Here is a 41,943-nt window from a genome sequence, read left to right on the forward strand (position 1 = left end):
CCGCCGAAGGCGGAAAGACAGACACCCCCACGGCGGGACAGCCGACCACGTACGGACCCCCCCGGCGCCAGCCGGAGCGGTACCGTCGGGACACACACCGACGTAGGGAGACGAGAACGTGGCAGGTATGCCGTGGGTGCGGGGTGCCGACGAGGGCGCCGACCCCTTCGGTACGGCCCGGTTGCGGCGCGGCGTGCTGGACGCCTGGGCCGCCTCGCCGGCCCGCTTCCGGGAGGACGCCAACGCGGAGGAGGACCTCGCGCTCGGTGGTTACCGTGACCGGCTGGCCGTGGAGCTGGCGCAGAACGCGGCGGACGCGGCGGCCCGGGCCGGTGTGCCGGGGCGGCTGCGGCTGACCCTGCACGCCGCCGACGGCGGTGCCCCGGCGGTGCTCGTCGCCTCCAACACCGGCGCGCCGCTGGACGCCACCGGCGTGGAGTCGCTCTCGACGCTGCGGGCCTCGGCGAAGCGGGAGAGCAGCGTGGGGGCCGGCGCGGTGGGCCGGTTCGGGGTCGGGTTCGCCGCGGTGCTGGCGGTCAGCGATGAACCGGCGCTGGTGGGCCGGACCGGCGGCGTCCGCTGGTCGCTGGCCGAGGCCCGGGAGCTGACCGAGGCGGTGGCCGCGCACAGCCCCGGCCTGGGCGGTGAACTCCGGCGCCGCGAGGGCCACGTACCGCTGCTGCGGCTGCCGCTGCCCGCGGAGGGCACCGCACCCGAGGGCTACGACACCGCGGTGGTGCTGCCGCTGCGCGACGGCGCCGCGCAGGACCTCGCCGAGCGGCTGCTGGCCGGGATCGACGCGGCGCTGCTGCTGACCCTGCCGGGGCTGGCCGAGGTCGTGGTGGAGACGCCGGACGGCACCCGGACCCTGGCGCGGCGTCAGGAGGGGGAGCTGACCGTCGTCGAGGACAGCGCCCGGGGGGTGACCCGGTGGCGGGTGGCCTCCGACGGCGGGCCGCTGGACGCGGCGCTGCTGGCGGACCGCCCGGTCGAGGAGAAGCTGCGGCCGTCCTGGTCGGTGACCTGGGCGGTGCCGGTGGACGAGGCGGGCGCGCCGGTGCGGCCGGGCACCTCGCCGGTGCTGCACGCGCCGACCCCGACCGATGAGCCGCTGGGCCTGCCGGCGCTGCTGATCGCCTCGTTCCCGCTGGAGCCGACCCGGCGCCACGTCGCGCCCGGGCCGCTCGCGGACTTCCTCACCGGCCGGGCGGCCGCCGCGTACGCGGACCTGCTGGGCCGGTGGCAGCCGGTGTCGGCCGGCACCCTGGACCTCGTACCGGGGCCGCTGGGCAAGGGCGCGCTCGACGGTGAACTGCGGCGGCAGATCCTCGCGTTGCTGCCGCGGGTGCGGTTCCTGCCGAGCGCGGCGGAGCCCGGCGGCGCGCCGGAGGCGGCCGGCGAGTGGGACGCCGAGGCCGCCGAGCGGTACGTCCTGCGGCCGGTGGACGCCGAGCTGGTCGAGGGCGCGGGCGCGGCGGCGGTCGCGGTGCTGGCCGAGCTGTTCCCGGGGCTGCTGCCGGCCGGGCTGGAGCGGCGGCCGGAGCTGCGCGCGCTGGGCGTGGCCCGGGTGCCGCTCACCGAGATGATCGACCGGCTGGCGGGCGTGGAGCGCTCCCCGGAGTGGTGGTGGCGGCTGTACGACGCGCTGGCCGGCACCGACCCGGACCGGCTCAGCGGCCTCCCGGTGCCGCTGGCGGGCACCGGGCGGACCGCCATCGGGCCGCGCCAGGTGCTGCTGCCGCTGCCCGGCGGCGGCCCGGACGCGGGCGCGGAGGCGGCCGGCCGGCACCGGACGCTGACCCGGCTCGGCCTGAAGGTCGCCCACCCGGACGCGGTGCACCCGCTGCTGGAGAAGCTGGGGGCCACCCCGGCGGCGCCCCGCGCCGTCCTGACCACCCCGCAGGTGCGGGCCGCGGTCGCCAACTCCCTGGACGCCGACGAGGACGCCTACGACGTCTTCGAGGACGAGCTGGCGCCCGGCGCCGGGGTGCCGCTGGGCGCCGAGGAGCTGGCCGAGACGGTGCTCGGGCTGGTCCGGGACGCCGGTCTGGCGCCCGGTGACGAGCCGTGGCTGGCCGCGCTGGCACTGCCCGACGAGGACGGCGAGCTGGCGCCGGCGGGTGAACTGGTCTTCCCCGGCAGCGACTTCGAGCAGGTGATCCGCGAGGGCGAACTCGCCGCCTGCGACGTGGAGCTGGCGGAGCGGTGGGGCGAGCAGCCGCTCACCGCGGTCGGGGTGCTGGCCACCTTCGCGCTGGTGCGGGCCGCCGATGTGGTGCTCGACCCGGACGAACTGGAGCCGCGCGAGGGCGACTTCCCCGAGCCGGACGACGCCGGGCTGCTGGACGCCGTCGACGTGTGGTGCGAGGACCTGCTCGATGCGCTGCCGAAGACCCCGGTGCCCCCGGTCGTCACCGAGCTGGTCGCGGTCCGCGACCTCGACCTGGTCGCCGACGCGGCCTGGCCGCGGGTGCTGGAGATGCTCTCCCGGCCGCCGCTGCGGGACGCCCTGACCGCGCCGGTGCGGGTGCTGCTGCCGGACGGCACCACCGAGTCGGTGCGCCCGTACACCGCCTGGTGGCTGCGCGGCCACCCGGTGCTGGACGGCCGCCGCCCCGCCGGGCTGCGCGCCGCGGGCGGCGACCCGCTGCTGGCCGGGCTGTACGAGGCGGCGGACGCGGGCCGGGTGGACGCGCAGGTGCTGCGCGCGCTCGGCGTCCGCACCTCGGTCGCCGCCCTGCTGGACGAGCCGGGCGGCGCGGCCGAGCTGCTGGGCCGGCTCGCCGACCCCGATCTGCCGGTGGGCGTCGCCCAGCTGCACGCCCTGTACGGGCTGCTGACCGACCTCGATCCCGACCGGGTGACGCTGCCGGACGAGCTGCGGGCGGTGGTCGGCGGCGAGATCCGGGTGGTGGACGCGGCGGACGCGGTGGTCGCGGACGCCCCGGACCTGATGCCGCTGGCCGGCGGCCGGGCGCTGCTGCCGGTGCGGCCGTCCCGGGCCGCGGAGCTGGCGGAGCTGTTCCAGGTGGAGCGGCTGAGCGAGGCGGTCACCGCCCGGGTGCGGTCCGCGGGCGAGGTGCACGACGTCCCGGAGGCGGTCCGCGCGCTGCTCGGCCCGGCCGCCCCCGGCAGCTACGTCGAGCACGAGGAGCTGCTGGTCGACGGCCCGGACGGGACCGCCGAACTGGACTGGCGGTGGGCGCCGGACGGCACCCTGCACGCGGCGACGCTGGAGGGGGTGGCGGCCGGGCTGGCCTGGGCGGCCGGGCAGTGGTCGCGGCGCTTCGAGGTGGCGGCGCTGCTGGAGGACCCGGAGCGGGGCGACGAGCTGGCGCGGGCGCGGTGGTTCGACTGACGCCGGCGTAGCGGTACGGCGCGGGGCGGCGGCCGGGCAGGGGTCCGGTGGCCGCCCCGCGGCCGTTCGCGGGGCCGTCGCGGGGCCGTCGCGGGGCCCGGTGGTGCGCGCGTTTCCGGAGAAGCCGGGCGGGTTGGGCAAACGGGGCGTCAAACACCGACCGCGCACAGGAAGTTGCCGGATCGCCGCGACCGGCTAGAGTGCCAGGGCGATCATCGCTCACTTGCTCGTCGCACCCCGACACCCTGTCGTGGACGGCGCCCGCCGCGGTTCGGCACCCCGAGGCCCCGGGCCCGTTCCGCCGTCCGCCCGCCAGCCGTCCGGCCGCCGCCGCCATCGCACCCGAGGACCTGTTTGATGCCACCACGGATACCCTCCCGCCGGGCGGCGCCCACGCCGCTGGGAGCCGCACTGCGCACCCTGGCGGCCGCCCTGGTGGTGACCGGCGGACTGGGTGTCTGGCTCGTCCTGCTCCTGCCCGGCACCGTCCGGCCCCTGGTCGCCTGGAGCGCCGGGGCGGCCGCGGTGCTGCTGAGCGCCGCGGTGGCCACCGCGGTGTTCCAGGAGCGGCTGGTCCGGCACCACCGGGGGCGGGTCGCCGCCCTCAAGGCCGAGGCCGCGGCGCTGGCGGACGAGACGCTGCCCGCGCTGGTCGGGCTGCTGCGGGACGGGGCGTCGGCGGACACCGCGCTCGGCCGCACCGGCCTGCCGCGGGCCGCGGCGCACCAGCGGATCCTGCGGACGGTGGCCGAGGAGGTCGGCCGCGGGGAGCGGATGCGGGCCGCGGCGATGTCCGCGTGCGCCAACGCCGCGGGCCGGGTGCAGGCGCTCGCCACCGGGATGCTCGCCGACCTGCGCGAGATGGAGGACCGGCACGGCGAGGAGGTGCTGGGCGACCTGCTGAAGCTGGACCACATGACGGCGCAGGCCGGCCGGCTGGCGGACAGCATCGCGGTGCTGACCGGTGCCCGCTCCGGACGCCGCTGGAACAAGCCGATCGCCATGGAGAGCATCCTGCGCGGGGCGATGGGCCGGATCAGCGCCTACCGCCGGATCCAGCTGCACCACCGCAGCGACGTCGCCATCGCCGGCCACGCGGCCGAGGGCATCATGCACGCGCTGGCCGAGATCATGGACAACGCCGCCTCGTTCTCCCCGCCGTCGTCGCCGGTGCACGTGTACGTGGAGGAGGCGCAGGCCGGTGTGGTGGTCAGCGTCGAGGACAGCGGGCTGGTGATGGGCGAGGCGGCGTTGCAGCGCGCCCAGGAGACGGTGTCCGCGGACACCCTGGACCTGATGTCGCTCTCCGGGACCCGGCTGGGGCTGGCGGTGGTCGGCTGCCTGGCCCGCAAGCACGGGCTGAACGTCTCCTTCCGGCCGTCGGCGCGCGGCGGCACCGGTGTGGTCGTGCTGATCCCGCAGCAGCTGGTGACCGAGGGGCGGCAGCCGGCCCGGCTGGACGCGGAGCCGCCGGTGGCCGGCCGGCCCGTACCGGCCGCCCGGCCCGCCGTTCCCGCGCCGCGGCGCGCCCCCGAGGCCGGCCCGGCCCCGGAGGCGCCCCGGGCCGGGGAGCCGGCGCCCCTGCCGCGGCGCGCGCCCCGGACCGGGACGTCCGGCACCGGCACCCCCGCGCCCGCCCCCGAGCCGGCCTCCGCCCCCGAGCCGGCCTCCGCCCCCGAGCCGGCCTCCGCCCCCGAGCCGGCTCCCGCCCCCGAGATCGGCGAGAGCGGTCTCCCCAAGCGCCGCCGCGGCCAGACCCTGGCCGGCTCCCCGATGGGGACCGGCCCGGCCGGCGGCGGCCGGACGCCCGCCCGCGACGCGGCCCCGCGGCCGGCCCGCTCCCGCGAGGAGGCCGCGGCCCGGTTCCGCGCCTTCCGCCAGGCCGTCCAGGGCCGGACCGGCCCGGACGACGCCGGCCGCCCCCGCAGCAGCGGCTCACCCGCAGCACCCCCCGCACCCTCTCCAGCACCTCCGGAGGACGAGACCCGATGAACACCACCGACCACAGCCTCGACTGGATGCTGGAGAACCTGCTCCAGAAGACCCCGGGGGCCCGGCACGCCCTGGTCCTCTCCCGGGACGGGCTCAAGCTCTGCCACTCCAAGGACCTGACCGTCGACCAGGCCGACCAGCTGGCCGCCATCGCCTCCGGCATCCAGAGCCTGTCGCACGGCGCCTCGGTGGAGTTCGGCGACGGCACCGGCGGCGTGCGGCAGGCGATGACGGAGTTCCACGGCGGGGTGCTGTTCATCGTCGAGGCGGGCAACGGCGCGCACCTGGCGCTGATCGCCGTCGAGGACGCCGACGTCGGCCTGATCGGCTTCAACATGAACGAGCTGGTGGAGCAGATCGGCGAGTACCTCCAGGCCGCCCCGCGCGGTGAGGGCGGGCAATCCGCATGAAGCGGCTCGGTCCTGACGACGCTCCGGACCGGCTCTACACGGTGACCGGCGGACGCAGCCGGTCCGCCGACGACCGGACGCTGGACCTGGTGACCCTCATCGTCAGCGAATGCGATCCGACGCCGGGCATGCAGTCCGAGCATGCCCGGATCCTGACCCTGTGCCGCCGCCCGACGGCCGTGGTGGAGATCTCGGCGGAGCTGCGGATGCCGGTCAGCGTGATCCGGATCCTGCTGTCCGACCTGCTCGACCGCGGCCAGGTCACCGCCCGGCACCCGCGCGTCCGCGAAACCGCCCAACTCCCCGATGCCGACCTGCTGAAGGAGGTGCTCGATGCACTCCACCGCCTCTGATCGCGCGGCTGCGGCCGTAGCGGCCGGCACCGACGCCGACCGCACCCCGCTGAGCGCCACCGCCGACAACGGCCTGAAGATCGTCATCGTCGGCGGCTTCGGCGTCGGCAAGACCACCATGGTCCGCTCGGTGAGCGAGATCCGGCCGCTGAACACCGAGGAGACGATGACCCGGGCCGGGGTCGGCGTCGACGACCCCACCGGCGTCGAGGGCAAGACGACCACCACCGTCGCCTTCGACTTCGGCCGGATCACCGTCAACGACAGCGCGGTGCTCTACCTCTTCGGCGCGCCCGGCCAGGAGCGCTTCTGGTTCCTGTGGGACCGGCTGTTCTCCGGCACCCTGGGCGCCGTGGTGCTCGTCGACACCCGCCGGCTGGACGACTCCTGGTACGCCATCGACCGGCTGGAGGCGCACGGGATGCCGTTCATCGTCGCGCACAACGACTTCGGCGGCGACCGGCACACCGCGGCGCAGATCCGGGAGGCGCTGGACCTGTCGCCCGAGGTGCCGCTGGTCTCCTGCGACGCCCGCGACCGGGAGTCCAGCAAGGCCGTGCTGATCGCCCTGGTCGACCACCTCTACGACCTGTCCACCCGGGACGCCGTACCCGTCCAGGAGACCGCGGAGATGGCACCGTGACCGAGCAGCAGTACCCCACCGCCGGCGGCTGCCCCCTGCGGGCCGGTGCGGCCGGTCCCGACGGCCCGGAGGCGGTGCCGTTCTACGGCGCCGGCCTCAGCGACGACCCGGCCCGGCTCTACCGCGAGATGCGCGCCCGGCACGGCACGGTCGCGCCGATCCTGCTGGACGGCGACATCCCCGGCTGGTTCGTCATGGGCTACCGGGAACTCCACCAGGTCACCAGCAACCCCGAGCTGTTCGCCCGGGACTCGCGGCGCTGGCACGCCTGGGACCGGATCCCCGAGGGGTGGCCGCTGCTGCCGTTCGTCGGCCACCAGCCGTCGGTGATGTTCGCCGAGGGCCCCGAGCACCGCCGCCGGGCCGGGGCGATCAGCGACGCGCTCACCGCGATCGACCAGTTCGAGCTGCGGCAGATCTGCGAGCGGCTGGCGGACGGGCTGATCGACGCGTTCGCGGGCTCCGGCGAGGCGGACCTGATGGCGCGCTACGCGGCCCGGCTCCCGCTGCTGGTCATCGCCGAGCTGTTCGGCTTCCCGCACACCGAGGTGCCCGAACTCGCCGCCGACATCGCCGCGTCGCTGAACGCGGACGAGGGCGCCATCGCCGCCCACCAGCGGGTCGCCGAGCGGATGCAGCGGCTGGTCAAGGCCAAGCGCGACCGGCCGGGCCCCGACGTGCCGTCCCGGCTGCTGGCCCACCCGGCCGGGCTGGCCGAGGAGGAGGTGGTCATCGACCTGCTGGTGGTGATGGCCGCCGCCCAGCAGCCGACCGCCAACTGGATCGGCAACACGCTGCGGCTGATGCTGACCGACGACCGCTTCGCGCTCAGCCTCTCCGGGGGCCGGCGCAGCGTCGGACAGGCCCTCAACGAGGTGCTCTGGCAGGACACCCCGACGCAGAACTTCATCGGCCGCTGGGCGGTGCGCGACACCCAGCTCGGCGGCCGCCGGATCCGCACCGGGGACCTGCTGATCCTGGGGCTGGCCGCCGCCAACACCGACCCGCAGGTGCGGCCGGACTTCACCGACGCGGGCTCGGACGGCAACCAGGCCCACATGTCCTTCAGCCACGGCGACCACGCCTGCCCCTACCCGGCCCCGGAGATCGCCGAGGTGATCGCCAAGGCCGCGGTGGAGGTGCTGCTGGACCGGCTGCCGGACGTGATGCTGGCGGTGCCCGGCGAGGACCTGGCCTGGCACCCGTCGGTGTGGATGCGCGGACTGGTCAGCCTGCCGGTCGAGTTCACGCCCACCTACACCCCCATCCCGGCGATGGGCGCCCGCGGCGGCCTGTCCGGCTGACCGCGCCCTCGCACGCAGCGGCGGCCCCCGGCGCAACTGCCCGGTCCCGGGCGGTGTTTCACGGCAGACACCGCCCGGTCCGATGGGAAGCACCGCCCGGCACCGCCCGCGCGTCAGCCGTCCGCTAGCCCGCCGCCGGGCCGAACCGCACCGGCAGCGCGTCCAGGCCCCGGGTGAACAGCCCCTGCTCGCGCGGCTGCGCCCCCGGCACCAGGGCCAGGTCCGGCAGCGCGTCCAGCAGCTGCGCCACCCCCACCTCGACCTCGGCCTTCGCCAGCAGCGCGCCGACGCAGAAGTGCCGGCCCAGGGCGAACGCCAGGTGGTCGGCGGCGGCCGAGAAGGCCGTGCCGGCGGAGAGGTCGGCCCGGTGGAGGTCGAACCGGTCCGGTGCGGCGTAGCGCCGCTCGTCCCGCCCGGCCGAGCCGATCAGGCAGGTGACCGTGGCGCCCTCGGGCACCACCCCGCCGCCGAGCGGGACGTCTGCGGCGGCCTGCCGCATGATCATGTGCACCGGCGGGGTGTACCGCAGGGTCTCGGCGAACGCCGGCCCGATCAGCGCGGGGTCGGCGCGCACCTCGGCCAGCTGCTCCGGGTGGCGCAGCAGGTTGTGCACCAGGCTGGAGATCGCCTTGTCGGTGGTCTCCCCGCCGGCGGTCAGCAGCAGGCTGCAAAATGCCTTGACGTCCTCGTCGGTCATCCGCGTGCCGTCGATCTCCGCGGCGCAGAGCACGGACAGCAGGTCGTCACCGGGGTGCGCGCGGCGCTCCCGGATGATCGGCAGCAGGTAGGCGGCGAATTCCTCGCGGGTGCGCAGCCCGGCGGCGGTGACCTCCGGGTCCTGGGCGAGGTTGCCGAGGAAGCCGATGATGGCGGTGTACCAGCGGTGGAAGCGGTCGTGGTCGGCCCGGTCCAGGCCCAGCATGTCGGCGATGACGTTGACCGGGAAGCGGGTGGCGTACTCGGCGACCAGGTCCGCGGTGCCCCGGTCGCGGAACGCCTCTATCAGCTCCCGGGAGTTGCGCTCGATCACCGGCCGGAACGACTCCTCCAGGGCGTTGCCGCGGAAGGCCGGGGCGACCAGGGCGCGGCGCACGGCGTGCTCCCGGCCGCTCATCTGGAGGATGGTGCGGCCGTGCACCGGCTCCAGCTGCCAGTCGTAGTTGTCGGTGGTGAACGCCGGGTCCTTGAAGGCCCGTTCGACGTCCTCGTACCGCGAGACGAGGTAGCTTCCGGTGGCCTCGTGGTACAGGAGCGGGAAGTCGTCGCGCAGCACGCGGTAGGCCGCATAGGGGTCCGCGGCGAATTCCGGGGACAGGATGTCCGGCGCTTCTCGGTTCACGGGCACGACTCTCCTTGGGTGGGGTAGGGGCGGCGACCGCGGCAGCGCGAGCCGTCCGCCCCCAAGATCACCGCTGGAGCGGGCCGTTATCAAGACCGCCGGTGCCCGTTCAGTGCCCGGGGAAGGCGCGGCGGTAGTCCCCGGGGGTGACGCCGAGGTGGCGCAGGAAGTGGTGGCGGAGGTTGTGGGCGGTGCCGAGGCCGCTGAGCGCGGCGGCCTTCTCGATCGGCAGGCCGGTGGACTCCAGCAGTGCCGGGGCGCGCGCCAGCCGCTGGTTGAGGAGCCACTGGAGCGGGGTGGTGCCGGTCGCGGCCCGGAGGCGCCGGTAGAGGGCGCGGGGGCTCAGCGCCGCGCGGCGGGCCAGGTCCTCGACGGTCAGCGGCCGGTCCAGGCGGGCCCGGGCCCAGTCCGGTACGGGCGCCAGCCCCGCGTCGTCGGTGGCGGGCACCGACAGGTCGATGAACTGCGCCTGTCCGCCGGGGCGGTGGGCGGGTACGACCATCCGGCGGGCGAGCTGGTTGGCGATCCGGGCGCCGAGGTCGCGGCGGACCAGGTGCAGGCACAGGTCGAGTCCGGCGGGGAGGGGCCACCCGACCACCGTCTGGAACCGCTCCCCGAAGAAGGCCGCGGCGCCGGCCGCGCGGGGCGCCGCGGTGGCCGGCGACGTGGCCGAGGCGGTCACCGCCGGCCACCTGTCCCTGGTCTGCGTCCTGGACGACCCGGCGGTGCACACCGTCCTCGACCCGGTCGCCGGGAAGCTCGCCGGCCGGGCCCTGGTCAACCTCACGTCCGGGACCCCCGAGCAGGCCCGCGCGAACGCGGAGTGGGCCGCCGGGCACGGCATCGACTACCTCGACGGCGCGGTCATGACCACCCCGCCGGGCGTCGGCAGCCGCGAGATGATGTTCCTCTACAGCGGCGCGCGCCCGGTCTTCGACGCCCACCGCGCCACCCTGGAGGCGCTGGGCGACCCGCTGCACCTGGGCACCGACCCCGGCCTGGCCGCCGTCCACGACGCCGCGCTGCTGGGCCCGATGTGGTCCGCGCTGACCGGCTGGCTCCCAGCGTCATCGAGGTGCTGCGCCGCCCCGCGGCCGCCTGACCCGGCGGGCCGCCCGGCCGACCCGGCTCAGGCCGGGAAGCGCCGCCCCACCCACCGCCAGGCGGCCTCCAGGAGCACGGCCGCGACCGCGGCGACGGCCACCGCCGTCCACGGCAGCACCGTCCCCACCAGCCGCAGGTCGAAGAAGCGCTGGAGCCCGGGCACCACCAGGACGACCAGGAAGGCCAGCGCCATCGCCAGCACCAGCGCGATCCGCCACCAGGTGTAGGGGCGGGCGATGATCGCCAGGACCCACAGGGCGGTCAGGAAGAGCGTCAGGGTGGCGGCGCTGGTCTGCGCGCCGAGGGCGTCCGGGCCGGTGTAGTACGCGCGGGCCAGCAGGTACGTGGCGAACGCCGCGACGCCGGTGATCAGCCCGGACGGGATCGCGTACCGCATCACCCGGCGGACGAAGTGCGGGCGGGCGCGCTCGGTGTTGGGTGCCAGCGCGAGGAAGAACGCCGGGACGCCGATGGTCAGCGTCGACAGCAGGGTCAGGTGGCGCGGCAGGAAGGGGTAGGGGATCCGGCAGCAGACGACCAGGATCGCCAGCAGCACCGAGTAGACGGTCTTGGTGAGGAAGAGGGTGGCGACCCGGGTGATGTTGCCGATCACCCGGCGGCCCTCGGCGACCACCGACGGCAGCGTCGCGAAGCTGTTGTTCAGCAGCACGATCTGGGCCACCGCCCGGGTCGCCTCCGACCCGGCGCCCATCGCCACGCCGATGTCGGCGTCCTTGAGCGCCAGCACGTCGTTGACCCCGTCGCCGGTCATCGCGACGTGGTGGCCGCGGGCCTGGAGCGCGCCGACCATCTCGCGCTTCTGCTGCGGGGTGACCCGCCCGAAGACCGCGCCGCGCTCGATGGCCCGGGCCATCGCGTCCGGGTCGCCGTGCGGCAGCTGCCGGGCGTCCACCGGGTCGTCCGCGCCGGGCAGGCCCAGCTTCCCGGCGACCGCGCCCACCGACACCGCGTTGTCGCCGGAGATCACCTTGGCCTGGACGCCCTGCTCCGCGAAGTAGCGCAGGGTGTCGGGGGCGTCCGGGCGCAGCCGCTGCTCCAGGACGACCAGGGCGGCGGGGCGGACCTCGCGGGCGGTGTCGGGGTGGTCCAGCGGCCGGACGGCCCGGGCCAGCAGCAGCACCCGCAGGCCCTGCGCGTTGAGCCGCCCGGTCTCGGCCAGTGCCGGGTCGCCGTCGGCGAGCAGGACGTCGGGGGCGCCGAGCAGCCAACCCGAGCGCCGGCCGTCGGGCTCCTCGAAGGCCGCGCCGCTGTACTTGCGGGCCGAGGAGAACGGCAGGGTCCCGGTGCAGCGCCAGCCGTCCGGTGCCGGGCAGGCGTCCGCGACGGCCTGGAGGGAGGCGTTGGGGCGCGGGTCGGACGCGCCGAAGGCGCCGAGCACCTCCCGGGTGCGGGCCGGGTCGCCCCCGTCCAGGGTCCGCACCTCGCCGAGGTCCATACCGCCCTCGGTGAGCGTCCCGGTCTTGTCCAGGCAGACCACGTCGACCCGGGCCAGCCCCTCGATCGCCGGCAGCTCCTGCACCAGGCACTGCCTGCGGCCCAGCCGGACGACGCCGATGGCGAAGGCGACCGAGGTCAGCAGCACCAGCCCCTCGGGGATCATCGGCACGATCCCGGCGACCATCCGGCGCACCGCGGCGTCGGCGGGCAGCCCGAGGGTCAGCAGGTGGCTGAAGATCAGGCCGAGCGCGGTCGGGACCGCCATCCAGGTCACGTACTTCAGGATCCGGCTGATGCCGCTGCGCAGTTCGGAGTGGACCAGGGTGAACCGGCTGGCCTCCTCGGCGAGGCGCGCCGCGTACGCCTCCCGGCCCACCTTGGTCGCGGTGAACGCGCCGGTGCCCGCGACGGCGAAGCTGCCGGACATCATCCGGTCGCCGGGCTTCTTGACGACCGGGTCGGCCTCGCCGGTCAGCAGCGACTCGTCGACCTCCAGGCCGTCGGACTCCAGCACCTCGCCGTCGACGATGACCTTGCCGCCCGGGCCCAGTTCGAGGACGTCGCCGAGGACCACCTGCCCGGTGGGGATCTCGGCGGCCCTCCCGTCGCGGCGCACCGTCGGCCGGGTCTCGCCGATCACCGCGAGGCTGTCCAGCGTCTTCTTGGCGCGCAGCTCCTGGATGATGCCGATGCCGGTGTTGGCCAGGATCACGAAGCCGAACAGGCCGTCCTGGAGCGGGCCGACGATCAGGATGATCACGAAGAGCACGCCGATGATGGCGTTGAAGCGGGTGAGGACGTTGGCGCGGACGATCTCCGCGACCGATCGGGAGGAGCGCGCCGGGACGTCGTTGACCTCCCCGCGGGCCACCCGCTGCGCGACCTCGGCGGCGCTGAGTCCGGGGTGCGCGGGCCGCCGGGCGCTCCCGGCGGCGGTCCGGCCGCCGGGCTCCGGTTCCTCGACTTCCGTCCGCGCCGGATCCGTCATGCCCTCGACGTTACGGGGCGAACGCCCGCTTCACCCGCCGGCGGCCGGCCGGGGCGTCAGGAGGGATCGGGGGCGGGTGTCCCGGTCGCCGCCGCGGCGGCCGCCCGCTTGATCGCGGCGTCCCGCTTGCGCACGTACCAGACGCCGACCAGCCCGAGGCCGCCGCCGGCCAGGCAGGTCCACAGCAGCCAGGTGTGGCCGTGGTCGGCGTACCAGCCGTAGAAGGGCAGCTGGGCGAGGAAGAGCACGAACCAGATGACGGTGCCGCCGGTGATCGTGCCGACGACGGGACCTTCGAGCGGCGGCGGGGCCTCGCGCAGTTCGGACTTCTTCCACATGGGGGTCAGCTTACGGGGCCCGGGGCGGCGCCGGCCGGGGCCCGGCAGGGGCCCGCCCAGGGTGCCCACCGCTGTCCCGTAGGGGTCTACGCGCGGAGATAGCGATCAACGAATTGTTTATTCATACTGAACCTTTCTGGAACTGACCGGTTCGGATCGTTGATTCCTCCAATCCGATCCCCCCATGCTGTTCCAGGTCATTGGTTGCTGTCCCGCCGCCTGTGCGTGTTCCCGGCCCCCGGGCCGCGCCTGCTCCGGCCCGTACGACTGAGGTCCCGCATGTCGCCCTCGACCCCTTCGCCGGTCGACACCGTGAAAAGCCCTGGCCCGCAGCCCCCCAGGAACGCCCTCGACCGCTTCTTCAAGATCTCCGAGCGGGGGTCCACGGTCGGCCGGGAGCTGCGCGGCGGTCTGGCCACGTTCTTCGCCATGGCGTACATCGTCGTGCTGAACCCGATCATCCTCGGGGCCGGTGTCGACAAGTACGGACACCATTTGGACAACGGTCAGCTGGTCACCGCGACCGCCCTGATGGCCGGACTGGGCACCGTCCTGATGGGCGTGATGGGCAACGTCCCGATCGCCATCGCCGCGGGCCTGGGCATCAACGCCGTGGTCTCGCTCCAGCTCGCGCCCAAGATGAGCTGGCCGGACGCGATGGGCATGGTGGTGCTCGCCGGCCTGGTGCTGATGATCCTGGTCGCCTCCGGACTCCGGCAGCGGGTGATGGACGCCATCCCGGGCGGGCTGCGGCGTGCCATCGCGATCGGCATCGGCCTGTTCATCTCGCTGGTCGGCCTGGTCGACGCGGGCTTCGTCAGCCGCAACCCGGACGCCGCGCACACCACCGTCCCGCTCAGCCTCGGCCAGGGCGGCCAGCTCAAGGGCTGGCCGGTGCTGGTCTTCGTGCTCGGCCTGGCGCTGATGTTCGTGCTGACCGTCCGCAAGACCAAGGGCGCGATCCTGATCGGCATGGTCACCATGGCCGTCGTCGCGATCATCATCAACGCGGTGGCCACCATCCCGGACGCCTCCTGGGGCCTGGCGGTGCCCAACGTCCCGCACAAGATCGTCGGCGCGCCCGACTTCGGGCTGATCGGGCACATCAGCCTCTTCGGCGGCTTCCGGGAAGTCGGCGTGCTCACCGGCTGCCTGTTCGTCTTCACCGTGCTGCTGTCCGGCTTCTTCGACGCGATGGGCACCATCATCGGCGTCGGCGAGGAGGCCGGGCTGCTGGACAACGAGACCGGCAACCTGCCGAACATGGGCCGGATCCTGATGGCCGACGGCATCGCGGTGGCCGGCGGCGGCTTCGGCTCGGCCTCGGCCAACACCTGCTTCGTGGAGTCCACCGCCGGTGTCGGCGAGGGGGCCCGCACCGGTCTGGCCAACCTCGTCACCGGCGGGCTGTTCCTGCTCGCGCTGATCTTCACGCCGCTGGCCACCGTCGTGCCCTCGCAGGCCGCCACGCCCGCGCTGCTGGTCGTCGGCTTCCTGATCATGGCGGCGAACGTCCGGGACATCGACTGGAGCGACTTCACCGTCGCCGTCCCGGCGTTCCTGACCATCGTCTCGATGCCGTTCACCTACAGCATCACCAACGGCATCGGCATGGGCGTGCTGGCCTTCATCCTGCTGCGGACGGTGACCGGGCGGTTCAAGGAGATCCCCTGGCTGCTGAACGCGGTCGGGATCTGCTTCCTGGTCTACTTCCTGCTCAACCCGATCGAGCAGCTCCTCGGCGTGAAGTAGCCGGGCGGGGAGTGGCCGGGCCCTCAGGAGGGGCTGCGGGCCGCGCCCCAGCCCCGCAGCCGCTCGGTCTTCTCGACCGAGGTCGACAACCGTTCATCGAAGTCCTCGCGGATGAGCGTCCGGACGACATAGTCCTGGACGCTCATTCCGCGTTTTGCGGCGTGCTGGCGGAGGCGCTCCAGCAGCTCCCGGTCGACGCGCAGGCTGAGCACACTCGATCCCATACGGACAACGGTCCCCGTCCGGAGCGGTCGGATGTGTCGTTTTCCGCGCCGTCCTCACTCGTACGGGTGACTCACGCGGTCCCCGGGAGGGCGGTGGACCGCCGCTTTACTTAGGAAGGCTAATGAGCTATGCTAACGACCATGCCGGAACTGTCCAACGGCGCCGACGCTGACGCCGTGAATTCCCTGCGGTCCGCCGTGATGCGCCTCTCGCGCCGCCTGAAGCACCAGCGGGTCGACGAGTCGCTGAGCCCCACCGAGATGTCGGTGCTCGGCACCCTCGCCCGGTGCGGCCGGGCCACCCCCGGTGAGCTCGCCCGCAAGGAGCACGTCCAGCCGCCGTCGATGACCCGCATCGTGGCGATGCTGGAGGCCAAGGGGCTGGTCCGGCTGGAGGCCCACCCCGAGGACCGCCGGCAGAAGGTCGTCACCCAGACCGAGCAGGCCGAGGCGATGCTGGAGGAGAGCCGCCGCAAGCGGAACACCTGGCTCGCCGAACTGGCCGCCGGGCTGGACGCCGAGGAATGGGCCAAGGTCCGGGCCGCCGCGCCCGTACTGGAGAAACTCGCACAGCTGTAGGACACCGGGCCGAGGAGGCGAACCCACGTTGAGTACGGGATCCGGAGCACACTCCGCCCCCGCACCGCAATCCGACCACACCCCCGACCGCGACCCCACCGGCCCGGCCACCGCCGGCGCCACCGCGGCCGGCCCGCCCACCGACCGGGCCGGCGCCCCGCGCACGGGCATGTTCAGCTCCCTCCGCATCCGCAACTACCGGCTCTTCGCCACCGGCCAGGTCGTCTCCAACACCGGCACGTGGATGCAGCGCATCGCCCAGGACTGGCTGGTGCTCAGCCTCACCGGATCCTCCGGCGCGGTCGGCATCACCACCGCCCTGCAATTCCTGCCGATGCTGCTCCTCGGCCTCTACGGCGGTGTCCTGACCGACCGCTTCGCCAAGCGCAGGCTGCTGCTGTGCACCCAGGGCGCGATGGGCCTGATCGGCGTCGCGCTGGCCGGGCTCACGCTCAGCGGCCACGTCCAGGTCTGGCACGTCTACGCCGGCGCCTTCCTGCTCGGCCTGGTCACCGTCGTCGACAACCCCGCCCGGCAGGCGTTCGTCTCCGAGATGGTCGGCCAACGGGACCTGCGCAACGCCGTCAGCCTGAACTCCGCCAACTTCCAGTCCGCCCGGCTCATCGGCCCGGCCGTCGCCGGTGTGCTGATCACCGCCTTCGGCAGCGGCTGGGCGTTCCTCTTCAACGGCCTGTCGTTCCTCGCCCCGATCACCGGCCTGCTGATGATGCGCACCGCCGAGCTGCACAGGGCGGACCGGGTGCCGCGCAGCAAGGGCCAGCTGCGGGAGGGCCTGGCCTACGTCCGCCGGCACCCCGACCTGATCTGGCCGATCGTGCTGGTCGGCTTCATCGGGACGTTCGGCTTCAACTTCCCGATCTGGCTGACCGCCTTCACCTACAAGGTCTTCCACGCCGGGGCCGGCACGTACGCGCTGTTCAACGGCCTGATGGCGGCCGGTTCGCTGATCGGCGCGCTGCTCGCCGCCCGCCGGGCGAGCTCCCGGCTGCGGATGCTGGTCGGCGCGGCGCTGGTCTTCGGCCTGCTGGAGTGCGTCGCCGCGCTGGCGCCCGGCTTCTGGGTCTTCGCGGCGCTGCTCGCCCCGATCGGCATGGTCGGCCTGACCATCAACGTCACCGCCAACTCCAGCGTCCAGATGGCCACCGATCCGGCGATGCGCGGCCGGGTGATGAGCCTGTTCATGATGGTCTTCATGGGCGGGACGCCGCTCGGCGCCCCGGTGGTCGGCTGGGTCACCGACGCCTACGGCCCCCGGATCGGCTTCCTGGCCGGCGGGGTGGTCTCCGCGGCGGCCGCCGCCCTGGTCGGCCTGGCCCTCGCGCGGGCCGGCGGGCTGCGCCTGAAGGTCGATCTGCGGCGCGGGCACCGGCACGTGGCGTTCGTCCCCCGGGCGGCCGCCGAGGCCCCGGAGAAGGAGCTGGCCGCCGCCTAGCCGCTCCGCGGGCGCCCGGCGGCGCTCCGGGGCGACACTGGCCCCATGAGACTCTTCGCCGCGGTGCTGCCCCCCGCCCACCCGCTCGGCCAACTCGCCGAGCGGATGGGGCGGTTGCGGGAGCTGCCGGACGCCGACCGGCTGCGCTGGACCGGGCCGGACGACTGGCACTTCACCCTCGCCTTCTACGGCGAGGTGCCCGAGGAGGCGCTGCCCGAGCTCCAGGAGCGGCTGGGCCGCGCCGCGCACCGCTGCGCCGCCTACGAGCTGCGGATCGCCGGCGGCGGCCGGTTCGGCGACCGGGTCGTCTGGGCCGGGGCGGACGGCGACCGGCCCGCCATGCGCCGCCTCGCGGACGCCGCCGAGGCGGCCGGCCGGCGGGCGGGCCTGCCGATGGGCGAGCACCGCCCGTACACCCCGCACCTCACCCTCGCCCGCAAGCGCACCGGCCGGCTGGACCTGGTGCCGTACGCCGCGGCGCTCGCCGGCTTCTCCGGCAGCGCCTGGACGGTCACGGAGCTCGCCCTGATGCGCAGCCACCCGCCCGCCCCCGGCGTCCCGGGCAGCCGGCCCCGGTACGAGCCGCTGGCGCGGTGGCGGCTGGAGGGCTGACCGGCCGGGCCGGTGCGGGGCCCGATTCCGGCCCGGTTAGGCTCGAAGGGTGGATCCCAAGACCCGTAACCGGATCATGTCCGGTCTGCTCGCCGTGCTCCTGATCGTCGTCGTCGTCGCCGCGGCCCTGCGCTGACGGCGTGGCCAGTGTCACGTACCCGCCGGTAGCGTTCTCGGAGATCATGGCCGGATGAGGATCATGTTCGTCGGGGACTCCATGACGATCGGCAGCTCCGGCGACTACACGTGGCGCTACCGCATGTGGCGCCACCTCGGCACCACCGGCTCCGGCCCGTTCCGCATCGTCGGACCGCGCCGCACCCTGCACGACCCGGCCGCCGGCGAGCCCGTCTCCACCGCCTACGCCGACCCGGCCTTCCCCGAGCGCGCGCGGGCGCACCTCGCCGGCTGGGGCGAGGGCTGGCTGCACATGGCGCCGCTGATCGAGGACGCGGTGCGCACGCACCGGGCCGACACCCTGCTGGTCTCGCTCGGCCTGATCGATCTCGGCTTCTACACCGACCCCGAGCAGACCGCGGAGAACGTGCGGGAGTTCGTGGCCCGGGCCCGGGCCGGCGCCCCGCACGTCCGGGCGGTGCTGATGCCCGTCATCGCCAACATCCGGGCCCTCGCCGACCCCGCCTTCGGCGCCCAGTGCGCGCACTTCAACGAACTGCTCGGCAAGGCCGTCGCCGACCTCTCCACCCCGGCCTCCCCGCTGCTCCTGGCCTCCGAACCGGCCGACTGGGACATCGACCGCGCCACCTACGACGGCACCCACCCCTCCGAACGCGGCGAACACCTCCTCGCCGCGGCCTTCGCCGACGCGCTGCACCAGGGCTGGGACGTCGGCGGCCGCTACGCCGCCTGACCCGGCCGGCCCGGCCCGCCCGGCCGCCCGGCGTGGCAGGCTGTGCGCCATGTCTGCCGCCGTGCCCCGACCCCCCGGTCCGCGACGTCCGCTCCCGCGTGCGGCGGGAGCGGCGGCCGCCGCGCTCGCGCTGCTGGCCGCGGCGGGCGCCCCGGCCGCGGCCGCGGAGCCCGGCGCGTTCACCCTCACCGACCCGCGGATCACCGAGTCCAGCGGCCTGGCCGCCAGCCGCGCCCACCCCGGCGTCTACTGGACCCACAACGACAGCGACGACGGCCCCTACGTCTACGCGGTCGACTCCGCGACCGGCCGCACCCTCGCCAGGATCACCCTGCGCGGCATCGGCGCGCCCCGCGACGTCGAGGCCCTCGCACTCGGCCCGGACGGCCGGATCTACGTCGGCGACATCGGCGACAACCTCGGCGGCAGCTGGGACCACGTGTGGATCTACCGCTTCCCCGAGCCCGCGACGCTGCGCGACGCGACCGTCACCGCCGAGCAGTTCACCGTCCGGTACGCGGACGGGCCGCGGGACGCCGAGGCGCTGATGGTGCATCCGAAGACCGGCCGGGTCTACCTCGCCAGCAAGAAGCAGGGCGGCGGGGCGGCGCTCTACGCGGGTCCGGCCCGCCTGACCACCACCGGGAGCAACACCTTCCGCAAGGTCGCCCCGGTCGATCTGTGGGTGACCGACGGCGCGTTCTCGCCCGACGGCACCCGGCTGGTGCTGCGCAGCTACTTCGGCGCCCGCCTCTACCGCTGGCGCGACGGCCGCCCGGAGGACCTCGGCGCGGTGCCGGTCCCGCTCCAGCGGCAGGGCGAGTCGGTGACCTTCACCGCCGACGGCCGGACCCTGATGTACGGCTCGGAGGGGCGCGGCAGCCAGGTCGAGCCGGTGGCGCTCAGCGGGGAGCAACTCCCCGACGCGGCCCGCCGGGACGACGGCGGGTCCGGTGACCGGGCGTCCGGCGGCGGCGCGGAGCGGCCGGGCGGCGGACCGGCGGGCGGCTTCGGCACGGGCGCGCTGGTGCTGGCCGGGGCGGTGGTCCTGGTGCTGGCCCTCCGGGGCCTGCTGCGCCGCAGGCGCGGCTAGCAGGTGGCCGCGAAGTCCCGTCTGCCGTCCGGCGCCCGGCATGCCCTCTCGCCGCACCGGACACCGCCCGGCGCCACGGGGGCGGAGCCGGTGGCGCCGGGCTAGCCCAGCGGCTCCTCCTCCTCGATCAGCCGCAGTTCGTAGTGGAGCGTCGGCTCCCGCCGCAGCCGGTGCAGGAGCGGCGAGACCAGCCCGTGGATCAGCGGGTACTTGCGGGTCAGCGACCGCTCGGCGCGCCGGTTCTCGCGGGTGGCCGGGTCCAGCAGCCGGGCCCGGGCCCGGACGGCGGGTCCGGTCGGCCGGCCGCGCCAGGTCGAGGCGCAGAACTCCACCTCGGGGACGTTGCGCATCCGCTTGACCTTCCAGGCGCTGCCGAAGGTGCGGATGTAGGCGTGGTCGCCGTCCACCGCGATGTTCACCGGGGTGCCGACACCGGTGCCGTCCTTCTTGTAGGTGGTCAGCAGGACCGTCCCCTGGCGTTCGTAGGGGGCGAGACCGGGGCTGGGCGGGATTCTCATGCCCTCCATAAAAGGCATATCCGGCCCTTTTCGTCACGTTGCGGCGCGGTGCGTCCCGTGGGGCGGCGGCTGGTGGTGCGTCCCTTCGGGTGGGTGTGCGGGCGCGGTGGCCGCGCGGTCCGCGACGACCGCCGCGAAACCGTCCAGCAGGGCCGCCAGCCCCAGGGTGAAGGCGGGGCTGCCGCCACCGTCCCCGGGCGCCCCGCCGAAGACGTCCTCGTCCAGCCCGGCCAGGGCCGGGTACCGGCCGCTGCGCACGGCCTGCCCGAGGGCCGGCTCCTGGGCCCGCCGGAAGTCGGCGTCGCTGACGCCGGTCCGCTGCTCGGCGCGAGCGGAGTTCAGGACGGTGCGGGCGGTGCCGGTGACGAACCCGTCGAGCGCGACCAGCAGTTGGATCTTCTCCCGGTCGGCCAGGCCGGTCCCGGCCAGCGCGCGGACCGCGTACTCCAGCCGGTCCAGGGCGTTCGGGCCGAGCAGCGGGCGGCCCTGGTCGACCCGGAGGAGCCAGGGGTGCTCCTGGTGCAGCCGCCAGGTGGCGTGGGCGAGGGCCTCCAGGGCGGGGCGCCAGCCGGTGTCCGGGCCCGGTTCGGGGAGGCCGTCGGCCGGGAGCGCGACCACCGCGTCGAGCATCAGGTCCAGGAGTTCGGCCTTGCCCGGGACGTAGCGGTAGAGCGACATGGTGCCGACGCCCAGGTCGGCGGCGACCCGGCGCATGGAGAGCGCGCCGAGCCCCTCGGCGTCGGCGACCGCCACCGCGGCGGCGACGATCCGGCCGAGGGTGAGCCCGGGCCGCGGGCCCCGGCCGGGGCGGTCGCCGGTGCCCCACAGCAGCTCCAGGCTGCGCGAGAGGTCACCGCTGCCGCTGTGTTCCGTGCTGGTCCCTGAACGCGTCATGGTGCGGCCATCCTATGCCGCCGGAGAAAAACTGGGTACGTTGTACGCGCAAGCGAGTGCGGTGTACCCAGTTCGACGCCCGGGGGTGCAGCCCGCCCTGGTGCCGGTGGTGCGGACGGGGTCGGCGGGCGGGCGCGGCGGCAGCTGGGGCGAACCGCACGCACGGGCGAGGGCGCTGGTACGGCCCGTGGTGCCCACCGCGGTCCTCCTGCCGTTGGCGGTCCGCCGCGTCCAGTGCCGCGGCCGCTGACCGCACGCCGGTGCGCCCGCCCGCACCGGGGCGCACCGGGTGCCGAACGGCGTTGTCAGTGGCGGGAGTTACGGTGCAGGCATGACGGATACCGAAGTCTGCGGATGCGACCACGACCCCCAGGAGGAGGTGGCGCTCTGGCGCGGGGCGGACATCACGCTGTCCCTGCTCTTCCCGCCCTTCCCCGACCCGGTGGGCGCGGTCCGCCCGGCCCTGCCGCCGCACGATCCGGTGCGCGCCCGGGCGTTCGCCGAGCAGCTGGGCACCGTCGCGGAGGTGCTGGAGGTGCTTCCGGCGCGGCCCCTGGGGGACCTGCCGCAGCCCGAGGTGCGCGCCGACCTCGACCACGTGGCGGTGGGCTGCTGGGGCGGCCTCGTCCAGATCACCGATCCGGCGCTCGGCTGCGACCTGGTCTCCGACGCGATGTCGGACGAGATAGCCGCGCAGCGCGCCCGGCACCCGCAGGCCCGCATCGTCGGTTCCGTCGAGGTCGACCACGGCAACGCCTACCTGGAGGACGAGGTGGTCCTGCCCACCGGCGAGCACCTGTTCGCCGGCGGGTGGGACTGCGACGGCGACGAGGGCTGGGAGTACCGCGGCGACCCGGACGCGATCCTGCGCGCGATAGGCGCCGACCCGGAGACGGCGGCCGAGGCGGGATTCGAGCCGGACGGCGAGCCGTATCAGCGGGACTACGGCGCGCTCGGGGCGGTCGTCCTCGGGCTGCACCGCCCCGTCGCCGGTGGCGAGGAACGGCAGGTCTCGGTGTTCCGGGTCCGCCGCAGCCGGCGCGGCTGCGGCAATCTCCGCGAGGTGTGGTTCCGCCGGTAGCCGCTCCGGCGGAACGGCTACCGGCGGCGCGGCATCCGGTGGTGCGGACCGGTGACGCGGACGGGCCCCGGCGGTGAGTACCCGCCGGGGCCCGTCCGCGTCGGTGCGGTGCGCGCCGCGGGCGCGCCGGCCGCTACAGCTTGCCGACGACGTAGTCGATGCAGGCCGTCAGCGCCTCGACGTCCGCCGGGTCGATGGCCGGGAACATCGCGATCCGCAGCTGGTTGCGGCCCAGCTTGCGGTACGGCTCGGTGTCCACGATGCCGTTGGCGCGCAGCGTCTTGGCGACCGCGGCCGCGTCGACGTCGTCGCTGAAGTCGATCGTGCCGATGACCTGCGAGCGCTTGGCCGGGTCGGTGACGAACGGGGTGGCGTACTTGGACTCCTCGGCCCAGCCGTAGAGGGCGCGCGAGGAGGCGCCGGTGCGGCCGACCGCCCAGTCCAGGCCGCCCTGGCCGTTGATCCACTCCAGCTGCTCGTTGAGCAGGAAGAGGGTGGCGAGGGAGGGGGTGTTGTACGTCTGGTTCTTGAGGGAGTTGTCGATCGCCGTGGGCAGCGAGAAGAACTCCGGGACGTGGCGGCCGGACGCGTGGATCGCGCGGGCCCGCTCCAGGGCGGCCGGGGAGAAGACGCCGAGCCACAGACCGCCGTCGGAGGCGAAGGACTTCTGCGGCGCGAAGTAGTAGACGTCGGTCTGGGCGATGTCCACCGGCAGGCCGCCGGCGCCCGAGGTGGCGTCGACCAGCACCAGCGCGCCCTCGTCGGCGCCGGCCACCCGCTGGATCGGGGCGGCGACACCGGTGGAGGTCTCGTTGTGGGTGAAGGCGTAGACGTCCACGCCCGCCTCGGCGGCCGGCTCCGGGTGGGTACCCGGCTCGGCGGAGATGACGGTGGGCTCGGCCAGCCACGGGGCCAGCTTGGCGGCCTTGGCGAACTTCGAGGAGAACTCGCCGAAGGAGAGGTGCTGCGACTTGTGCTCGATCAGACCGTGCGTCGCGACGTCCCAGAAGGCGGTGGAACCGCCGTTGCCGAGGACGACCTCGTAGCCCTCGGGGAGCTGGAAGAGGTCGCGCACGCCCTGCCGCACCCTGCCGACCAGGTTCTTGACCGGTGCCTGGCGGTGGGAGGTGCCGAGCAGCGAGGTACCGGTGGCGGCCAGCGCGTCGAGCGCCTCCGTACGCACCTTGGAGGGGCCCGCGCCGAAGCGTCCGTCGGCGGGCTTGAGGTCAGCGGGGATCTCGATATCAGCCACGAGGGGAAGCCTAAAGGGTCGGGCGGGGGCCGGGCGGGGCGTCCAGCCGGTGAGATGGGTGGCGGTCGGAGTGTGGACGGTCACGGCACGTCACGGCGGTCCCGGGCCGGTCGCGGGCGCGGCCCGGGCCGGTCGCGGGGCGGCTGCGCAGGGCCCCCGGGCCCCTCCCGGACCCGGGTCCGGGCCGCCGTACGGGCGCCCCTACGGGCCGTCGGCGGCGTACAGGGCGGTGAGCGCGGCGGCGGAATCGGCCAGCACCCGGCGGGCCTCCGGCGGGTCCAGCACCTCCAGGGTGTCGCCGAACTGGAGCAGCTGGCGCACCGCGGAGAGCACCGGGTACCCGATCTCCAGCACGACCCAGCCGCCGTCCGGGCCGTCCCCGCCGTCCCCGCCGTCCGGGCCGGTCTCCGGCCGGGGCGGGGCGAGCAGGGCCGCGCCCAGGATCCGCACCGCCAGATCCAGCCGCTCCCGGCGGATCCGCGCGGTGACCCGTACCGGCGCCGGCCGCTCCTCCACCTGCCGCCGCAGCTCCGCCCACACCTCCGGCAGCTCCGCACCGGGCCGCCGCCGCACGGGCGCGTCGGTGAGCGCCGCCGAGGCCACCCGGTCGGCCCGGAACAGCCGCGGCCTGCCGCGCCGGTCGGCGACGAGGTACCAGACGCCGGCCTTGGCGACCAGCCCGTAGGGGTCGACGGTGTACGTGCGCAGCTCGGTGCTGCCGCTGTGCCGGTAGCGGATCCGCAGCCGCCGGTCGGTGAAGACGGCGGTGTGCAGCGCGCCGAGGTCCACCGCCGGGCGGGGGCCGCCGAGCCAGCGGTCGGGGTCCACCAGGATGCGGCGGCCGGTCAGTTCGGCGGCCGGGCGGTGCGGGGCGGGCAGCGCCGCCATCACCTTGCGCAGCGCCGACCCCAGCGCGCCGTCCAGACCGAGCGCCTGGTGGGCGCCCTGCGCGGCCAGGACGAACAGCGCCCGGGCCTCGTCGGTGGTCAGCCCGGTGACGTCGGTGCGGAAGCCGGGCAGCAGCGCGATCCCGCCGTGCCGCCCGCGCTCGGCGTAGACCGGGACCCCGGCCGCCGACAGCGCCTCGACGTCGCGGTAGACGGTGCGGGTGGAGACCTCCAGGCGGGCGGCCAGTTCGCTGGCCGGGACCCGGCCGCGGGTCTGGAGGAGCAGCAGGATCGAGAGCAGACGGTCGGCCTTCACCCCACGGTTTATACCGGGGGGACGGGCCGGGGGAAGCGGCCGCCATATATGACGGCGGGTGTCAGGTTATGGCCCGAGAGTGCGGTCCATGACGACGCTCGATGCCTCCCGCCCCCTGGCCGCCCCCCTCGCCCCCGGTGCCGCGCCCTTCACCCCCGAGGAGGCCGACCGGCTCGCCCGGCGGCTGGGCGGTCCGGTGTTCCGCCCCGGCGACGACGGCTACGACGCCGAACGCTCCGGCTTCCAGGCCGGGCACCGGCACCGCCCCGCCCTCATCGCCGGGGCCGCGGACGCCGGCGACGTGGCCGCCGCGGTCGCCTTCGCCCGCGCGCACCGGCTGCCGGTCGCGGTCCAGGCCACCGGGCACGGCCTGTCCACCGCCACCGACGGCGGCCTGCTCATCAGCACCCGGCGGATGTCCGGCGTCACCGTGGACCCCGCGACCCGCACCGCGCGGGTCGGCGCGGGCGCCGTCTGGAGCCAGGTCGTCGAGGCCGCCGCCCCCTACGGGCTGGCCCCGCTCAACGGCTCCTCGCCGGGCGTCGGCGTGGTCTCGTACACGCTCGGCGGCGGGGTGGGGCTGCTGGCCCGCACCTACGGGTTCGCCGCCGACCACGTCCGGGCCCTGGACCTGGTCACCGCCGACGCGCGGCGGGTGCGGGTCACCGCCGCCTCCGACCCCGCGCTCTTCCAGGGGCTGCTCGGCGGCGGGCACGGCCTCGGGGTGGTCACCGGGATGGAGTTCGGCCTGGTGCCGGTGGCCCGGCTCTACGGGGGCCAGCTGGTCTTCGGCGCCGACCGGATCGACGAGGCGCTGGCCGCGTACCTGCGCTGGACCGCAACCGTCCCGGACACCCTGACGTCCTCCCTCGCGCTGATCGCCTACCCCGACCTGCCGCAGCTGCCCGCCCCGCTGCGCGGCCGCCATCTGCTCCAGATCCGGATCGCGTTCACCGGCAGCGCCGAGGAGGGCGCGCGGCTGGTGGCGCCGCTGCGCGCGATCGGCCCGGCCGTCAGCGACGACCTGCGCGAGATGCCGTACGCGGAGTCCGCCACCATCCACCGCGACCCGGCCGACCCGCACGCCTACAACGGCGACAACGCGCTGCTGCGCGGGGTGGACGCGGCGGCGCTGCGGCGGGTGGCGGCGCTCACCGGCCCGGCCGCCCCGGTGATGGTGGTGGTCCAGCTCAACCACCTGGGCGGCGCGCTGGCCGCCGGGCCGGACGGCACCGGGGGCGCCACCGGGGTCGGGCACCGGGACGCGCGGTTCGCGCTGCGGGTGCTGTCGCCGCTGGCGGCCGGCGGCGACGGGGACGGCCTGGCGGCCGTCCGGGCGGTGCACGCGGCGGCCCTGGCGGAAGTGGCCCCCTGGCGGCTCGGCCGGAGCGTCAACTTCCTCCTCGGCGAACAGCGCGCCCGGAGCGACGCCGCCGAGGTGGCCCGCAGCACCCACGGCCCCGGGGCGTGGCACCGCCGGGCCGCTCTGAAGGCCGCCCACGACCCGGAGAACGTCTTCCGCTTCCACCCCTACGACGGGGGACCGGAGGCGGACGGCACCGGGACCGCCGGCTGACCACGCCGTTGTCCACAGCCCTTGCGGCGCCCCCACCCCGCGGGGGCAGGCTGGGGGCATGGCTGAGCGCACGGAGACGGAGAAGCGGAGCGGCGGCGGGCCGGAAGCGGCCCGGCAGGCGGCCCGGCGGCAGGACCTGGCGCGCGAACTGGCCGCCGCCGTACGGGGCGAGGTCTCGTCCGCCGCGGCGGACCGCGCGCTGATGACGATGGACGCGTCCAACTACCGCCGGGTGCCGGACGCGGTGGTCGCGCCCCGGGACGCCGAGGACGTCGCCGCGGCGCTGCGGGTGTGCCGCGCCCGCGGCGTGCCGGTCGTCCCGCGCGGCGCCGGCACCAGCATCGCCGGGCAGGCCACCGGCACCGGCGTCGTCCTGGACTTCACCCGCCACATGCGGCGGATCGTCTCCCTGGACCCGGCGGCCCGCACCGCCGTCGTCCAGCCCGGCGTCATCCTGGACGACCTCCGGGCCGCGGCCGCGCCGCACGGCCTGACCTTCGGCCCCGACCCCTCCACCCACAGCCGCTGCACCCTCGGCGGCATGATCGGCAACAACTCCTGCGGCGCCCACTCGGTGGCCTGGGGCACCACGGCCGACAACGTCCGCGCCCTGGACCTGCTGACCTACGGCGGCGAGCTGGTCAGGGCCGGCCGCGGCACCGACCGCGAGGGCCGCCCCACCGGCCTCCCGCCGCGCCTGCGGGACGGCGTCAAGGCCCTGGTGGACGGGGAGTTGGCGCTGCTGCGCACCGGATACCCGGCCGGCCTGCCGCGCCGCATCTCCGGCTACGCCCTGGACGCCCTGCTCCCGGAGGCCGGCACCGACCTCGCCCGGGCCCTCACCGGCAGCGAGGGCACCCTCGGCGTCCTCACCGCGGCCACCGTCCGGCTCGTCGAGGCGCCCGCCGCCCGCGCGCTGGCCGTCCTGGCCTACCCCGACGAGAGCGCCGCCGCCGAGGCCGCGCACGCCCTCCTCGCGCACTCCCCGCTGACCGTCGAGGGCATGGCCGCCGACCTCGTCGGCGCGGGCGCCGCCGGGCTGCCGGAGGGCGGCGCCTGGCTGTTCGCGGAGACCGGCGGGGCGACACCGGCCGAGGCCGCCGCCCGCGGCGAGGCGCTGTGCCGGGCGGCCACCGCCGACGGCGCCACCGGCCACCTCCTGGTCACCGACCCGGCCGGGCAGCGCGCCCTGTGGCGGATCCGCGAGGACGCCTCCGGCACCGCGACCCGGATGCCGGACGGCAGCGAGGCGTGGCCCGGCTGGGAGGACTGCGCCGTCCCCCCGGCCCGACTCGGCCCGTACCTGCGGGACTTCCGCGCCCTGCTCGCCCAGCACGGCCTGCGCGGCACGCCCTACGGCCACTTCGGCGACGGCTGCATCCACGTCCGGATCGACTTCGACCTGCTCACCCCGCCCGGTATCCGCCGCTTCCGGGAGTTCTCCACCGACCTGGCCGCCCTGGTGGTGGCGCACGGCGGCTCGCTCTCCGGCGAGCACGGCGACGGCCAGGCCCGCGCCGAACTCCTCCCCCGGATGTACGGCGGCGAACTGGTCGCCCTCTTCGGCCGGTTCAAGGACCTCTGGGACCCCGCCGCCGGTCTGAACCCCGGCATGCTGGTCCGCCCCCACCGCCTCGACGACAACCTCCGCTTCGCCCCGCTGCCTCCCGGCCCGGTCCCGGTCGCGTTCGGCTATCCGCACGACGGCGGCGACTTCTCCGCCGCCGTCCGCCGCTGCGTCGGCGTCGCCAAGTGCCGTACGGAGCGGCTGCCGACGGGCTCGTCCGACGTGATGTGCCCGTCCTTCCGGGCCACCGGCGAGGAGCGGCACTCCACCCGCGGCCGGGCCCGGCTGCTGCACGAGATGCTGGCCGGCGAGGTGGTCACCGACGGCTGGCGCTCCCCGGAGGTGCGCGACGCGCTCGACCTCTGCCTGTCCTGCAAGGGCTGCCGCAGCGACTGCCCGGTGGGCGTCGACATGGCCACCTACAAGGCGGAGTTCCTGCACCACCACTACGCGGGCCGGCTCCGCCCCGCCGCCCACTACGCCCTGGGCCGCCTGCCGCGGTGGCTGCGGGCCGCCGCCCCCGCCGCGCCGGTCCTCAACGCCCTGGCCCGCACCCCGCTCGCCGCCCTCGCCAAGCGGCTCGCCGGGATCGCGCCGGAGCGGGCGGTCCCGGAGCTGGCGCAGGAGACGTTCCGGCAGTGGTGGTGGCGCCGCCGCCGGGCCGCCGGTCCGGCCGGGGACGGCGCCGGCCCGGTGGTCGTCCTGTGGCCGGACACCTTCACCGACCACCTCTCCCCGGAGGTCGGCCGGGCCGCCGTCCGCGTCCTGGAGGCCGCCGGCCTGCGCCCCCTGCTGCCGCCCACCGCGCCGCTGCCGGCCCGCCCGGCGCCCCCGCGGCCGCACCTGCCCCGCCCCGGCCTGTGCTGCGGTCTGACGTACGTCTCCACCGGCCAGCTCACCCAGGCGCGGGCGGTGATGCGGCGCACCGTCGAGGTGCTGAGCCCGCTGGTCCGGCCCGGCCGCCCGCTGGTCGTCCTGGAGCCGAGCTGCGCCGCGGCGCTCCGCTCGGACCTGCCGGAGCTGCTCGCCGACGACCCCCGGGCGGCCCGCCTCGCCGCCGCCGTCCGCACTTTCGCCGAGGTGCTGGAGGAGCTGGCCCCCGACTGGACCCCGCCGCGCGTCGGCCGCCCGGTCGCCGGCCAGACCCACTGCCACCAGCACGCCGTCCTCGGTGACGCGGCCGACCGCCGGCTGCGCGAACGGGCCGGCCTGGACGGGGCGTTGAGCGGCGGCTGTTGCGGCCTGGCCGGCAACTTCGGCTTCGAACGGGGCCATTACGGCCTCTCCGTGGCCTGTGCCGAGGACCAGCTGCTCCCCGCCGTCCGCCGGGCCGCCCCGGACGCCGAGATCCTCGCCGACGGCTACTCCTGCCGCACCCAGCTCTCCCAGCTCGGTGCCCGCCCCGGCCGCCACCTGGCCCAGGTCCTGGCGGAGGCCCTGGACGCGGCGGAAACGGCGGGGCCGGCCGGCAGGACGGAAACGGCGGACGCGCCGGGGGCGGCAGCGGGGCCGCAGCCCGAAGGCTGACGGCCCCGCCCCACCGTGGTCCCGAAGGGCCCGGCTCGGATCAGGCTGGAGTAGATGTTCCAGCCGTTGCCGAGGTCGACCCGCGCCGTGAACGGGGCGCCGGCCACCCCGGTGCCCGGGTACAGGTACAGCGTGCCGCCGGGGGTCCGGGCGACGATGTCCGCGAGCCCGTCGCCGGTGACGTCACCGGCACCGGCCAGCGCGTCGTACGCGTTCCACCCGGCGCCGGCCTTGACCCGGCTCGCCACCCGCTGCCCCGTGCCCCCGCCCCGGTGGAGGTAGAGGTTCCCCGAACCGCCGCTCTCCCGGGCGCCTGGGGGCACGGAGGGCGAAGCGAGGATCGGCGAAGGAAGCCCGGGGGATGGAGTGTGCAAGCGGTGAGGGAGTGGTGAAGGTGGATTTCGCTGCTCGGACGGATGTCCCCCGCGGCCAGGCTCCGCCCGGCCGAACGCGCCTAAGGGGCCGGGCTGTTGGGCCTCGACGCCTGGCCCATGACCTCGCGGGCCAAGGCTGCCAGCGCCGGGAGGGCGGGGTGGCCCGGGCCGTCGCGCCAGGCGAGGACGACGGGGACGGGCGGGGCGTCGGTCAGGGGGACGTAGGCCATCGCCGGGTGCGGGTGCATGCCGGCGGTGGCGACGGTGGTCACGCCCACCGCGCGGCCGCCGGTGATGGCGGCGATCCAGTCGTCGGTGTTGCCGATGGTCAGGGTGGTGGACGGGCGGGCCGACGGCGGCCAGAGGTCGAGGGTGGTGGTCCCGGAGACCGTGTTGAGGGCGATGGTGCGGTCGGCCAGGTCGGAGAGGGTCAGCGCGGGGCGGTCGGCCAGTGGGTCGTCGGCGGGGAGGCCGGCCACCCGCGGCTCGGTGGTCAGCCGCTCGGTGACCAGGCCGGGGGCGCGGACCTCGCCGCGCAGCAGGGCCGCGTCCACGTCGCCGCGGGCGAGCCCGGCCGTGCGGTCGTCGATGCGGAGCAGTTCGAGCGGGGTCTCCGGGTGCGTCTCGCGCCAGCGGCGCAGCAGCGTCGTGGTGTCCGCCCCGGCCGCCGACCAGGCGTGCCCCAGGCGCAGCGGCCAGCCGGTGCCGCGGCCGTGTTCCAACGCCCGGTCGAAGGCGGCGACCGCGACCGCCGCCCGGTCGCGGAAGGCGTCGCCGTCCGGGGTGAGGGCGAGGTGGTGGGTGGAGCGGTCGACGAGGCGCAGCCCCAGCGCCTCCTCCAGCTGGCGGAGGGTGCGGGAGACGGCGGGCTGGGTGAGGTGGAGGCGTTCGGCGGCGCGGGTCACGCTGAGGGTGTCGGCGATGGCGAGGAAGCAGCGGAAATGGCGCAGCTCAAGGCTCATGCGTGGGGAGCATAACAACCGCGGAAAAGGCATTTCACGTGCGGGAACGCGGGTCGTAGCGTGGCCGTGTGAATCCTTCGTCGTCCGCCTCCGCAGCCGGTTCCCCCGCCGGGTCCACCCCGTCGTCCTCCGCGCCGTCCGCGCCGTCCGCGCCGTCCGCGCCGTCGTCTTCGTCGTCCCCTTCCCGCTCCGACGCGCCGGTGGGCGGGATACCCCGTCCCGTGCCGCCCTCTCCCGAGGTGCTGTCGGCGGAGGCCGGTGCGGCCGGGACCGGGGGGCTCGGGACGGCCGCCGCGCGGACGCGGGGCCGCCTGGTGTCGGTGGCGCTGGTCATCGGCGGGATCGTGTCGCTCCAGTTCGGGGCGTCGGTGGCGGTCCTGCTGTTCCCGCGGGCCGGGGCGCTGGGCGTCGTCACCCTGCGGCTGGTGGTCGCCGCGCTGGTGCTGCTGATCGCCTGCCGGCCGAAGGTCCGCGGCCACACCCGGGGCGACTGGGCCACCGTCGTCGCCTTCGGCGTCGCGCTCGTCGGTATGAACGCGCTCTTCTACCAGGCCCTCGACCGCATCCCGCTCGGCGCCGCGGTCACCCTGGAGTTCCTCGGCCCGCTGATCCTGTCGGTGGCGACCTCCCGGCGGCTGCTGAGCCTGCTGTGGGCGGCGCTGGCCCTGGGCGGCGTGGTGCTGCTGGGACGCGCCGGGTTCGACGGGCTGAACCTCGCCGGCGCCGGGTTCGCGCTCGCCGCCGGCGGGCTGTGGGCCGCGTACATCCTGCTGTCGGCGCGTACCGGCCAGCGGTTCCCGCAGGCGGACGGGCTGGCGCTGGCGATGACGGTGGCCGCGGTCCTGAGCCTGCCGCTGGGCGCGTTCAGCGCGGGCACGGCCCTGCTGGACCCGGTCACGGTGGGCCTGGGCGCGGCGGTCGCCCTGATGTCGTCGGTCCTCCCGTACACCCTGGAGCTCCTCGCGCTGCGCAAGCTCCCGGCCTCCGGCTTCGCGGTGATGATGAGCCTGGAGCCGGCCGCCGCCGCCACGGCCGGGTTCCTGATCCTGCACCAGTTGCTGGGGTGGCCCGAAGTCCTCGCGATCGGCCTGGTGGCGGTCGCCAGCGCCGGGGCGGTACTGAGCGGTGCGCGCCGCTGAGGACGGGTCGCGGGGCAGGGGCTGCCGCGGGGCGGCCGTCCGCCTGCGCGACTCCGAGGACCCCGCCGGCCTCCTCGTCCCCCCGCCCCGCGAGCCGGGCCGCCTTCCTGCGCGAGGGGGTGACGGGGCCGCGCCCGTAGGGCGGTCCCGCGCCGACGTGTCACCGGCGCCGCGTGGCGAAAAATCATGCAGGCGTGCTTGATTGTTTCCGGGGGCGCTGCCACGCTCGGGTCTCGCATCACCGCAGCAGCTGTCAACGTGCCCTGCCCGTAAGGGACATGGGCGTTCCGGCGTGGGATGAGGAGAGCGCGCGATGGCCGATCCGCGGGAGGTTTCCGAGGTCCTGGCGGACCTGCGGGCCGAGGGCGAGGAGCTGGACGGGCTGGTGGCGGGGCTCCCGGAGGGGGAGTGGGCGCGGGCCACGCCGGCCGCCGGGTGGACGGTCGCGCACCAGATCGCGCATCTGCGGTGGACGGACGAGCGGGCCGTGCAGTCGGCCGTCGACCCCGAGGGGTTCGGGCGGGAGGTCCGGGCGGCGCTGGCGTCGCCGGAGACGTTCGTGGACGAGGGGGCCGAGCGCGGGGCGCGGCTGGCGCCCGGTGAGCTGCTGGCCCGGTGGCGGGCGGGCCGGGCGGAGCTGCTGGAGGTGCTGGCCGCGCAGCCGCCGGGCGGCAGACTCCCCTGGTACGGGCTGCCGATGAGCGTGGCGTCGATGGCCACCGGGCGGCTGATGGAGACCTGGGCGCACGGGCAGGACGTGGCGGACGCGCTGGGGGTGCGGCGGGTGCCGACCGCGCGGCTGCGGCACGTGGCCCGGATCGGGGTGCGGGCCCGGGACTACGCGTACGCGGTGCGCGGGCTGACGCCGCCGGGGGAGGAGTTCCGGGTGGAGCTGACCGGCCCCGGTGGCGAGGCGTGGGCGTACGGGCCGGAGGGCGCGGCGCAGCGGGTGAGCGGGCCGGCGCTGGACTTCTGCCTGTTGGTGACGCAGCGGGCGCACCGGGACGACGTGTCCGTCACCGCCGAGGGCGCGGACGCCGACCGGTGGCTGGGCATCGCGCAGTCCTTCGCCGGGCCGGCCGGGCCGGGGCGGGCGCCGGGGCAGGTGCGGCGGTGACGCGGCCGGAGGGCGCGGACATACCGGGGCGGGCGGAGGGCCGGGGGCGCGGCGGCGGCCCACCGCGGGCGGGCGCCGGGCCGTTGCGGATCGGGAACGCGTCAGGGTTCTACGGCGACCGGTTCGACGCCGTGCGGGAGATGCTGACCGGCGGGCCGCTGGACGTGCTGACCGGGGACTACCTCGCCGAACTGACCATGCTCATCCTGGGCCGGGAGCGGCTGAAGGACCCGCGGCGCGGCTACGCCACGACGTTCCTGCGGCAGCTGGAGGAGGGGCTCGGGCTCGCCGCCGACCGCGGCGTCCGGATCGTCACCAACGCGGGCGGGCTGAACCCGGCCGGACTGGCCGATGCCGTACGGGAGTTGGGTGAGCGGGTCGGGGTGCCGGTGCGGGTCGCGCACGTGGAGGGCGACGACCTGGCCGGCCGCGGGTGGGGGCCGGGGGTGCTCACCGCCCACGCGTACCTCGGCGGCGCGGGGATCGCGGCCTGCCTGCGGGCCGGCGCGGACGTCGTGGTGACCGGGCGGGTGACCGACGCGGCCCTGGTCAGCGGGTCGGCCGCGGCGCACTTCGGGTGGCCGGCGGACGCCTACGACCAGTTGGCGGGCGCCGTCGTCGCCGGGCACGTCCTGGAGTGCGGGGCGCAGGCGACGGGCGGGAACTACGCGTTCTTCGAGGAGCACGACGTGCGGCGGCCCGGCTTCCCGCTGGCCGAGGTGGCCGCGGACGGCAGTGCGGTGATCACCAAGCACCCCGGGACCGGCGGTGCGGTCACCATCGGCACGGTCACCGCCCAGCTGCTCTACGAGACCGCCGGCCCGCGCTACCCGGGGCCGGACGTGACCGCACGGCTGGACACCGTACGGCTGGCCGCGGACGGCCCGGACCGGGTGCGGATCAGCGGGGTGCGGGGCGAGGCGCCGCCGGCGACGCTGAAGGTGGGCCTGACCCGGATCGGCGGCTGGCGCAACGAGGTCGTGTTCGTGCTCACCGGCCTGGGCATCGAGGCCAAGGCGGAGCTGGTGCGCGACCAGATGGAGGAGGCGTTCGCGCGGGGCGGGCGCCGGCCGGCCGAGGTGCGGTGGACGCTGGCGCGGACCGACCACCGCGACGCGGCGGTGCAGGAGGAGGCGAGCGCGCTGCTCCGGCTCGTCGTGCGGGACCCCGACCCGGAGGTCGTGGGGCGGGCGGTGAGCGGGGCGGCGGTGGAGCTGGCGCTGGCGAGCTACCCCGGCTTCCACGTGACGGCGCCGCCCGCCAAGGGGGCCCCGTACGGGGTGTTCGAGGCGGTGGCGGTGCCGGCGGCGGAGGTGCCGCAGGTGGCCGTGGGGCCGGACGGGCGGCGGGTGGAGATCCCGGCGCCCGCGGTGCCGGCGGCGGCGTCCGGTGCGGCGCCGCCGGCGGTGGAGCTGCCCGCACCGCTGCCCGCCGGGCCCACCCGGCGCGCTCCCCTGGGGGCCGTCGCCGGGGCCCGCAGCGGGGACAAGGGCGGTGCGGCGAACGTCGGGGTGTGGGCCCGTACGGAGGACGCCTGGCGGTGGCTGGCGCACGCGCTGACGGTCGAGCGGTTCCGCCAACTGCTGCCCGAGACAAGGGAGTTCACCGTGGAGCGGTACGTGCTGCCGCAGCTGCGGGCGCTGAATTTCACCGTGGACGGGCTGCTGGGCGACGGCGTGGCCGCACAGGCGCGGTTCGACCCGCAGGCCAAGGCGCTGGGGGAGTGGCTGCGCGCCCGCGACGTGGAGATACCGGAGGTGCTGCTGTGACCGTGCTGACGAGCGCGCTGGATCCGTCCGGGACCGAGTACGCCGAGCGGCGGGCGGCGATGCTGGCGAAGCTGGACGAGGTGGCCGCCGAGCACGCCAAGGCGCTGGCCGGCGGCGGGGAGAAGTACCTCGCCCGGCACCGGAAGCGCGGCAAACTGGCGGCCCGGGAGCGGATCGAACTGCTGCTGGACCCCGACACCCCGTTCCTGGAGCTGTCGCCGCTGGCCGGCTGGGGCAGCGACTACGCGGTCGGCGCGTCGCTGGTCACCGGCATCGGCGTGATCGAGGGCGTGGAGTGCCTGATCACCGCCAACGACCCGACCGTCCGCGGCGGCGCGAGCAACCCGTGGACGCTGAAGAAGGCGCTGCGGGCCAACGAGATCGCGTACGCCAACCGGCTGCCGGTGGTCAGCCTGGTGGAATCCGGCGGCGCGGACCTGCCCAGCCAGAAGGAGATCTTCATTCCGGGCGGGGCGCTCTTCCGGGACCTGACGCGGCTGTCCGCGGCCGGGATCCCGACGGTGGCGGTGGTCTTCGGGAACTCCACCGCCGGCGGCGCGTACGTGCCCGGCATGTCGGACCACGTGATCATGGTGAAGGAGCGCGCCAAGGTCTTCCTCGGCGGGCCGCCGCTGGTGAAGATGGCGACCGGCGAGGAGAGCGACGACGAGTCGCTGGGCGGCGCGGAGATGCACGCCCGCACCTCGGGCCTGGCCGACCACTTCGCCGTGGACGAGCCGGACGCGCTGCGGCAGGCCCGCCGGGTGGTGGCCCGCCTCAACCACCGCAAGGCGCACCCCGACCCGGGCCCGGCCGCGCCCCCGGCGTACGACGAGGAGGAGCTGCTCGGGATCGTCCCCGGCGACCTCAAGACGCCGTTCGACCCGCGGGAGGTCATCGCCCGGATCGTGGACGGCTCGGACTTCGACGCGTTCAAACCGCTCTACGGGACGAGTCTGACCACCGGCTGGGCCCGCCTGCACGGCTATCCGGTGGGGATCCTCGCCAATGCCCGGGGCGTGCTGTTCAGCGCCGAGTCCCAGAAGGCCGCGCAGTTCATCCAGCTGGCCAACCAGCGGGACATCCCGCTGCTCTTCCTGCACAACACCACCGGCTACATGGTCGGCAAGGAGTACGAGCAGGGCGGCATCATCAAGCACGGCGCGATGATGATCAACGCGGTGGCCAACTCCCGGGTGCCGCACCTCTCGGTCCTCATGGGCGCGTCCTACGGCGCCGGGCACTACGGGATGTGCGGACGGGCCTACGACCCCCGGTTCCTGTTCGCCTGGCCGAGCGCCAAGTCGGCGGTGATGGGGCCGCAGCAGCTCGCCGGGGTGCTCTCCCTCGTGGCGCGCGCCTCCGCGGCCGCCAAGGGGCAGCCGTACGACGAGGACGGGGACGCGGCGCTGCGCGCCGTGGTGGAGCAGCAGATCGAGGCCGAGTCGCTGCCGGTGTTCCTGTCCGGGCGGCTGTACGACGACGGGGTCATCGACCCGCGCGACACCCGCACCGTCCTCGGCCTGTGCCTGTCCGCCGTCCACACCGCGCCCGTGGAGGGCGCGCGGGGCGGCTTCGGCGTCTTCCGGATGTGAGGGGGAGGTTCTCACGTGACAGCGATCCATTCCGGGCCCGGGACCGCGGACGGTGCCGACGGCGGCGCCGGTGCCGGGGCCCCCGTGGAGATCCGCTCGGTGCTCGTCGCCAACCGGGGGGAGATCGCCCGCCGGATCTTCCGCACCTGCCGCGAACTGGGCGTGGCCACCGTGGCCGTGCACTCCGACGCGGACGCGGACGCCGCCCACGTACGGGAGGCGGACGGCGCCGTCCGGCTGCCGGGCGACGCGCCGGCCGACACCTACCTGCGCGGCGACCTGATCGTCGAGGCGGCGCGGGCGGCCGGCGCGGACGCGGTCCACCCCGGTTACGGGTTCCTGTCCGAGAGCGCCGCGTTCGCCGCCGCGGTGGCCGGGGCGGGCCTGGTGTGGATCGGGCCGCCGCCCGCCGCGATCGAGGCGATGGCCTCCAAGACCCGGGCCAAGGAGCTGATGGCGGCGGCCGGGGTGCCGCTGCTGGCACCGGTCGACCCGGCCGCGGCCACCGCCGCGGACCTGCCGCTGCTGGTGAAGGCGGCGGCCGGCGGCGGCGGACGCGGGATGCGGATCGTCCGCGAACTGGCGGAGCTGGACGGCGCGTTGGCGTCGGCACGGGCCGAGGCGGCGGCCGCCTTCGGGGACGGTGAGGTCTTCGCCGAGCCCTACGTGGAGGGCGGCCGCCACGTCGAGGTGCAGGTCCTCGCCGACGCGCACGGCACGGTCTGGACGCTCGGCACCCGGGACTGCTCGCTCCAGCGCCGCCACCAGAAGGTCATCGAGGAGGCCCCGGCCCCCGGGCTGCCGGCCGCGCTCCGGGATGCCCTGCACCGGGCCGCCGCCCAGGCGGCGCGGGCCATCGGCTACCGGGGCGCGGGCACCGTCGAGTTCCTGGTCTCGGCGGACGGCCGGGCGCACTTCCTGGAGATGAACACCCGGCTCCAGGTGGAGCACCCGGTCACCGAGGAGATCTACCGGATCGACCTGGTGGCCCTCCAGCTCGCCGTCGCCGAGGGCCGCCCGCTGCCGGCCGCGCTGCCCGCACCGCACGGCCACGCGGTGGAGGCCCGGCTCTACGCGGAGGACCCGGCGGCCGGCTGGCAGCCGCAGACCGGCACCGTGCACCGGCTGGCCGTCCCCGGCGGCGTCCGGCTGGACTCCGGCGTGACCGACGGCGACACCGTCACCGTCCACTACGACCCGATGCTCGCCAAGGTCATCGCCTGGGCCCCCACCCGCGCCGAGGCCGTCCGGAAACTGGCCGGCGCCCTGGAACGGGCCCGCATCCACGGCCCGGCCACCAACCGCGAGCTGCTGGTCCGCTCGCTGCGCCACCCGGAGTTCGCCGGCGCCACCGGTCTGGACACCGGCTTCTACGACCGCCACCTGGCCACCCTGGCCGGGCCCGGCACGTCCGGCGACGCGCTGTCCGCGCTGGCCGCCGCGCTCGCCGACGCGCACGGCCGGTCCCGGTTCGGCGGCTTCCGCAACCTCCCCTCCGGCCCGCAGCACAAGCGCTACGCCCGCGGCGACACCGTCCACGAGGTCCGCTACCGGCTCGGGCGCGACGGGCTGACCGCCGAGGACTTCCCCGGCGTCCGGCTGCTCGCCCTGGCCGCCGACGCGGTGGTGCTGGAGGTGGACGGGGTGCGCCGGCACTTCGCGGTCGCCCGCTACGGGGACCGGGTGCACGTCGACTCGCCCCTGGGGGCGTGCGCCCTCACCGCGCTGCCCCGCTTCCCCGACCCCGCCGCCCGTACGGAGCCCGGTTCGCTGCTCGCCCCGATGCCCGGCACGGTCGTCCGGGTCGCGGACGGGCTCGCCGAGGGCGACCGGGTGGCCGCCGGGGCGCCGCTGCTGTGGCTGGAGGCCATGAAGATGGAGCACCGGATCACCGCACCCGCCGCCGGCACCCTGACCGCCCTGCCCGTCCGACCGGGCCAGCAGGTCGAGGTGGGCACCCTGCTCGCCGTCGTCACCGCCTGACGCGGGCCGGCGCCCGCGCCGGCCCGCCGCCCGTCCGCTCGGCCCGCACGCACCCGCCGCACCCACCCACCCGCACCGGGAGCCGCCATGAGCCACGCCCTGAGCAACGCCGTGATCGAGTCCGAGGAACACCGCGCCCTGCGCGCCGCCGTCGCCGCGCTCGGCAAGCGCTACGGCCGGGAGTACTTCACCGCCGCCGTCGCCGACGGCAGGCACACCGACGAACTGTGGCGGGAGGCCGCCAAGGCCGGCTACCTGGGCGTCAACCTCCCCGAGGAATACGGGGGCGGCGGCGCCGGCATCACCGAACTGGCCCTCGTGCTGGAGGAGTTGGGGGCGGCCGGCTGCCCGCTGCTGATGCTGGTGGTCTCCCCGGCGATCTGCGGGACGGTCATCGCCCGCTTCGGCACCGAGGAGCAGAAGCGCACCTGGCTGCCGGGGCTCGCCGACGGCAGCCGCACCATGGCCTTCGGCATCACCGAACCGGACGCCGGCTCCAACTCCCACCGCATCACCACCACCGCCCGCCGGGACGGCGGCGACTGGGTCCTCAACGGGCGGAAGGTCTTCGTCTCCGGCGTGGACATCGCCGAGGTGACGCTGATCGTCGGCCGTACCGAGGACGCCCGTACCGGCAAGCTCAAGCCGTGCCTGTTCCTCGTCCCGCGCGACGCGCCCGGCTTCGGCCGCAGCCCGATCCCGATGGAACTGGCCGCCCCGGAGAAGCAGTTCGAACTGACCCTGGACGACGTGCGGCTGCCCGCCGACGCCCTCGTGGGCGACGAGGACGCCGGGCTCCTCCAGCTCTTCGCCGGCCTCAACCCCGAACGGATCATGACCGCCGCGTTCGCCCTCGGCATGGGCCGCTACGCGCTGGACCGGGCCGTCGACTACGCCCGCACCCGCCAGGTCTGGAAGGAGCCGATCGGCGCCCACCAGGCCCTCGCCCACCCGCTCGCCCAGTGCCACATCGAACTGGAACTGGCCGGGCTGATGATGCGCAAGGCGGCGCTGCTGTACGACGCGGGCGACGACCTGGCCGCCGGCGAGGCCGCCAACATGGCCAAGTACGCGGCCGGCGAGGCCGCCGTGCACACCGTGGACCAGGCCGTGCACACCCTGGGCGGCAACGGCCTGACCCGTGAATACGGGCTGGCGTCCCTGGTCACCGCCGCCCGGGTGGCCCGGATCGCCCCGGTCAGCCGGGAGATGATCCTCAACTACGTCTCCCACCGGTCGCTGGGGCTGCCGAAGTCGTACTGAGCCCCCGCACGGTCCGCGGAGCCCGCGGGGCCCGGCGCCGACCGACGCCCCGGCCCACCGGCCCGGCCCACCGGCGCCCCCGGGCCCCGCACCCGGGAAGGAACACCCACCCCGAGCAGCCCGCCCCAGCCCCCAGCCCCACGGAGGGTCCCCATGGTCCCCCGCACCTCCCCCTCGTCCCCCGGGTACCGCGTCGTCCGCAGCCGCTACCCCGCCGTCGCCCCCGTGGACCTGCCCCTCCACGAGGCCGTCCTCGGGCGGGCCGCCGCGTACGGCGACCGGCCCGCGCTGATCGACGCCCGCACCGGCAGCACGCTCGGCCACGCCCGGCTCGACCACCTCACCCGCCGCCTCGCCCGCGAGGTCATCGCCTACGTTGCGAGCCGAGTCGCCCCCTACAAGAAGGTGCGCCGCGTGGAATTCGTCGACCACGTACCGCGCGCCACCACCGGAAAGATCCTGCGGCGCGAACTGCGCGCCAGGGAAAGGAGTTCGACGGCCCGATGACGTACGTGGAGCGCGCCCACGAGCGCGGCATCACCACCCTCACCCTCAACTCCCCCCACAACCGCAACGCGCTCTCCACCCGCCTGGTCACCGCACTGCACCGGGCCTTCGCGGCCGCGGCCGCCGACGACACCGTCCGGGCCGTGGTGCTCACCCACACCGGCAGCACGTTCTGCGCCGGCGCGGACCTCTCCGAGGCCGCCTCGGGCGCCGCCACCGACGGTCCCCTGGGGCTCGCCCGGCTGCTGCGCGCCCTGGTGGAACTCCCCAAGCCGGTCGTGGCCCGGGTCACCGGCCACGTCCGGGCCGGCGGCCTCGGCCTGCTCGGCGCCTGCGACCTCTCCGTCGCCGGCCCCGGGGCCACGTTCGCCTTCACCGAGGCCCGGCTCGGCCTCGCCCCCGCCGTGATCTCGCTGCCCCTGCTGCCCCGGCTGGACCCGCGTGCCGCCGCCCGCTACTACCTCACCGGCGAGACGTTCGGACCGGCCGAGGCGGCCCGGATCGGCCTGGTCACGCTCGCCGCCGACGACGCCGACACCGGCCTCGCGCCGCTCCTCGACGGGCTCCGCAAGGGCTCCCCGCAGGGCCTGGCCGAATCCAAGAAGCTGGTGACGGCCGGGGTGCTGGCCGCCTTCGACCGCGACACCGACGCGTTCGCCGAACGGTCCGCGCGGCTCTTCGCCTCCGCCGAGGCCCGCGAGGGCATGACCGCCTTCCTGGAGCGACGGGACCCGGCATGGGTGCGCTGACGCCGGCCCGCGGCACCGGACCGGCCCCGGCGGCCCGCGCGGCCAAGGAGCCCCGGCAGGAACGCAGCCGCGCCACCCGGCTCGCGCTCCTGGAGGCCGCCGTCGCGTGCCTGGCCGAACGCGGCTGGGGCGGCAGCACGGTCGCCGTCGTCGCCGAACGGGCCGGCGTGACCCGCGGCGCCGCCCAGCACCACTTCCGGACCCGCGAGGACCTGTTCACGGCCGCCGTGGAGCACGTCGCGGAGAAGCGCCGGGGCGCGCTGAAGGCGATGGCGCGCCAGCTGCCGCCCCCGGGCTCGCCCGCCCGCACCCGCATCGTCGTCGAGGAACTCGTCGGCCTCTACACCGGCCCGCTGTTCCGCGCCGCGCTCCACCTGTGGGTCGCCGCCTCCGACGAGGAGCAGCTCCGCGAACGCGTCACCGCCCTGGAGGCCCGGGTCGGCCGCGAGGCGCACCGCACGGCCGTGGCGCTCCTGGGCGCCGACGAGTCCGTCCCCGGCGTCCGGGAAACCGTCCAGGGCCTCCTGGACATGGCCCGCGGCCTGGGCCTGGCCACCCTCCTGACCGACGACTCGGCCCGTCGGGGGCGGGTGGTCGCGCAGTGGGCTGGGATCCTCGATGCGGTGTCACGCGGGGCGTGACGTTTTTCTCCCACGTTGTTGGGTTTCCCGCCGTGCGGGGTGCTGTTGTTCCCCGCTTCGCGGGGTGGGGTCCGCTGAGCGGGGCTGTTCGGCAGCGGTGCCGGGGGTGTGGGGTGGGGGTGAGCCGGACTGCTTCGCTTTACGTCCGGCTCACCCCCACCCCACACCCCCGTCCCCTCCCGAGGGTGGTCATTGAAAAACGGTGGTCGGGGGCTGGTGCCGGTGGTCTCCTGCGGGTCGTCGTCGATGGGCGGGCGCTCACCGCAACCGACAACCCGCACCAACCCACCCACGTCAGCCCCCACCCACCTGATAACTGACCCCAACGGGAGGGGACGGGCCGGAGGGGGTGGTG

33 protein-coding genes and 2 pseudogenes are annotated in these 41,943 nt (G+C 75.9%); 25 read left to right on the forward strand and 10 right to left on the reverse strand.

Features of this window, described 5'->3' with window-relative positions:
- Positions 1–127: 127 nt before the first annotated feature.
- The 6 genes from MUU72_RS31285 (at position 128) to MUU72_RS31310 (ending at position 8,060) form a co-directional block, all read left to right on the forward strand.
- Entirely contained in the window at positions 128–3,358 is a 3,231-nt protein-coding gene (locus MUU72_RS31285) for a sacsin N-terminal ATP-binding-like domain-containing protein (protein ID WP_248016840.1), read from the forward strand.
- A 357-nt stretch (positions 3,359–3,715) separates the two neighbouring features.
- Positions 3,716–5,350 (forward strand): sensor histidine kinase, encoded by a 1,635-nt coding sequence (locus tag MUU72_RS31290; RefSeq protein ID WP_248016812.1) that lies wholly within the window; start codon positions 3,716–3,718, stop codon positions 5,348–5,350.
- Positions 5,347–5,760 (forward strand): roadblock/LC7 domain-containing protein, encoded by a 414-nt coding sequence (locus MUU72_RS31295; RefSeq protein ID WP_248016813.1) that lies wholly within the window; start codon positions 5,347–5,349, stop codon positions 5,758–5,760. Before MUU72_RS31290 ends, MUU72_RS31295 begins: the two co-directional genes overlap by 4 nt.
- Positions 5,757–6,113, forward strand: coding sequence for a DUF742 domain-containing protein (locus MUU72_RS31300; RefSeq protein WP_248016814.1), 357 nt, complete (start codon positions 5,757–5,759; stop codon positions 6,111–6,113). The genes MUU72_RS31295 and MUU72_RS31300 overlap by 4 nt, the downstream gene beginning before the upstream one ends.
- Positions 6,094–6,756, forward strand: coding sequence for a GTP-binding protein (locus MUU72_RS31305; protein WP_248016815.1), 663 nt, complete (start codon positions 6,094–6,096; stop codon positions 6,754–6,756). Before MUU72_RS31300 ends, MUU72_RS31305 begins: the two co-directional genes overlap by 20 nt.
- Positions 6,753–8,060: a cytochrome P450 gene (locus MUU72_RS31310; RefSeq protein ID WP_372503277.1), complete on the forward strand. Its 1,308-nt coding sequence runs from the start codon at positions 6,753–6,755 to the stop codon at positions 8,058–8,060. Before MUU72_RS31305 ends, MUU72_RS31310 begins: the two co-directional genes overlap by 4 nt.
- A gap of 124 nt (positions 8,061–8,184) precedes the next feature.
- Here MUU72_RS31310 and MUU72_RS31315 read toward each other — a convergent pair whose 3' ends face one another.
- Entirely contained in the window at positions 8,185–9,399 is a 1,215-nt protein-coding gene (locus MUU72_RS31315) for a cytochrome P450 (RefSeq protein ID WP_372503278.1), read from the reverse strand.
- A 109-nt stretch (positions 9,400–9,508) separates the two neighbouring features.
- Positions 9,509–9,982: pseudogene (locus MUU72_RS31320) on the reverse strand (helix-turn-helix domain-containing protein); the annotation flags it as partial.
- Between MUU72_RS31320 and MUU72_RS31325 the strand changes: the two are divergent.
- A pseudogene (locus tag MUU72_RS31325) lies at positions 9,981–10,460 on the forward strand (NAD(P)-binding domain-containing protein); the annotation flags it as partial. The pseudogenes MUU72_RS31320 and MUU72_RS31325 sit on opposite strands and share 2 nt — an antisense overlap.
- Before the next feature lie 68 nt (positions 10,461–10,528).
- Here the strand turns inward: MUU72_RS31325 and MUU72_RS31330 are convergent.
- Positions 10,529–12,949 (reverse strand): cation-translocating P-type ATPase, encoded by a 2,421-nt coding sequence (locus tag MUU72_RS31330; protein ID WP_248016817.1) that lies wholly within the window; start codon positions 12,947–12,949, stop codon positions 10,529–10,531.
- A 56-nt stretch (positions 12,950–13,005) separates the two neighbouring features.
- The gene (locus MUU72_RS31335; RefSeq protein WP_248016818.1) at positions 13,006–13,287 is read right to left on the reverse strand and encodes a DUF2530 domain-containing protein; all 282 of its coding nucleotides are present in this window, start codon (positions 13,285–13,287) and stop codon (positions 13,006–13,008) included.
- A 279-nt stretch (positions 13,288–13,566) separates the two neighbouring features.
- Here MUU72_RS31335 and MUU72_RS31340 point away from each other — a divergent pair, with 279 nt between their 5' ends.
- Entirely contained in the window at positions 13,567–15,039 is a 1,473-nt protein-coding gene (locus MUU72_RS31340) for an NCS2 family permease (protein ID WP_248016819.1), read from the forward strand.
- A gap of 23 nt (positions 15,040–15,062) precedes the next feature.
- On the opposite strand, the gene MUU72_RS31345 is transcribed toward MUU72_RS31340, so the two are convergent.
- A complete protein-coding gene (locus MUU72_RS31345; protein ID WP_248016820.1) occupies positions 15,063–15,263 on the reverse strand; it encodes a ribbon-helix-helix protein, CopG family in 201 nt (66 codons plus the stop codon).
- 141 nt (positions 15,264–15,404) lie between these two features.
- Between MUU72_RS31345 and MUU72_RS31350 the strand changes: the two genes are divergently transcribed.
- The 5 genes from MUU72_RS31350 to MUU72_RS31370 all read left to right on the forward strand — a co-directional run bounded on the left by MUU72_RS31350 (position 15,405) and on the right by MUU72_RS31370 (position 19,871).
- Positions 15,405–15,842, forward strand: coding sequence for a MarR family winged helix-turn-helix transcriptional regulator (locus MUU72_RS31350; RefSeq protein WP_248016821.1), 438 nt, complete (start codon positions 15,405–15,407; stop codon positions 15,840–15,842).
- Positions 15,843–15,870: 28 nt separating this feature from the next.
- On the forward strand, positions 15,871–17,295 hold the full coding sequence (locus MUU72_RS31355; RefSeq protein WP_248016822.1) for an MFS transporter: 1,425 nt from the start codon (positions 15,871–15,873) through the stop codon (positions 17,293–17,295).
- Positions 17,296–17,340: 45 nt separating this feature from the next.
- Positions 17,341–17,907 carry an RNA 2',3'-cyclic phosphodiesterase gene (thpR, locus tag MUU72_RS31360; protein ID WP_248016823.1) on the forward strand — a complete coding sequence of 189 codons (567 nt, stop codon included), beginning with the start codon at positions 17,341–17,343 and terminating at the stop codon, positions 17,905–17,907.
- A 199-nt stretch (positions 17,908–18,106) separates the two neighbouring features.
- Positions 18,107–18,778 carry a GDSL-type esterase/lipase family protein gene (locus tag MUU72_RS31365; protein ID WP_248016842.1) on the forward strand — a complete coding sequence of 224 codons (672 nt, stop codon included), beginning with the start codon at positions 18,107–18,109 and terminating at the stop codon, positions 18,776–18,778.
- Between the two features lie 49 nt (positions 18,779–18,827).
- Complete coding sequence (locus tag MUU72_RS31370) at positions 18,828–19,871, forward strand: esterase-like activity of phytase family protein (protein WP_248016824.1); 1,044 nt, start codon at positions 18,828–18,830, stop codon at positions 19,869–19,871.
- 101 nt (positions 19,872–19,972) lie between these two features.
- Here the strand turns inward: MUU72_RS31370 and MUU72_RS31375 are convergent, their stop codons facing one another.
- A complete protein-coding gene (locus tag MUU72_RS31375; protein WP_248016825.1) occupies positions 19,973–20,389 on the reverse strand; it encodes a PPOX class F420-dependent oxidoreductase in 417 nt (138 codons plus the stop codon).
- A gap of 33 nt (positions 20,390–20,422) precedes the next feature.
- The gene (locus tag MUU72_RS31380; protein ID WP_248016826.1) at positions 20,423–21,283 is read right to left on the reverse strand and encodes a TetR/AcrR family transcriptional regulator C-terminal domain-containing protein; all 861 of its coding nucleotides are present in this window, start codon (positions 21,281–21,283) and stop codon (positions 20,423–20,425) included.
- Between the two features lie 331 nt (positions 21,284–21,614).
- On the opposite strand from MUU72_RS31380, the gene MUU72_RS31385 reads away from it, so the two are divergent.
- Positions 21,615–22,364, forward strand: coding sequence for a DUF6333 family protein (locus MUU72_RS31385; RefSeq protein WP_248016827.1), 750 nt, complete (start codon positions 21,615–21,617; stop codon positions 22,362–22,364).
- A gap of 133 nt (positions 22,365–22,497) precedes the next feature.
- Here MUU72_RS31385 and serC read toward each other — a convergent pair whose 3' ends face one another.
- Together serC and MUU72_RS31395 are read right to left on the reverse strand one after the other, a co-directional pair.
- Positions 22,498–23,616, reverse strand: a complete 1,119-nt coding sequence (gene serC, locus MUU72_RS31390) for a phosphoserine transaminase (RefSeq protein WP_248016828.1) — start codon at positions 23,614–23,616, stop codon at positions 22,498–22,500.
- A gap of 201 nt (positions 23,617–23,817) precedes the next feature.
- Complete coding sequence (locus tag MUU72_RS31395; RefSeq protein ID WP_248016829.1) at positions 23,818–24,819, reverse strand: helix-turn-helix transcriptional regulator; 1,002 nt, start codon at positions 24,817–24,819, stop codon at positions 23,818–23,820.
- An 88-nt stretch (positions 24,820–24,907) separates the two neighbouring features.
- On the opposite strand from MUU72_RS31395, the gene MUU72_RS31400 reads away from it, so the two are divergent.
- Positions 24,908–26,395, forward strand: coding sequence for an FAD-binding oxidoreductase (locus MUU72_RS31400; protein WP_248016830.1), 1,488 nt, complete (start codon positions 24,908–24,910; stop codon positions 26,393–26,395).
- 58 nt (positions 26,396–26,453) lie between these two features.
- Positions 26,454–29,489: an FAD-binding and (Fe-S)-binding domain-containing protein gene (locus MUU72_RS31405; RefSeq protein ID WP_248016831.1), complete on the forward strand. Its 3,036-nt coding sequence runs from the start codon at positions 26,454–26,456 to the stop codon at positions 29,487–29,489.
- A gap of 454 nt (positions 29,490–29,943) precedes the next feature.
- Here MUU72_RS31405 and MUU72_RS31410 read toward each other — a convergent pair whose 3' ends face one another.
- Complete coding sequence (locus tag MUU72_RS31410) at positions 29,944–30,825, reverse strand: LysR family transcriptional regulator (protein ID WP_248016832.1); 882 nt, start codon at positions 30,823–30,825, stop codon at positions 29,944–29,946.
- A 221-nt stretch (positions 30,826–31,046) separates the two neighbouring features.
- On the opposite strand from MUU72_RS31410, the gene MUU72_RS31415 reads away from it, so the two are divergent.
- The 9 genes from MUU72_RS31415 to MUU72_RS31455 all read left to right on the forward strand — a co-directional run bounded on the left by MUU72_RS31415 (position 31,047) and on the right by MUU72_RS31455 (position 41,588).
- Positions 31,047–31,964, forward strand: a complete 918-nt coding sequence (locus MUU72_RS31415; RefSeq protein ID WP_248016833.1) for an EamA family transporter — start codon at positions 31,047–31,049, stop codon at positions 31,962–31,964.
- 313 nt (positions 31,965–32,277) lie between these two features.
- Positions 32,278–33,081: a TIGR03084 family metal-binding protein gene (locus tag MUU72_RS31420; RefSeq protein WP_248016834.1), complete on the forward strand. Its 804-nt coding sequence runs from the start codon at positions 32,278–32,280 to the stop codon at positions 33,079–33,081.
- A 20-nt stretch (positions 33,082–33,101) separates the two neighbouring features.
- Positions 33,102–34,850 carry an acyclic terpene utilization AtuA family protein gene (locus MUU72_RS31425; protein ID WP_372503280.1) on the forward strand — a complete coding sequence of 583 codons (1,749 nt, stop codon included), beginning with the start codon at positions 33,102–33,104 and terminating at the stop codon, positions 34,848–34,850.
- Entirely contained in the window at positions 34,847–36,445 is a 1,599-nt protein-coding gene (locus MUU72_RS31430) for an acyl-CoA carboxylase subunit beta (protein WP_248016835.1), read from the forward strand. Before MUU72_RS31425 ends, MUU72_RS31430 begins: the two co-directional genes overlap by 4 nt.
- Before the next feature lie 84 nt (positions 36,446–36,529).
- The gene (locus tag MUU72_RS31435) at positions 36,530–38,428 is read left to right on the forward strand and encodes an acetyl/propionyl/methylcrotonyl-CoA carboxylase subunit alpha (RefSeq protein ID WP_248016844.1); all 1,899 of its coding nucleotides are present in this window, start codon (positions 36,530–36,532) and stop codon (positions 38,426–38,428) included.
- An 87-nt stretch (positions 38,429–38,515) separates the two neighbouring features.
- Positions 38,516–39,691, forward strand: a complete 1,176-nt coding sequence (locus MUU72_RS31440; RefSeq protein ID WP_248016836.1) for an acyl-CoA dehydrogenase family protein — start codon at positions 38,516–38,518, stop codon at positions 39,689–39,691.
- 153 nt (positions 39,692–39,844) lie between these two features.
- Entirely contained in the window at positions 39,845–40,198 is a 354-nt protein-coding gene (locus MUU72_RS31445; RefSeq protein ID WP_248016837.1) for an AMP-binding enzyme, read from the forward strand.
- On the forward strand, positions 40,195–40,947 hold the full coding sequence (locus MUU72_RS31450; protein ID WP_248016838.1) for an enoyl-CoA hydratase family protein: 753 nt from the start codon (positions 40,195–40,197) through the stop codon (positions 40,945–40,947). The genes MUU72_RS31445 and MUU72_RS31450 overlap by 4 nt, the downstream gene beginning before the upstream one ends.
- Positions 40,935–41,588 carry a TetR/AcrR family transcriptional regulator gene (locus tag MUU72_RS31455; protein WP_248016839.1) on the forward strand — a complete coding sequence of 218 codons (654 nt, stop codon included), beginning with the start codon at positions 40,935–40,937 and terminating at the stop codon, positions 41,586–41,588. Before MUU72_RS31450 ends, MUU72_RS31455 begins: the two co-directional genes overlap by 13 nt.
- Positions 41,589–41,943: the final 355 nt, after the last annotated feature.

Origin of the sequence: Streptomyces rhizoryzae, assembly GCF_023155275.1 — a bacterium.
Classification (GTDB): Bacteria; Actinomycetota; Actinomycetes; order Streptomycetales; family Streptomycetaceae; genus Streptomyces; species Streptomyces rhizoryzae.

Bases quoted from the DNA above. Each gene is read 5' to 3' on its own strand.
- MUU72_RS31285 (WP_248016840.1), top strand. From the start codon at position 128: ATGCCGTGGGTGCGGGGTGCCGACGAGGGCGCCGACCCCTTCGGTACG.
- MUU72_RS31290 (WP_248016812.1), top strand. From the start codon at position 3,716: ATGCCACCACGGATACCCTCCCGCCGGGCGGCGCCCACGCCGCTGGGA.
- MUU72_RS31295 (WP_248016813.1), top strand. From the start codon at position 5,347: ATGAACACCACCGACCACAGCCTCGACTGGATGCTGGAGAACCTGCTC.
- MUU72_RS31300 (WP_248016814.1), top strand. From the start codon at position 5,757: ATGAAGCGGCTCGGTCCTGACGACGCTCCGGACCGGCTCTACACGGTG.
- MUU72_RS31305 (WP_248016815.1), top strand. From the start codon at position 6,094: ATGCACTCCACCGCCTCTGATCGCGCGGCTGCGGCCGTAGCGGCCGGC.
- MUU72_RS31330 (WP_248016817.1), bottom strand. From the start codon at position 12,949: ATGACGGATCCGGCGCGGACGGAAGTCGAGGAACCGGAGCCCGGCGGC.
- MUU72_RS31335 (WP_248016818.1), bottom strand. From the start codon at position 13,287: ATGTGGAAGAAGTCCGAACTGCGCGAGGCCCCGCCGCCGCTCGAAGGT.
- MUU72_RS31340 (WP_248016819.1), top strand. From the start codon at position 13,567: ATGTCGCCCTCGACCCCTTCGCCGGTCGACACCGTGAAAAGCCCTGGC.
- MUU72_RS31345 (WP_248016820.1), bottom strand. From the start codon at position 15,263: ATGGGATCGAGTGTGCTCAGCCTGCGCGTCGACCGGGAGCTGCTGGAG.
- MUU72_RS31350 (WP_248016821.1), top strand. From the start codon at position 15,405: ATGCCGGAACTGTCCAACGGCGCCGACGCTGACGCCGTGAATTCCCTG.
- thpR (WP_248016823.1), top strand. From the start codon at position 17,341: ATGAGACTCTTCGCCGCGGTGCTGCCCCCCGCCCACCCGCTCGGCCAA.
- MUU72_RS31365 (WP_248016842.1), top strand. From the start codon at position 18,107: ATGTTCGTCGGGGACTCCATGACGATCGGCAGCTCCGGCGACTACACG.
- MUU72_RS31370 (WP_248016824.1), top strand. From the start codon at position 18,828: ATGTCTGCCGCCGTGCCCCGACCCCCCGGTCCGCGACGTCCGCTCCCG.
- MUU72_RS31375 (WP_248016825.1), bottom strand. From the start codon at position 20,389: ATGAGAATCCCGCCCAGCCCCGGTCTCGCCCCCTACGAACGCCAGGGG.
- MUU72_RS31380 (WP_248016826.1), bottom strand. From the start codon at position 21,283: ATGACGCGTTCAGGGACCAGCACGGAACACAGCGGCAGCGGTGACCTC.
- MUU72_RS31385 (WP_248016827.1), top strand. From the start codon at position 21,615: ATGACGGATACCGAAGTCTGCGGATGCGACCACGACCCCCAGGAGGAG.
- MUU72_RS31400 (WP_248016830.1), top strand. From the start codon at position 24,908: ATGACGACGCTCGATGCCTCCCGCCCCCTGGCCGCCCCCCTCGCCCCC.
- MUU72_RS31405 (WP_248016831.1), top strand. From the start codon at position 26,454: ATGGCTGAGCGCACGGAGACGGAGAAGCGGAGCGGCGGCGGGCCGGAA.
- MUU72_RS31410 (WP_248016832.1), bottom strand. From the start codon at position 30,825: ATGAGCCTTGAGCTGCGCCATTTCCGCTGCTTCCTCGCCATCGCCGAC.
- MUU72_RS31420 (WP_248016834.1), top strand. From the start codon at position 32,278: ATGGCCGATCCGCGGGAGGTTTCCGAGGTCCTGGCGGACCTGCGGGCC.
- MUU72_RS31440 (WP_248016836.1), top strand. From the start codon at position 38,516: ATGAGCCACGCCCTGAGCAACGCCGTGATCGAGTCCGAGGAACACCGC.
- MUU72_RS31445 (WP_248016837.1), top strand. From the start codon at position 39,845: ATGGTCCCCCGCACCTCCCCCTCGTCCCCCGGGTACCGCGTCGTCCGC.
- MUU72_RS31450 (WP_248016838.1), top strand. From the start codon at position 40,195: ATGACGTACGTGGAGCGCGCCCACGAGCGCGGCATCACCACCCTCACC.
- MUU72_RS31455 (WP_248016839.1), top strand. From the start codon at position 40,935: ATGGGTGCGCTGACGCCGGCCCGCGGCACCGGACCGGCCCCGGCGGCC.